The organism is Arhodomonas sp. KWT (assembly GCF_010993615.1).
The window spans coordinates 1-55,426 of record NZ_WNXE01000003.1 but is presented as its reverse complement, the minus strand read 5'-3'; the positions used below and the strand labels follow the sequence as shown (position 1 = coordinate 55,426).

The 55,426-nt window shown below is 70.4% G+C and carries 57 protein-coding genes and 1 tRNA gene (1 of these 58 cut by a window edge); 22 read left to right on the top strand and 36 right to left on the bottom strand.

What is annotated here, in order from left to right; genetic code table 11:
• From G7A99_RS01780 to G7A99_RS01765, 4 genes are all read left to right on the top strand, one after another.
• Positions 1–195, top strand: partial view of an enoyl-CoA hydratase gene (locus tag G7A99_RS01780; protein WP_163138712.1) — the end only. Its footprint begins 588 nt before the window's first position; the window shows 195 of its 783 coding nt (coding positions 589–783); the start codon falls outside the window, past its left edge; the stop codon is at positions 193–195.
• 188 nt (positions 196–383) lie between these two features.
• Complete coding sequence (locus G7A99_RS01775) at positions 384–1,511, top strand: enoyl-CoA hydratase/isomerase family protein (protein ID WP_163138711.1); 1,128 nt, start codon at positions 384–386, stop codon at positions 1,509–1,511.
• A 139-nt stretch (positions 1,512–1,650) separates the two neighbouring features.
• Entirely contained in the window at positions 1,651–2,391 is a 741-nt protein-coding gene (gene pgeF, locus G7A99_RS01770) for a peptidoglycan editing factor PgeF (RefSeq protein ID WP_163138710.1), read from the top strand.
• Between the two features lie 39 nt (positions 2,392–2,430).
• Entirely contained in the window at positions 2,431–3,378 is a 948-nt protein-coding gene (locus G7A99_RS01765) for an ornithine cyclodeaminase family protein (RefSeq protein WP_163138709.1), read from the top strand.
• Between the two features lie 6 nt (positions 3,379–3,384).
• Here G7A99_RS01765 and G7A99_RS01760 read toward each other — a convergent pair whose 3' ends face one another.
• The 3 genes from G7A99_RS01760 to G7A99_RS01750 are packed head-to-tail and all read right to left on the bottom strand — an operon-like array spanning position 3,385 to position 7,545.
• On the bottom strand, positions 3,385–4,680 hold the full coding sequence (locus G7A99_RS01760) for a glycosyltransferase (RefSeq protein ID WP_163138708.1): 1,296 nt from the start codon (positions 4,678–4,680) through the stop codon (positions 3,385–3,387).
• Positions 4,677–6,932, bottom strand: a complete 2,256-nt coding sequence (locus G7A99_RS01755; protein ID WP_163138707.1) for a hypothetical protein — start codon at positions 6,930–6,932, stop codon at positions 4,677–4,679. The genes G7A99_RS01760 and G7A99_RS01755 overlap by 4 nt, the downstream gene beginning before the upstream one ends.
• A 13-nt stretch (positions 6,933–6,945) precedes the next feature.
• A complete protein-coding gene (locus G7A99_RS01750; RefSeq protein WP_163138706.1) occupies positions 6,946–7,545 on the bottom strand; it encodes a nitroreductase in 600 nt (199 codons plus the stop codon).
• Between the two features lie 137 nt (positions 7,546–7,682).
• Between G7A99_RS01750 and G7A99_RS01745 the strand changes: the two genes are divergently transcribed.
• The 3 genes from G7A99_RS01745 (at position 7,683) to folX (ending at position 9,180) form a co-directional block, all read left to right on the top strand.
• The gene (locus G7A99_RS01745) at positions 7,683–8,162 is read left to right on the top strand and encodes a hypothetical protein (RefSeq protein WP_163138705.1); all 480 of its coding nucleotides are present in this window, start codon (positions 7,683–7,685) and stop codon (positions 8,160–8,162) included.
• 75 nt (positions 8,163–8,237) lie between these two features.
• On the top strand, positions 8,238–8,795 hold the full coding sequence (gene folE, locus G7A99_RS01740) for a GTP cyclohydrolase I FolE (RefSeq protein ID WP_163138704.1): 558 nt from the start codon (positions 8,238–8,240) through the stop codon (positions 8,793–8,795).
• Positions 8,796–8,802: 7 nt separating this feature from the next.
• Positions 8,803–9,180 (top strand): dihydroneopterin triphosphate 2'-epimerase, encoded by a 378-nt coding sequence (gene folX / locus G7A99_RS01735; protein WP_163138703.1) that lies wholly within the window; start codon positions 8,803–8,805, stop codon positions 9,178–9,180.
• On the opposite strand, the gene G7A99_RS01730 is transcribed toward folX, so the two are convergent.
• The 7 genes from G7A99_RS01730 to G7A99_RS01700 form a co-directional block, all read right to left on the bottom strand.
• On the bottom strand, positions 9,177–9,755 hold the full coding sequence (locus G7A99_RS01730; protein ID WP_163138702.1) for a peroxidase-related enzyme: 579 nt from the start codon (positions 9,753–9,755) through the stop codon (positions 9,177–9,179). The genes folX and G7A99_RS01730 overlap by 4 nt on opposite strands.
• A gap of 44 nt (positions 9,756–9,799) precedes the next feature.
• Positions 9,800–10,702, bottom strand: a complete 903-nt coding sequence (locus tag G7A99_RS01725) for a DMT family transporter (RefSeq protein ID WP_018719192.1) — start codon at positions 10,700–10,702, stop codon at positions 9,800–9,802.
• Positions 10,699–11,322 carry a LysE family translocator gene (locus G7A99_RS01720; protein ID WP_018719193.1) on the bottom strand — a complete coding sequence of 208 codons (624 nt, stop codon included), beginning with the start codon at positions 11,320–11,322 and terminating at the stop codon, positions 10,699–10,701. The genes G7A99_RS01725 and G7A99_RS01720 overlap by 4 nt, the downstream gene beginning before the upstream one ends.
• Positions 11,319–11,813 carry a DUF192 domain-containing protein gene (locus G7A99_RS01715; RefSeq protein WP_018719194.1) on the bottom strand — a complete coding sequence of 165 codons (495 nt, stop codon included), beginning with the start codon at positions 11,811–11,813 and terminating at the stop codon, positions 11,319–11,321. The genes G7A99_RS01720 and G7A99_RS01715 overlap by 4 nt, the downstream gene beginning before the upstream one ends.
• 51 nt (positions 11,814–11,864) lie before the next feature.
• The gene (locus G7A99_RS01710) at positions 11,865–13,448 is read right to left on the bottom strand and encodes a PAS domain-containing methyl-accepting chemotaxis protein (protein WP_163138701.1); all 1,584 of its coding nucleotides are present in this window, start codon (positions 13,446–13,448) and stop codon (positions 11,865–11,867) included.
• Positions 13,449–13,561: 113 nt separating this feature from the next.
• Positions 13,562–15,346, bottom strand: a complete 1,785-nt coding sequence (aspS, locus tag G7A99_RS01705) for an aspartate--tRNA ligase (protein ID WP_018719196.1) — start codon at positions 15,344–15,346, stop codon at positions 13,562–13,564.
• Positions 15,347–15,469: 123 nt separating this feature from the next.
• Positions 15,470–15,763: an FmdB family zinc ribbon protein gene (locus tag G7A99_RS01700; RefSeq protein WP_163138700.1), complete on the bottom strand. Its 294-nt coding sequence runs from the start codon at positions 15,761–15,763 to the stop codon at positions 15,470–15,472.
• Positions 15,764–15,928: 165 nt separating this feature from the next.
• On the opposite strand from G7A99_RS01700, the gene G7A99_RS01695 reads away from it, so the two are divergent.
• On the top strand, positions 15,929–16,585 hold the full coding sequence (locus G7A99_RS01695; RefSeq protein WP_018719198.1) for a DUF1614 domain-containing protein: 657 nt from the start codon (positions 15,929–15,931) through the stop codon (positions 16,583–16,585).
• A gap of 23 nt (positions 16,586–16,608) precedes the next feature.
• Here the strand turns inward: G7A99_RS01695 and rluD are convergent, their stop codons facing one another.
• Positions 16,609–17,577: a 23S rRNA pseudouridine(1911/1915/1917) synthase RluD gene (gene rluD, locus G7A99_RS01690; RefSeq protein ID WP_163138699.1), complete on the bottom strand. Its 969-nt coding sequence runs from the start codon at positions 17,575–17,577 to the stop codon at positions 16,609–16,611.
• Between the two features lie 118 nt (positions 17,578–17,695).
• Here rluD and G7A99_RS01685 point away from each other — a divergent pair, with 118 nt between their 5' ends.
• Positions 17,696–18,439 carry an outer membrane protein assembly factor BamD gene (locus G7A99_RS01685; protein WP_018719200.1) on the top strand — a complete coding sequence of 248 codons (744 nt, stop codon included), beginning with the start codon at positions 17,696–17,698 and terminating at the stop codon, positions 18,437–18,439.
• A 22-nt stretch (positions 18,440–18,461) separates the two neighbouring features.
• Here G7A99_RS01685 and glnB read toward each other — a convergent pair whose 3' ends face one another.
• A complete protein-coding gene (gene glnB / locus G7A99_RS01680) occupies positions 18,462–18,800 on the bottom strand; it encodes a nitrogen regulatory protein P-II (protein WP_018719201.1) in 339 nt (112 codons plus the stop codon).
• 171 nt (positions 18,801–18,971) lie between these two features.
• Between glnB and G7A99_RS01675 the strand changes: the two genes are divergently transcribed.
• Positions 18,972–20,615: an NAD+ synthase gene (locus G7A99_RS01675; RefSeq protein ID WP_163138698.1), complete on the top strand. Its 1,644-nt coding sequence runs from the start codon at positions 18,972–18,974 to the stop codon at positions 20,613–20,615.
• A 33-nt stretch (positions 20,616–20,648) separates the two neighbouring features.
• Here the strand turns inward: G7A99_RS01675 and ychF are convergent, their stop codons facing one another.
• The 8 genes from ychF to G7A99_RS01635 all read right to left on the bottom strand — a co-directional run bounded on the left by ychF (position 20,649) and on the right by G7A99_RS01635 (position 27,437).
• Positions 20,649–21,740, bottom strand: coding sequence for a redox-regulated ATPase YchF (gene ychF, locus G7A99_RS01670; protein WP_018719203.1), 1,092 nt, complete (start codon positions 21,738–21,740; stop codon positions 20,649–20,651).
• Positions 21,741–21,786: 46 nt separating this feature from the next.
• Entirely contained in the window at positions 21,787–22,377 is a 591-nt protein-coding gene (gene pth / locus G7A99_RS01665; protein ID WP_163138697.1) for an aminoacyl-tRNA hydrolase, read from the bottom strand.
• Positions 22,378–22,416: 39 nt separating this feature from the next.
• Entirely contained in the window at positions 22,417–23,100 is a 684-nt protein-coding gene (locus G7A99_RS01660; protein WP_018719205.1) for a 50S ribosomal protein L25/general stress protein Ctc, read from the bottom strand.
• Between the two features lie 76 nt (positions 23,101–23,176).
• Complete coding sequence (locus tag G7A99_RS01655; protein ID WP_026321216.1) at positions 23,177–24,115, bottom strand: ribose-phosphate diphosphokinase; 939 nt, start codon at positions 24,113–24,115, stop codon at positions 23,177–23,179.
• A 57-nt stretch (positions 24,116–24,172) separates the two neighbouring features.
• Positions 24,173–24,247 (bottom strand) — tRNA-Gln (locus G7A99_RS01650).
• Entirely contained in the window at positions 24,227–25,150 is a 924-nt protein-coding gene (gene ispE, locus G7A99_RS01645; protein WP_240466061.1) for a 4-(cytidine 5'-diphospho)-2-C-methyl-D-erythritol kinase, read from the bottom strand. The genes G7A99_RS01650 and ispE overlap by 21 nt, the downstream gene beginning before the upstream one ends.
• Positions 25,126–25,743: a lipoprotein insertase outer membrane protein LolB gene (lolB, locus tag G7A99_RS01640; protein ID WP_163138696.1), complete on the bottom strand. Its 618-nt coding sequence runs from the start codon at positions 25,741–25,743 to the stop codon at positions 25,126–25,128. Before lolB ends, ispE begins: the two co-directional genes overlap by 25 nt.
• Entirely contained in the window at positions 25,740–27,437 is a 1,698-nt protein-coding gene (locus tag G7A99_RS01635) for a tetratricopeptide repeat protein (RefSeq protein ID WP_018719208.1), read from the bottom strand. The genes lolB and G7A99_RS01635 overlap by 4 nt, the downstream gene beginning before the upstream one ends.
• Before the next feature lie 160 nt (positions 27,438–27,597).
• Between G7A99_RS01635 and hemA the strand changes: the two genes are divergently transcribed.
• On the top strand, positions 27,598–28,872 hold the full coding sequence (hemA, locus tag G7A99_RS01630) for a glutamyl-tRNA reductase (RefSeq protein WP_040409614.1): 1,275 nt from the start codon (positions 27,598–27,600) through the stop codon (positions 28,870–28,872).
• Positions 28,869–29,960: a peptide chain release factor 1 gene (prfA, locus tag G7A99_RS01625; protein WP_018719210.1), complete on the top strand. Its 1,092-nt coding sequence runs from the start codon at positions 28,869–28,871 to the stop codon at positions 29,958–29,960. The genes hemA and prfA overlap by 4 nt, the downstream gene beginning before the upstream one ends.
• A gap of 298 nt (positions 29,961–30,258) precedes the next feature.
• On the opposite strand, the gene dksA is transcribed toward prfA, so the two are convergent.
• The 3 genes from dksA to clpX all read right to left on the bottom strand — a co-directional run bounded on the left by dksA (position 30,259) and on the right by clpX (position 33,299).
• Positions 30,259–30,693 carry an RNA polymerase-binding protein DksA gene (gene dksA / locus G7A99_RS01620; protein WP_018719211.1) on the bottom strand — a complete coding sequence of 145 codons (435 nt, stop codon included), beginning with the start codon at positions 30,691–30,693 and terminating at the stop codon, positions 30,259–30,261.
• A gap of 174 nt (positions 30,694–30,867) precedes the next feature.
• Complete coding sequence (locus G7A99_RS01615; protein WP_018719212.1) at positions 30,868–31,938, bottom strand: 3-deoxy-7-phosphoheptulonate synthase; 1,071 nt, start codon at positions 31,936–31,938, stop codon at positions 30,868–30,870.
• 128 nt (positions 31,939–32,066) lie between these two features.
• Positions 32,067–33,299, bottom strand: coding sequence for an ATP-dependent Clp protease ATP-binding subunit ClpX (gene clpX, locus G7A99_RS01610; RefSeq protein WP_163138695.1), 1,233 nt, complete (start codon positions 33,297–33,299; stop codon positions 32,067–32,069).
• A gap of 240 nt (positions 33,300–33,539) precedes the next feature.
• Between clpX and G7A99_RS01605 the strand changes: the two genes are divergently transcribed.
• Genes G7A99_RS01605 through G7A99_RS01595 form a run of 3 tightly spaced genes read left to right on the top strand, consistent with a single transcriptional unit; the run spans position 33,540 to position 35,440 of the window.
• The gene (locus G7A99_RS01605; protein WP_018719214.1) at positions 33,540–33,809 is read left to right on the top strand and encodes a Trm112 family protein; all 270 of its coding nucleotides are present in this window, start codon (positions 33,540–33,542) and stop codon (positions 33,807–33,809) included.
• On the top strand, positions 33,802–34,665 hold the full coding sequence (prmC, locus tag G7A99_RS01600) for a peptide chain release factor N(5)-glutamine methyltransferase (protein ID WP_018719215.1): 864 nt from the start codon (positions 33,802–33,804) through the stop codon (positions 34,663–34,665). Before G7A99_RS01605 ends, prmC begins: the two co-directional genes overlap by 8 nt.
• 22 nt (positions 34,666–34,687) lie before the next feature.
• Complete coding sequence (locus G7A99_RS01595) at positions 34,688–35,440, top strand: molybdopterin-synthase adenylyltransferase MoeB (RefSeq protein ID WP_018719216.1); 753 nt, start codon at positions 34,688–34,690, stop codon at positions 35,438–35,440.
• A gap of 17 nt (positions 35,441–35,457) precedes the next feature.
• Here the strand turns inward: G7A99_RS01595 and lipB are convergent, their stop codons facing one another.
• The 11 genes from lipB to G7A99_RS01540 form a co-directional block, all read right to left on the bottom strand.
• A complete protein-coding gene (gene lipB, locus G7A99_RS01590) occupies positions 35,458–36,096 on the bottom strand; it encodes a lipoyl(octanoyl) transferase LipB (protein WP_018719217.1) in 639 nt (212 codons plus the stop codon).
• Positions 36,093–36,362, bottom strand: a complete 270-nt coding sequence (locus tag G7A99_RS01585) for a YbeD family protein (protein ID WP_018719218.1) — start codon at positions 36,360–36,362, stop codon at positions 36,093–36,095. Before G7A99_RS01585 ends, lipB begins: the two co-directional genes overlap by 4 nt.
• The gene (locus G7A99_RS01580) at positions 36,359–37,162 is read right to left on the bottom strand and encodes an aminotransferase class IV (RefSeq protein WP_084594238.1); all 804 of its coding nucleotides are present in this window, start codon (positions 37,160–37,162) and stop codon (positions 36,359–36,361) included. Before G7A99_RS01580 ends, G7A99_RS01585 begins: the two co-directional genes overlap by 4 nt.
• A 68-nt stretch (positions 37,163–37,230) precedes the next feature.
• On the bottom strand, positions 37,231–38,391 hold the full coding sequence (locus G7A99_RS01575; RefSeq protein ID WP_163138694.1) for a D-alanyl-D-alanine carboxypeptidase family protein: 1,161 nt from the start codon (positions 38,389–38,391) through the stop codon (positions 37,231–37,233).
• Positions 38,392–38,438: 47 nt separating this feature from the next.
• Entirely contained in the window at positions 38,439–39,464 is a 1,026-nt protein-coding gene (locus G7A99_RS25835; protein WP_163138693.1) for a septal ring lytic transglycosylase RlpA family protein, read from the bottom strand.
• Positions 39,461–40,486: a lytic murein transglycosylase B gene (gene mltB, locus G7A99_RS01565; RefSeq protein WP_240466060.1), complete on the bottom strand. Its 1,026-nt coding sequence runs from the start codon at positions 40,484–40,486 to the stop codon at positions 39,461–39,463. The genes G7A99_RS25835 and mltB overlap by 4 nt, the downstream gene beginning before the upstream one ends.
• Before the next feature lie 29 nt (positions 40,487–40,515).
• Positions 40,516–41,637 (bottom strand): rod shape-determining protein RodA, encoded by a 1,122-nt coding sequence (gene rodA, locus G7A99_RS01560; RefSeq protein ID WP_018719223.1) that lies wholly within the window; start codon positions 41,635–41,637, stop codon positions 40,516–40,518.
• The gene (mrdA, locus tag G7A99_RS01555; RefSeq protein WP_018719224.1) at positions 41,630–43,501 is read right to left on the bottom strand and encodes a penicillin-binding protein 2; all 1,872 of its coding nucleotides are present in this window, start codon (positions 43,499–43,501) and stop codon (positions 41,630–41,632) included. The genes rodA and mrdA overlap by 8 nt, the downstream gene beginning before the upstream one ends.
• A 57-nt stretch (positions 43,502–43,558) precedes the next feature.
• Positions 43,559–44,047 (bottom strand): rod shape-determining protein MreD, encoded by a 489-nt coding sequence (mreD, locus tag G7A99_RS01550; RefSeq protein WP_018719225.1) that lies wholly within the window; start codon positions 44,045–44,047, stop codon positions 43,559–43,561.
• 21 nt (positions 44,048–44,068) lie between these two features.
• Positions 44,069–44,938: a rod shape-determining protein MreC gene (gene mreC, locus G7A99_RS01545; protein ID WP_084594235.1), complete on the bottom strand. Its 870-nt coding sequence runs from the start codon at positions 44,936–44,938 to the stop codon at positions 44,069–44,071.
• Between the two features lie 126 nt (positions 44,939–45,064).
• Positions 45,065–46,108, bottom strand: a complete 1,044-nt coding sequence (locus G7A99_RS01540; protein WP_163138692.1) for a rod shape-determining protein — start codon at positions 46,106–46,108, stop codon at positions 45,065–45,067.
• Between the two features lie 181 nt (positions 46,109–46,289).
• On the opposite strand from G7A99_RS01540, the gene G7A99_RS01535 reads away from it, so the two are divergent.
• The 7 genes from G7A99_RS01535 to G7A99_RS01505 are packed head-to-tail and all read left to right on the top strand — an operon-like array spanning position 46,290 to position 53,730.
• On the top strand, positions 46,290–47,648 hold the full coding sequence (locus G7A99_RS01535; protein ID WP_018719228.1) for a V-type ATP synthase subunit B: 1,359 nt from the start codon (positions 46,290–46,292) through the stop codon (positions 47,646–47,648).
• Between the two features lie 15 nt (positions 47,649–47,663).
• On the top strand, positions 47,664–48,266 hold the full coding sequence (locus G7A99_RS01530; RefSeq protein ID WP_163138691.1) for a V-type ATP synthase subunit D: 603 nt from the start codon (positions 47,664–47,666) through the stop codon (positions 48,264–48,266).
• A complete protein-coding gene (locus G7A99_RS01525; protein WP_163138690.1) occupies positions 48,263–50,044 on the top strand; it encodes a V-type ATP synthase subunit I in 1,782 nt (593 codons plus the stop codon). Before G7A99_RS01530 ends, G7A99_RS01525 begins: the two co-directional genes overlap by 4 nt.
• Complete coding sequence (locus G7A99_RS01520; RefSeq protein ID WP_018719231.1) at positions 50,032–50,481, top strand: ATP synthase subunit C; 450 nt, start codon at positions 50,032–50,034, stop codon at positions 50,479–50,481. Before G7A99_RS01525 ends, G7A99_RS01520 begins: the two co-directional genes overlap by 13 nt.
• An 18-nt stretch (positions 50,482–50,499) precedes the next feature.
• On the top strand, positions 50,500–51,186 hold the full coding sequence (locus G7A99_RS01515) for a hypothetical protein (protein ID WP_018719232.1): 687 nt from the start codon (positions 50,500–50,502) through the stop codon (positions 51,184–51,186).
• 5 nt (positions 51,187–51,191) lie between these two features.
• Positions 51,192–51,896: a hypothetical protein gene (locus G7A99_RS01510; RefSeq protein ID WP_018719233.1), complete on the top strand. Its 705-nt coding sequence runs from the start codon at positions 51,192–51,194 to the stop codon at positions 51,894–51,896.
• 4 nt (positions 51,897–51,900) lie between these two features.
• Positions 51,901–53,730, top strand: a complete 1,830-nt coding sequence (locus G7A99_RS01505) for a V-type ATP synthase subunit A (protein ID WP_018719234.1) — start codon at positions 51,901–51,903, stop codon at positions 53,728–53,730.
• A 16-nt stretch (positions 53,731–53,746) separates the two neighbouring features.
• On the opposite strand, the gene G7A99_RS01500 is transcribed toward G7A99_RS01505, so the two are convergent.
• Together G7A99_RS01500 and G7A99_RS01495 are read right to left on the bottom strand one after the other, a co-directional pair.
• Positions 53,747–54,646 carry an SDR family oxidoreductase gene (locus tag G7A99_RS01500; protein ID WP_163138689.1) on the bottom strand — a complete coding sequence of 300 codons (900 nt, stop codon included), beginning with the start codon at positions 54,644–54,646 and terminating at the stop codon, positions 53,747–53,749.
• Positions 54,647–54,742: 96 nt separating this feature from the next.
• Positions 54,743–55,426 (bottom strand): acetoin reductase (locus tag G7A99_RS01495; RefSeq protein ID WP_163138688.1); only part of this gene is annotated, 684 nt, incomplete at its 5' end.

The window sequence follows — 55,426 nt, the reverse complement described above, 5'->3', positions numbered from 1 at the left end:
GGACAGGTCGGCAACCAGAGTCCCACCGCGGTCGCCCACTGCAAGGCCCTGATCGACGGCGCCCAGCGGCGGCCCATGGCGGACAACCTCCCGGACGAGCGCGAACGCTTCGTGCGCCTGTTCGATACCGCCGACCAGCGCGAGGGCGTCGCCGCGTTCCTGGAGAAACGCCCGCCGCAGTGGCGCAACCGCTGAGCCGCACGGCCACCCGCTTCGGGCGTCGCCGGCGACGGTACCGGGACGCGCCCCGCGGCGCGTCCGGCACCGCCCTCCCTCCTTCCGGCTGCCGTCGCGTGGATTGGCATCCGGCCGGCCGGCGGCCACAATGCCCGTCACCGGCGGCCGGGTACGGCCGTCCATCCGATCGCACCAAGGAGCACCGAATGTCCGACCAGCCCGTCATCTTCGAGGAGGTCAGCGCCGCCAACGGCCGCCGCGTGGGCTTCGCGCGCCTGAACGCCGAGAAGGCGCTCAACGCCCTCAATCCCGCCATGATCGCCGCCCTGCGCCCGCAGCTCGAGCGCTGGGCCGATGACCCGGGCATCGCCTGCGTGGTCCTCCACGGCGCCGGCGAAAAGGCCTTCTGCGCCGGCGGCGACGTGGTCGCCACCTACCACGCCATCCAGGAGGCGGAGGGCGGGCGCAGCACCTTCTGCGAGCAGTTCTTCGAGCAGGAGTACCGCCTCGACTACCGCATCCACACCTACCCCAAACCCCTGCTGGTCTGGGGCCACGGCATCGTCATGGGCGGCGGCCTCGGCATGATGGTGGGTGGCAGCCACCGGGTGGTCACCGAGGCCTCGCGCATCGCCATGCCGGAGATCACCATCGGGCTGTACCCGGACGTCGCCGGCACCTGGTTCCTCAACCGCATGCCCGGCCGTGTCGGCCTGTTCCTCGGCCTCACCGGCGCGCGGATGAACGCCGCGGACGCGCTCTACACCAGCCTCGCGGACTACTTCATCACCGCCGAGCACCGCGACGCCATCTTCGCCGCGCTCGCCGACGTGGCCTGGGACGACGACCCCGAGCTCAACCGCGGCCACCTCTCGCTGCTGCTGCGCCGCTTCGCCGACGGCTGCCGCGGCGAGCGCCCGGACTCGAACGTGCTCGAGCACATCGATTTCATCGACCACGTCACCGACCGGCACAGCGTCGCCGGCATCCTCGAGGCCATGCGCGAGAGCAGCCCGGAGGACAAATGGCTGGCCACCGCCACCCGCAACCTGGAGCTTGGCTCCCCGACCTCCGCACGGGTGATCTTCGAGCAGTTCCGCCGCGGTCGCCACCTCTCGCTCAAACAGGTGTTCCGGCGCGAGCTGGCCATGTCCGTGCAGTGCACCCGTCGCCACGACTTCCCCGAGGGCGTCCGCGCCCTGCTGGTGGACAAGGACCAGAACCCGCGATGGAACCCGGCGACCCTCGCCGAAGTGGAGGACAGTCTCGTGGACGCCCATTTCGAGGCCCCCGAGGGGCTCGATCCGTCACCGCTAGACGACCTCCCCGAGTAACCGCCCGGGAGGTCCCCACGGTACCGGGCCCGGCGCGTCCGCGGCCTCCGTGCCCCGCCCGGCGGTGCCCTGCCGCCGGGCGGCGGCCCCCTGTCGGGCCACCACTTTCTCCCGCCACCCACGGTGTAGACTGCCCGATATGAACGCACCCTCGTGGATCACGCCCGACTGGCCGGCGCCCCGCCGCGTGCACGCCGCCGCCACCACCCGCATCGGCGGCAGCAGCCGTGCGCCCTTCGACAGCCTGAACCTCGGCGCCCGCACCGGCGACGACGCCCTCAGCGTCACCGGCAACCGCTCCCGCCTCGCCCAGGCCCTGCACCTGCCGGAAGAGCCGCGCTGGCTGGTCCAGGTCCACGGCGTACGGGTGGTCTCCGCCGGCACGGTGGACCGCGACGCCACCCGGGCGGACGCCAGCGTCACCGACCAGCCGGGTGTCGTCTGCGCGGTGCTCACCGCCGACTGCCTGCCGGTGCTGCTCTGCGACCGCGCCGGCACCCAGGTCGCCGCCGCCCATGCCGGCTGGCGGGGACTCGCCGGTGGCATTCTGGAGAACACGGTCACCGCGATGACCGGCCCGCCCGGCGAGCTCGTCGCCTGGCTCGGGCCGGCGATCGGCCCGGACGCCTACGAGATCGGCGACGACGTCCGCGAGGCCTGCCTGCTCGCCGACCCCGGGGCCCGGGACTGCTTCCGCGCGGTACGCGAGGGCCACTGGCTCGCCGACCTTTACGCCCTGGCCCGCCGGCGGCTCTCGAGCGCCGGCGTCGGCTCGATTCACGGCGGCGGCCTGTGCACGTATGCTGACGCCGAGCGGTTCTTCTCCTATCGCCGGGACGGGCGTACCGGCCGCATGGCCAGCCTGATCTGGCGGGAGTGAGGCCAGCCACCCGACCCGGTACGAAGGAGATCGCGACCCATGCAGATCATCGGCGCTGACGCCGTCGCCGGGGCCCTTGCCTGGCCGGCGCTCATCGACGGCATCGAGACCCTGTTCCGCGAGGGCTGCGAGGCCCCGCCACGCCACCATCACGCGATCCCGCGCCCGGACGGCGAGGCCACCATGCTGCTGATGCCCGCCTGGGAGCACGACGGCTACATCGGGGTGAAGATGGCCCACGTCTTCCCCCAGAACTCGGCACGGGGCCTGCCGGCGATCTCCGGGGTCTATTTCCTCTGCAGCGGCGAGACCGGCCAGCCGCTGGCCTGCATCGAGGGCAGCGAGCTCACCCGCCGGCGGACCGCCGCCGCCTCCGCGCTCGCCGCGCGCTACCTCGCCCGGGCCGACGCCGGCCGCCTCGTGGTCGCCGGTACCGGGGCACTGTCGCCCATGCTGGTCGAGGCGCACGCGGCGGTGCGGCCGATCCGTTCCGTGGGCATCTGGGGGCGCAACCCCGACAAGGCGCGGGCGGTTGCGGCGCACTGCCGGGAACGGGGCATCGACTGCGAGGCGGTCACGGACCTCGAGTCCGCGGTGGGCGAGGCGGATATCGTCAGCTGCGCGACGCTGTCCACCGAGCCGCTGGTCCACGGCGAGTGGCTGCGCCCGGGCACCCATCTCGACCTGGTCGGCGCCTTCCGGGCGGACATGCGCGAGAGCGACGACGAGGCCGTGCGCCGCGCGGCGGTGTTCGTCGACACCGAGGCCGGCGCCCGCGGCGAGGCCGGCGACCTGCGCCAGGCGGCGGAGGCCGGTGCCTTCGACTACGACAGCGACATCCAGGCCGATCTCGCCGCCCTCGCCCGGGGCGAGCACCCCGGGCGGCGCGACGATGCCGGGATCACCCTGTTCAAGTCCGTCGGCGCCTCGCTGGAGGACCTGGCGGCGGCGATCACCGTCTGGCACGCCGCCGGCGGGGCCGCCTGAGCGGCGTCAGCCGGTATCGCGCTGGTCCCGGCGGTTACGGAACTCGTCGCCGAGCGACGTCCCGGCCGCCTGGGCCACGCCCTTGAGCAGGTCCCACTCGGCACGGATACGGCGCAGGCTCATGTGCCAGAGGTCATGGTCCTCGTCGGCCTGCCCCTCGGTGCCGTCGAGATCGCGGTACAGCGCCAGCGCCCGGTCCGCGCAGGCCTGCAGGGAGTAGGCCCGGGCGGTCTCCGCGACCGCGGCCTGCCAGTCGTCCCAGCCCGCCTCCCGGCGGGCCATGGCGTCCTCGATCGCAGCGGCGAACGCCGTCTCGTCCGGGTCCCGCAGCAGCCGTCCGTTCTCGCCGTCGCGCACCACCTCCCTCGACCCCGGCGCGTCGATGGCCACCACTGGCAGCCCCGCCGCCATGGCCTCGGCGAGGACCACGCCCTGGGTCTCGGTGAGCGAGGCGAAGGCGAACAGGTCCATGGCCGCATAGGCGTCGGCAAGCTCGGGCTGCACCAGTTTGCCGGTCATGTGCAGCCGCGCGGCCACGCCGGCACGCTCGCAGGCCGAGCGGATATCATCCTCCGCGGCCCCGGCACCGACGATCACGCAGTGCGCGTGCGGTGCATCCGCGAGCACCCGCGCCACCGCCCGGGCGAGGAAACCGAGGTTCTTCTCGTGGGCCAGCCGGCCCACGTGGCCGATCACGAAGGCATCGGCGTCGATGCCGAGACGCCGCCGGAAGGACGCGCCGTCACCCCCGCGGAAGGCGGCGAGATCCACGCCCGTGGGCACGACGTCGATGGGCGTGTGCACGCCCCGGGCGGCCAGGATACCGGCGATGCTCTCGCTGGGGGCGAATACCCGGTCGCAGAGGTTGGCGTAGCTGGTCGAGAGCTGCACCACGAAACGCCGCAGCACCGCGGAGTCGCCGGGCACGTAGTGGGTGTAGCGCTCGTACATGGTGTGGTGGGTAAACACCAGCGGCAGGTCGAACAGCGAGGCCAGCCGCAGCGCGGTGGAACCGATGAGGAACGGGTGGTGCGAATGGACGATGTCCGGCTCGAAACGCATCACCGCCCGCTCCAGGAAACGCGGCACCGGCAGCACCACGGAAAAGTCACTGCCGTTGAAGTTCTGCAGCGCCGGGATGCGCACGACGTCGGTCTCGTCCCGGGGCGCGTCATCGAACTCCGGTGCCACCACCATCACCCGGTGACCACGGGCGCGGTACATCTGCGCGAACGAGTCCACCGAGCGCGCGACGCCGCCCACGTGGGGGAGGTAGGTATTGGTCATCATGAGGATGTTCATGCCGGGGCCCTCCATTGCAGGGTCGCCGCGCCGTCCTCCGCCCGGGCGCGAACGGACGCAACCCCGGCCGGCGCGATATCCACCCCCTCGGGCCGGCGGCGCCACTCGGCCTGCCAGCACACCTCTACGGCCCCGTTATGACCCGTCGCGGGCCGGATGTCCACCGTTACCGGACCGAAGCGTGTGGGCGTCGGGCCGAAGGACATGGGCTCGCCGGCCGCGAACCACTGGGGCGGCACCCCCGAAGCGAGCACCAGGCGCTCGCCCTCCTCGCGCACGAACGCGTCGCGCAGGTAGACCAGCCACTCCGCCGCGGCCCAGACGTGCTGGCCGTCGCCCATGCAGCCGCCCAGGGTGCGGGGGTGAATGGCCTCCGGCCACTGGCCCGTGGGCGTCGCCAGTCCGGCGACCGCGCGCATGAGCTCATGGCAGCGCGGATCGCCGGCACGCATGAGCACCTGCGCCAGGTGCAGGGTCAGGTAGGCATTGATACCGGAGTGGATCATGTCCTGGAAGAAACCGCCGTGCACACGGGCGTTGTCCATGAGCCAGTCCGCGGTGCCCAGCAGCCGGGCGTCGTCCGCCGGCAACAGCCGCAGCGGATAGCCGGCGACGAGCGCGCCAACCGCTCCGGCGTCCATGCGCCGGTAGGGCGACGCCGGGATCAGGGGGCGTCCCAGACGGCCGGCATCGCGCTCGTGACAGCGCTCCAGCGTACCGCGCAGCTCGACGGCCTCGTCCCGGAACGCCCGGGCGCGGTCCCCGTCGCCATGGCCCTCGAGCACCCCGGCGGCGGCCTCCAGGCCGGCCACCGCCCAGTAGTCGTCCCAGTAGTAATAGTCATTGGGGCCGAAGTGCTCGGCGCTGAAGCCGGCGGGCAGCAGTCCGGCATGGGCCGTCCCGCCGTCCGGATCCGTGCGCTTGCGCGCGATCCAGCGCCCGCCCCGGCGCAGCGCGTGCAGCCACGACTCCGGCAGGGTCTCGCCGGTGGCCTCGTGGTAGCGCGCTAGGATCCACATGGCCTCGCCGTTGGCGTCCCACTCGCCGTCCTGGGAGTGGAAGTAGCCGGTGGTGCGGTGCTGGCGTTCGGGGAAGTGATCGAGCATGCGCCGGGCACGGCCGGTCAGGCCGGCGTGCAGCAGGGCATGCACGATGAAGGCGGCATCCCGGAACCAGAAACGCTTGTACGTGTAGGGGCCCGGGTAGCAGTCCTCCACGGTGTGGAGCATGACGGTGCGCAGGGCATTGTCGTAGAGGAAGCGCACCCCGGCGTCGGGCACATCGAACCGGGCGGTCCCCGCCAGGGCTTCGTGCCAGTCGCCTTCCGCCGCTGTCGTGTCGGCCTCTTTCAGTGGTACGCGCACGCTGAGCCGCCGCATACCACCGGGCTCGATTCGGAACAGCGCGGCGGCTGTGGCCAGCCCGGTATCGCAGTCGGCGACCGATGCGGCATCCGGATCGTCAAGGTGGATGGCGACGTCACCGTGGCGGTAGTCGGAGACGTAGTGCCGGTCGGCCGCGGCATCGAAGCGGACGTCCCAGTCCCCGTCGACACGCCAGCCGCGGGCGTCGTCACCGAGTACGGCGTGGTGGACGAAGCTGACCCCTTCGGGGTTGTACGGCCGCAGCGCGAGGGCGAGGTCACCCCCCGACTGCGCCCGCGCCTCGTAGTGGAGATTCAGCACCGCCCGGCCGGACTCCCGGCGCACCACCGCCCTCGTCAGCAGGCGCAGGCCGTTGCGCACCACCTCGGTGACAACGGCGCCGTCGTCATTGAGCTCGACGTACTGAGAGGCGTGCGTCTCACGCGAGGGGTAGAGACGCTCGCCGTCATCGCCCAGCACCCAGGCGTCCAGCGAGGGACCGTCATAGAAGGGCGTCACCAGCCCACGCGGGTCCACAATGGGCAGCCCGGCATGATCCGGCCGGCCCACGGCGGTCCAGTTGCGGTGGGTGAGATTGACGTGGGTGACGGAGAACGCCCGCGGGATGAAGGCGTCACTGGCCGGATCGAACTGGCGCTCTATCCAGTAGGGCCACACCCAGTCCAGGTTGTGCTGGATCACCCGGGTGTTGATCAGCCCGCGGGCGTGGAAGACCACGCCCGCGCGCAGAAGCTCGATGGGCTCGGAGACCTCCGAGGGCTGGGCGAAGCGCTGCAGCCGCGCGATCAGCGCCAGGGGGTCGAGGAAGCCGTGGGCCCGGGCGGCCCGCCGGATGAGAAATCGCCAGGGCAGCCAGCTCCAGCGCAACGCGACCTCCGCCTCAGGGCAGCTCGACGAGACTGCATTCGAGGGATTCCCGGTGGGTCACCGGAGCTTCGTCCGGGTAGCCGTACCAGATCAGGGCGATCACCGTCTCGATATCCGGGTCGATCCACAGCAGGTCGTAGAAGCGGGACTCCCGGATCACCGGGCCGGTGGACCACTTCATGCCGATGCCCTCGCTCCACAGCGACAGCGCGATGTTGTGGATCGCGCAGGCGCACGCCGCATAGTCCTCCCACGCCTGGAGCTCATTGCTGGAGTGATCGCAGCTGACCGCGAGCCAGCCGGGCTTGGCCTCCCAGTTACGACGCTTGCCCTCGGCGGCCTCGGCACCCTTGGTGGCCGTGAGCATGTCGGTGTTCAGATCGATGATGGCGCGCCGGGTCTCCTCGCCGATCAGATAGAAGTGCCAGGGCTCGGTGAGGTGGTGGTTGGGGGCCCAGCGCGCAAGGTCCAGCGCCCGGATCACCGCGTCGCGGGGCGGCGGGTCCTGGCGGAAGCGGTTGATGGTGCGCCGCGTGCGGAGGAGCTCCGCCGCCTGTTCGGGTGTTGCCGCATCGGCGGCACGCACCGCGCCTGCCTGCGTCTGCGCTGCCATGAACGCGTCCCCATGCCGATCAGTGATGGTTCAGGATACCATGCCGGGCGCGGCCCAGGCCGGCGGCACGACGGTCGGACCAACGTTGAAAGCCACCCCCAGGCTGGGTATTTTTCCGGTTTGAGGATATTCGCGGCATGGCGATAGACAGTTACCACCACTGGGCCGAGGCGGTCACGCCGCCGGAGGGGGCCGATGAGGCCTGGCTCGCGGCACGGCTGGCAGACGCCCGTGCCACGCTGCTCCACCGTCTGGAGTTCACCAGCGCACGACTGCGGCTGCGCGGGCTGCGCCTCCGGGTGCTCCCACCGGCCGCTCCGGCTCCCCTGGTTCCCACGCCCCCGAGCGTGGGGATGGCGCTGACCCTCGTCGGTGCGACCCCGGAGCTGCGCGTGCGCGAGGGCCTGTACCGCCCCGAGCGTGACGGCTGGACCCGCTGCTGGTCCGGCTACAGCCTCATCGGGGTCACCCGCGACGACTCACCGGAAACCCTCCCCGACGATCTCGTCCGGGAGGCCGCCGCGTGGCTGCGCGTCTTCCGCGGCCACATCGAGGACCTGGGCGCGGCGGACGCGGTGCCACGGGGCCCGCGCGCGGACCCCTCATCCCTGCGCTGAGCCGGCGGCCGGATTGTACAATCTCACGCTAATTATGCTACAAAAGTTTTACACAACCAGGACGGCATACGAACGATGACCCACCCCCTTGCGAGCCACTTCGAGCAGATCATCACCGGCATCGGCGAGGACGTCGGCCGGGAGGGCCTGGCGAAGACCCCGGAGCGCGCCGCCAAGGCGTTCGAGTTCCTGACCGAGGGGTACCAGCAGGACCTGGGCACGCTGGTCAACGACGCACTGTTCGAGTCCGATCTCGACGAGATGATCATCGTACGCGACATCGAGCTGTACTCGCTGTGCGAGCACCACCTGCTGCCGTTCTTCGGCCGCGCCCAGGTCGCCTACATCCCCGACGGCCGCGTGCTCGGGCTCTCCAAGGTGGCCCGCATCGTCGACATGTATGCCCGCCGGCTGCAGATCCAGGAACAGCTCACCCGCGAGATCGCCGAGGCCGTGCAGAACGTCACCGGGGCCCGCGGCGTCGGCGTGCAGATCGAGGCCCGGCACATGTGCATGATGATGCGCGGCGTCTCCAAGCAGAACTCGGAGATGAGCACGTCGGTGATGCTCGGCACCTTCCGGCACTCGCAGTCGACCCGCAACGAATTCCTGCAGCTCATCAAATCGGGGTGACACGGCGATGCGCCACGAGCTCTCGCGCATTCGCATCAAGGACCTGCGCCTGCGCACGTTCATCGGCTTCAACACCGAGGAGCAGGAGAAGCGCCAGGACGTGGTGGTCAACGTGACCATCGACTATGACGCCCTGCCCGCGGCACGCAGCGACGACGTGGAGCACGCCCTCGACTACAAGGGCATCACCAAGCGCATCATCGCCCACATCGAGGACAACCGTTTCCTGCTGCTCGAGAAGCTGGTCAGCGACATCCTCGACATCGCCATGGCCCCGCCGGAGGTCCGGCGCGCGGAGGTGGAGGTGGACAAGCCCCACGCCCTGCGCTTCTCCGATTCCGTATCGCTGGCCATGGCCGCCCGACGGGACGACGACGTACGCTAGCGGTCCATCGCGTGGTATTCCGGGTTGGGCATCATGTCCACCCCGGCAGCCAGACGGTTGGTCATGTTGAAGAAGGCCGCCACCGCCGCGATGTCCCAGACCTCGCGGTCGCTGAACCCGCTGTCACGGAGCACGTCCCGGTCCGCCTCGCCCACGGATTCCGGATCCTCGGTGAGCGCCACGGCGAAATCGAGCATGGCGACGGAGCGCGCCTCGAGCTCGGCGACGCGGTAGTTCATCACCAGCATCTCCCCGAGCGTCGGATCCCCGGAAAGCGCCCGCACCGCCTGGCCGTGGGCGACGAGGCAGTAATAGCAGCGGTTCACCGAGGAGACGACCACCGCGATCATCTCCCGCTCCAGGCGGCTGAGACCGGAGTCGCCGAGCATGAGCTCGTTGTAGAAGGACACGAAGTTGCGCAGCTTGTTCTGATCGAAGCTGTAGGCACGCAGCACGTTGGGCACCATGCCCAGCTTCTCCTGGCAGACGGCCAGGTAGCGGCGCATGTCCTCGTCCATGGACGCCGGGTCCATGAAGGGCAGGTCCAGGGCAGTGACGTGATCAGGCTGGGTCATGACGGCTCCTCCTCGCGGGGATTCACGCCCGGGGCGCGGGCGGCTCAACGCCGTCCGCCCACCCCGTAGCGGGTGACCAGGGCCACGCCGGCGAGCGCCAGTGCGCCGCCGGCGAATATCAGTCCCGTGGGTGTTTCGCCCAGCCACAGCCAGGCGATCAGCACCGATATCGGGGGCTGGAGATAGATGAAGCTCGTGGCGATGCTTGCAGGCAGCCGCGAGAGCCCGAAGGTATAGCATCCGTAGCCGAGCGCCATCGGAAAGACACCGAGGTACACGCCGGCGAGGGTCGGCTCCAGCGGCGCCGCCGCCACCCGCTCGGGCAGCCCCGGCAGTACCGGCAGGCTCGCCACCAGCGAGATCCACACCGCCCAGGCGAGGAACACGGTGGGCCGCTCCGCGCGCAGCACCGGCTTCTGGTAGACGAAATACACCGCGGTGACCCCGGCGGCGAGGATGATCAGCCCCACACCGCGCACGCTGCCGAGATCGAGCCCCTCGTTGAGGGTAATGACCGTCACCCCGAGCGCCCCCAGGGCCAGCCCGGCCCAGGCCGGCGGACGCAACCGTTCGCCGGCAACCAGCGCCGCCAGCAGCGCCGTGCACACCGGCACCGCCGTGATCACCAGCCCCGCGGCACTCGCGGTTATCGTCGTCTGCCCCGCGGCCAGCAGGCTCTGGTAGCCGAACACCCCGATCAGCCCGAGCACGGCGATGCGCGGCAGGAGCCGCCAGTCCGCGGGCCGGGCACGCCCGCGGGGCACGAGCACCAGCGCGAAGCACAGCCCGGCCACGGACAGACGCAGGAACACCGTCTCCATCGGCGTGTAGTAGGCCAGGGTCGCCTTGGCCGCCGGGAAGGCGGACGCCCAGAACACCGCCGTGGCACACAGCGCCAGCAGCGCCACCGCCCGCGACCGGCCCGTCTCGTCAGCCGCGGCGCTCACGAGAGCACCCGTGTCAGCGTCACCGCCGCGAGCACCAGCAGCACCACTCCGGTCAACCGGTCCACCCAGAGCGCATGCCCGCGCAGCCACGCAAGCACGCGGCCGCGGGTCAGCGCCGTCGCCACCAGCGCGTACCAGCCGCCGTCCACCACCGTGGCCGTGGCCCAGAACACCCCGACCTCGGCCACGCCCATGTCCGCATGGACGAACTGGCTGAACAGCGCGAGGAAGAACACGGCGATCTTGGGATTGAGGAAGGCCATGAGGAAGCCGTCACGGGCGGCGCCGGCCACGCCGACGGGCACCGTCGCTCCGGCGGCCCCTTCCAGCGCCGCGCCCCCGCTGCGCAACGCACCGATCCCCAGCCAGGCGAGATAGGCCGCACCGGCGAGGGCGAGACCGTGGTAGACCAGCGGGTCCGCGGTCACCACCGCCGCCAGGCCCAGGGTGGTCAGCAGCGCGTATACGCCCACCCCCAGCGCGTGGGCCAGGGCCGCCGCGAGCCCGTGGGCCCGGGAGCGGCGCACGCTGTGACGCACCACCACCGCCAGGCTCGGCCCCGGAGAGACGGCACCGAGCACGCACACCCCGGCCAGCGCGAGCCACGCGGCCAGCGTCATCGCACCAGCCCGGGCGGGGTCAGCCGGTCGCCGACCTCCAGGCCGAGGCGACGCGCCGTACCGGCGGCGAGCTCCAGGGCGTGACGCACGCCCGGGGGCGAACGGTAGCCATCCCGGCCGGGCTCCATACGGGCGATCTCGAGAATGCGCCCGTCCGCATCCATCCAGACGATGTCCAGCGGCAGGGCCACGTTGTGCATGTGCCAGTGCGTTACCCGGCTGGCGGGATAGCTGAACCAGATGGGATTACGGCGGATCTCCGGGGCGGGCACGTACTGCATGCCCTGGGCCCGTTCGTCGCCCTCGTCGGCGACGCGCACCGTCAACGCGCCGGCATCGCCGGGCAGGATCACCCGGGCCTGCTCCATGCCCCGCCAGACCGCCAGACCGCGGGACTCCGGGTCGTCCCCCCCGGCCGGACCGGGCCGGCCGAAGACGAGCACGCCAACGGTGACGAAAGCGATCAGGAGGATACGGGGTGCGGCACGCATGACCGCGAGTATGCCAGCCGCCGCCCGGCTTGGGCAGCCCGCGGAACCGTATCAATCATCCCGCCGGGTCCCGAGCAGGTCGAACTGCCGGAGCAGCCCCTCGAGCTCGGTCACCAGCGACACCAGCCGTCGGCTGGTGTCGCGGGTATCCCCCGCGGCATTCTCCGTCTCCGCGAACCCGTCGTTCACCTGGATGACGCTGCGATTGATCTCCTCGGCCGTGGCGGACTGCTGCTCGACGGCGGCCGCGATGCGGTTGTTCGTGTCGCTGATCCCGCGCACCGCCTCCTCGATCTCGTGCATCGCCCCACGGGCACCTTCGGCACCCTCGGTCACCTCGCGGGCGGCCTCCCGGCTACGGCCCATACCCGCAACCGCCGTGCCCGCTCCCCCCTCGAGGCGCTCGATCATGCCGGTGATCTCACCGATGGACGCACTGACCCGGCCGGACAGGGCACGCACCTCCTCGGCGACCACGGCGAAACCGCGCCCGGCCTCGCCCGCCCTCGCCGCCTCGATGGCGGCGTTGAGCGCCAGCAGATTGGTCTGTTCGGAGATGCCCTGGATGACGTCGAGGACATGGCGGATTCCGTCGGTATCGCCCTTGAGCCGCTCCACCGCCTCGCCGGCCTCGTCGAGGTCCGTGGCAAGCCGCTCCATCGCCCGCGCGGCCACATCCACCCGGGTCCGCCCGTCACCGGTCTGGGTCAGCGCCTGCTCGGCGGTGGACGCCGCCTCGGCGGTACTGCGCGAGACCTCCTGGACGGTGGTGGACATCTCGTTCATGGCGGTGGCGACCTGCTCGATCTCACCGCGCTGGGTATTGATGGCCCCCCGACTGCGCTCCGCGGCCCCTTCCGTGGCCTTCCCGCTGTCCGCCAGGGCCTCACTCACGTTGTGGAAACGGGTATGCATCGCGACGTGCTGGGCACGGTACATGCCGAACGCCAGGTCGATGCGCGCGGCATCGTCGTGCCCGTCGCCGTAGACCCGCTCGCCAACGGGATTCGAAAACACCCCGCGCGCGCGGACGGCGACCGCGGCGAGGCGCCCGGTCAGCATGAGTACCGTCACCACACCAAGCAGCGTCAGTATGAGTGCCGCCCCCAGGGCCGGCCACAGTGGCAGCGACGCACCAGCGGCGACGCCGAGCCATGTCGATACGCCAACAGCTCCGGCAAGCAGCGGACGCGTGCCCACACGCGCGTGCCATGGCACGACCGCACGGCCTCGCCGCATCCGGGCATAGAGCGCCTCGGCACGTGCCTTCTCGGCCTCACTCGCCATGGTCCGCACGGACTGATAGCCAACCTTCCTGCCGTCCTCGTAGACCGGGGCGACGTAGGCGCTGACCCAGTAGTGATCGCCGTTCCGGCAGCGGTTCTTGATCACACCCATCCAGGGGCGGTCGGCCTTGAGGCTGGCCCACAGGCTCTCGAACACCGCCTCCGGCATGTCCGGATGGCGGATGACATTGTGCGGCTGACCGCGAAGCTCTTCTTCACTGAAACCGGCGATACGGCAGAAATCCTCGTTGGCGCTGAGGATCCGGCTGTCTTCGTCGGTGGTGCTGATCAGCCGTTCGTCCGGACGTACAGGCTGTTCGCGCTGGGTGACCGGCTGGTTGACCCGCATGGTCGTGCATCTCCTCCACACGCCCGGCGAAGTCCGCCGGGCCCCGTCCTGTTTACGGGGCCGTTATCGGCAGGTACGGCGATGCTTAAACAGGGGCGACCGCGCCGGACCGATCAGGTGTCGGTCCGGGCAGTGCGGCGGATGCGCAGGCCGAGCTCGCGCAGCTGCGCCTCGTCGACCTCGGCGGGTGCCTCGGTGAGCAGACAGGTCGCGGTCTGCGTCTTGGGGAACGCCATGACATCGCGGATGGAGTGCGCACCGGTCATGAGCATGACCAGACGGTCGAGGCCGAAGGCGATGCCGCCGTGGGGCGGCGCCCCGTACTCCAGGGCGTTGAGCAGGAAGCCGAACTTCTCGCGGGCCTCGTCCTCGCCGATGCCCAGAAGCTCGAAGACCCGCCACTGCATATCCGGGCGGTGGATACGGATGGAACCGCCGCCGATCTCGGTGCCGTTGAGGACCATGTCGTAGGCGCGGGAAAGCAGCGTTTCCGGGTCCCGGCCGTCAAGCTCCGCAGGCTCCGTGGTCTGGGGCGAGGTGAACGGGTGATGGAGCGCGTAGAGACGGCCGTCGTCCTCGTCATACTCGAACATCGGGAAGTCGACCACCCACAGCGGGCGCCAGCCCGGCTCGACCATGTCCAGGTCGTGGCCCACGCGTACGCGCAGCGCACCGAGGGCGTCGTTGACCACCCGAGCGCGGTCCGCGCCGAAGAAGACCAGGTCCCCCGCCGCGGCACCGGTACGCTCGAGGATGCCCTCGACCGCGGCATCCGGCAGGAACTTGAGGATCGGCGACTGCAGGCCCTCGCGCCCGGCAGCCGGGTCGTTGACCTTGATGTAGGCGAGACCCTTGGCGCCGTAGCGGCCCACGAAGTCGGTGTACTCGTCGATCACCTTGCGGGTCAGCGCCGCGCCGCCGGGCACCCGCAGGGCGGCGACCCGGCCCTTGGGATCGGCGGCGGGTGCGGCGAAGACCTTGAACTCCACGTCCGTGAGCAGGTCGGCGACCTCCACGAGCTCCAGCGGGATGCGCAGGTCCGGGCGGTCGATGCCGAAGCGGTCGACGGCCTCGGCATAGGTCATGCGCGGGAACGGCTCCGGCAGCGACTCGCCGAGGACCTCGTCGAACAGCCCGCGGATCATCGCCTCCATGTGGCCCATGATCCCCTCCTCGTCCATGAACGAGGTCTCGATATCGAGCTGGGTGAACTCGGGCTGACGGTCAGCGCGCAGGTCCTCGTCGCGGAAGCAGCGCGTGATCTGGTAGTAGCGGTCCATGCCGCTCATCATCAGCAGCTGCTTGAACAGCTGCGGCGACTGCGGCAGGGCGTAGAACTCGCCGGGATGCATGCGGCTCGGGACCAGGAAGTCCCGCGCGCCTTCCGGGGTGGCGCGGGTCAGCATCGGCGTCTCGATGTCGAGGAAGCCGTTGCTGTCGAGATAGCGGCGCAGCGCCCCGGTCACCCGGGCGCGGGTGCGCAGGCGCTCCTGCATCTCCGGCCGGCGCAGATCCACGTAGCGGTGGCGCAGGCGCACGTCCTCGCCGACGTCGGTGTCGTCGAGCTGGAACGGCGGTGTCTTGGCGCGGTTGAGCACCGTGAGCCCGGTAGCGTAGAGCTCCACCTGGCCGGTGGCGAGGTTCGGGTTCTCCGTGCCCTCCGGGCGGCGGCGGACCCGCCCGCGCACCTGCAGCACGTACTCGTTACGCGCGGTGTCGGCGAGCTCGAAGGCCTCGCGCTCGTCCGGGTCGAACACCACCTGGAGCAGACCCTCACGATCGCGCAGGTCGATGAAGATGATGCCGCCATGATCCCGCCGCCGGTGTGCCCAGCCACAGACCTCGACCGTCTCGTCGAGCAGGGCCTCGGTAACCCCGCCGCAGTAATGAGTGCGCATGAATCCGAACCGCCTGTCAGTCCTCGGAAAACGAAAAAGGCCCGCGGATGCGGGCATTATTACGAGGCGGGCAATGTTAAGAGCTTGCCGGGGGGCGCGCAACCGCGCCCGGCGGCGGCCGCGTCAGCTGGCCGCCGTCTTCTTGCCCTCGCCGGAGCCGCCCCCGGACCCACCACCAGAGCCGGAGTCACCCTTGCTGCCGCCCCCACCGTCGCCCGCGAGGTTGCGGCGGTTGTCCTTCTTGAAGTCGGTCTCGTACCAGCCGCCGCCCTTGAGCCGGAACGCGGCCGCGGAGATGCGCTTGCGCAGCTGCGGACGATGGCACTCGGGACATTCGGTGAGGGGCTCGTCGTTGATGGACTGCAGCGCCTCGAGCTCGTGACCACAGGCGTCACAGAGGTATTCATAGATCGGCATGTCCTGTTCCTCATGCAGAGTGGGTACCGGCGGGATTTCCCCCTCGAAGATAGGGGCATTCTCGCAGGGAACCAAGCGCGCCGCCGGAATGGTGTCAATGATACCGTAGAAAGGGTGGCCGTGTGGCCGGAATCCACCGGAGCCGGGCCGTTTACGGGAGGGCGCGTGAATCCGCTGACACTGCTGGTGGGGGCTTTCCTGCTCGCCTTCCTGTTCGCGCTGGTACAGGTGGGCGCGCTGACCATCGCGTTCGGCAAGCTCGGGCTCTCCGGGGGCTCGGCGATGCTGCTGCTGTTCACCTCGCTGATCGGCAGCGGGGTCAACCTGCCGCTGTTCACCCTGGACGCCGAGGGCGAGCGCGACCCGCGCTGGCGCAGGCCCCCGCCGTGGATGAAGGGCATGCTCCGAGAGATCCCGGAAGGCAAGGTGCTGGTGGCGATGAACGTCGGCGGCGGACTCGTGCCCCTCGCCTTCTCGGTCTACCTGCTCTCGCGCAGCGCCCTCGCGCCGCTGCCGGTGCTGGTCGCCGTGGCCATCCAGGCCCTGGTCTGTTACCTCTTCAGCCGCCCGGTGCGCGGCGTGGGCATCGGCATGCCGGTGTTCATCGCGCCGATCACCGCCGCCATCACCGCGGTCGCCCTGCAGCCGGAGGCCAGCGCACCGCTGGCCTACATCTGCGGGACCCTGGGGGTGCTGATCGGCGCCGACATCCTGCGCCTGCGCGACGTGGGACGGCTCGGCGCACCGGTGGCCTCGATCGGCGGCGCCGGCACCTTCGACGGGGTGTTCATCACCGGCATCGTCGCGGTGCTGCTCGCCTGATACCCCACCGATCGCGGGGCGGGTCAGCCGTCCGGCCCGCGATCGCGGTGCGCCCGCAGGGCCTCGCACAGGGCCAGGAAGTCTTCCGGCGGCGCCACCGTCCACTCCATGGCGTCGCCGGTCTCCGGGTGACTGAGCATCAGCCGCTCGGCATGCAGCGCCTGGCGGCGGAATCCGCGCAGCGCCGCGGTCACCGCCTCGTCCGCCCCCGGCGGCAGACGCATGCGACCCCCGTAGACCGGATCCCCCACGATGGGATGGCGGATGTGGGCCATGTGCACACGGATCTGATGGGTCCGCCCGCTCTCGAGCCGGCAGCGCAGCAGCGTGTGCGCCGGGAAACGCTCGGCGATACGGTAGTGCGTGACCGCCGCGCGACCGCCCTCGCGCACGGCCATGCGCGTGCGTTCGCGGGGATGACGCCCGATGGGCGCATCCACGTGACCGCCGGCGGTGAACACGCCGGCCACCACGGCTAGGTATTCCCGGCCCATCCGCCGCTCCTGGAGCTGTTCGACCAACGAGCGGTGGGCGGCGAGGCTGCGGGCAACGACCATCACCCCGGAGGTGTCGCGGTCGAGCCGGTGGACGATCCCGGAACGGGGCAGCGCGGCCAGCTCCGGGAAGTGGTGGAGCAGCGCGTTCTGCAGGGTACCGTCGTGGTTGCCGGCGCCGGGGTGGACGACGAGGCCGGCGGGCTTGGCGATGACGATCAGCGAGTCGTCCTGGTAGCGCACGTCCAGCGGCAGGGCCTGTCCGGTGACCGCGTCCGCCGCCTCCAGGGCCGCGTCGACCACAACACGCTCGCCGCCGGCGACGCTGTCCCGGGGCCGTGGCACCCGGCCGTCGACGGTGATCGCCCCGGACTTGAGCCACTTCTGCAGCCGGCTGCGGGAATAGTCGGGGAAGAGCTCCGCGAGGGCGCGGTCCAGCCGCCACCCCGCCAGCCCGGCGGGTATCTCGGCCTGTTCGTGTACCGTCTGCGTGCTCATCGTGATCGATTACCTGTCACCGTTGCGTGCCACCGCGTGCGGCCCACCGCGGCGCGGTGGATCATAGCGCGGCGGCACCCTAGAATAGCGTCTTTAGTCATTGCCTTGAGAGCACGCCATGAAGCGAGCCCTGTCCCTGCTGCTCACCGCGCTGATCCTCACCGCCTGTGCGAGCGGACCGGAGAAGCAGCCCGATCAGGACCTGTCCGCCGCCACGCTCTACCAGAACGCGCGGGCCGCCTGGCAGCGCGGCGACTACGACCTCGCCGCCAACCGTCTGGAGACGCTGGAGGCGCGCTACCCGTTCGGCACCTATGCGGAGCAGGCACAGCTCGACATCATCTACGTCTACCACAAGAACGAGGAGCCGGCCTCGGCGGTGTCCGCCGCGGAGCGGTTCATCCGGCTCAACCCGCGCCACCCGCGCGTGGACTACGCCTGGTATATGAAGGGTGTGGCCCAGCAGGAGCAGGGCCAGGGCTTCCTGGACGACCTGCTCAATATCGACCGCGCCGCGCGTGACCCGGAACCGCTGCGCAAGGCGTTCGACGCCTTCCGCACGCTCATCGAGCGCTATCCGGACAGCGACTACGTCGCCAATGCCCGCGATCGCATGCGTGCGATCCGCGACCAGCTCGCCGAGCACGAGATGCAGATCGCCTCGTTCTACGCCGACCGCAAGGCCTGGGTGGCGGCGGCAAACCGCGCCACGCATATCATCCGCGAGTACGAGGGGGCCCCGGCGGTGGCACCGGCACTCAGTCTGCTGGAACGGGTCTACGGCCGGCTGGAGATGCCGTCGCTGCGGCGTGACGTACGCCGCGTGCTCGAGCGCAACGGAATGAGCGCGGCGGACGCCTGAACCGGGCCCGCCGCGGCGGCGGTCAGATCGCCTGCTCGTCCTCCTCGCCGGTGCGGATGCGGATCACCCGCTCCACCGGCGTGACGAAGATCTTGCCGTCGCCGATCTTGCCCGTCTGCGCCGCCTGGTTGATGGCCTCCAGGCAACGCTCCACCTGGCCGTCGGCGACCACGATCTCCACGCGCATCTTGGGCAGGAAGTCCACCACGTACTCCGCGCCGCGATAGAGTTCGGTGTGGCCCTTCTGACGCCCGAAGCCCTTGACTTCCGTGACCGTCATCCCCGTTATGCCGATCTCCGAGAGCGCCTCGCGCACGTCGTCGAGCTTGAACGGCTTGATGATCGCTTCAACCTTCTTCATTGGGTGGCTCCTGAGTCGTCTCCCCGGTAAGCCGCGAGTTTACCCCCTGGCGGGCGGCGACCGAAAGCGCCGCCGGCGCCGAACGGGCCGGCGGGCATGGCGGGACGCGCGTCCGCGCCGCTTTTTCGGTAGCATTGCCGCACACACAACAGGCCTGCAGACAGCACCGTTATGAGCGACCGTATCCGCCTCGTCATGGCCCAGCTGAACCTCCTGGTGGGGGACGTGCCGGGCAACACCGAGATCGTGGTCCGCGCCGCCGCCCGTGCCCGGGACGAGCTGGCCGCCGACGCGGTGATCTTCCCGGAGCTCACGCTCACGGGCTACCCGCCGGACGACCTGCTGCTGCGCAATGACTTCATCCGCGCGGTAGAACGGGGCATCGAGCGGCTGTGCGCCGAGGTGAACGGTGTCACCCTCGTGGTCGGCGCCCCCCGCCAGGACGGCGACGCGCTGTACAACAGCGCCTACGTCATTCGCGACGGGCGCGTGACCGACGTCTATGACAAGTACCACCTGCCGACCTACGGCGTATTCGATGACCGGCGCTACTTCGACGCCGGCGGCGCACCCTGCGTCGTCGATATCGACGGCTGCCGCCTCGGCGTCACCATCTGCGAGGACGCCTGGCACCCGGGACCGGTAACCCTGTCCGCGGAGACCGGCGCCGACGTCGTCGCCAACCTCAACGCCTCGCCGTTCGACCACAAGAAGTGGGCGGCGCGGGAGTCAGTGCTGCGCGAGCGCATCGGCGAGGCCGGCGTGCCCATCGTCTACTGCAACATGGCCGGCGGCCAGGACGAGGTCGTCTACGACGGCGGCTCCTGCGCCTTCGACGCCGACGGCGGACTCGCCGTGCGCGCCCCGCGCTTCGAGACCGGACTCTACCCGGTGGATCTCGCCCGCGGCGGCAGCGGCTGGCGCCCGGTGGACGGCGATATCTGCGAGGATGTCTCTGAAGAGGCCTGCGTCTACGACGCCCTGGTCTGGGGCGTGCGGGACTACGTCGAGAAGAACGGCTTTCCCGGGGTGTTAATCGGCCTCTCCGGCGGGATGGACTCCGCCCTGGTGGCGGCCATCGCCGTGGACGCCCTCGGCCCGGAACGCGTCGAGTGCGTGATGATGCCGAGCCGCTACACCTCCGACACCAGCCACACCGATGCCGCCGAGCTCGCCCGAAACCTCGGCGTGCACTACCACAGCATCGCCATCGAAGGGATCTTCGGCGCCTTCCTGGAGGCCCTGGCGCCGGTATTCGGCGACGCCCCGCCCGACGTCACCGAGGAGAACCTACAGTCCCGCAGCCGCGGCACACTGCTGATGGCGCTGTCCAACAAGTTCGGCCGACTGGTGCTTGCCACCGGCAACAAGAGCGAACTGGCGGTGGGCTACGCCACCCTCTACGGGGACATGGTCGGCGGCTTCGCACCGCTGAAGGATGTGTTCAAGACCGAGGCCTACCGGCTCGCCGCCTACCGCAACGAGCGCTCGGCGGTGATCCCGCAGAATATCTTCGCCAAGGCACCGACCGCCGAGCTGCGCGCGGACCAGCGCGACTCCGACAGCCTGCCGGAGTACCCGGAGCTCGACAGCATCCTCGCCGCCTACGTCGAGGAGGACGCCGGCATCGACGAGATCGTTGCCGCGGGCCACGACGAGACCACGGTCCGTCGGGTCGTACGCATGCTCCATGGCAACGAGTACAAGCGCCGCCAGGCGCCGCCGGGGGTGAAGATCACCACCAAGGCCTTCGGCCGGGACCGCCGTTACCCGATCACGTCGGGATTCTCGCGGATCGACGCACCCCGGCGCTGACCCGGGCGGCCGGTGTGGGCGCGCGGTGCGCGCTCACACGTTGAAGCGGAAGTGGCAGATGTCGCCTTCCTGGAGGACATACTCCTTGCCCTCCAGGCGCAGGCGCCCCGCCTCCTTCGCCCCCTGCTCGCCGTTGCAGGCGATGAAATCGTCGTAGGCGATGACCTCGGCCCGGATGAAGCCGCGCTCGAAGTCGGTATGGATCCGCCCGGCCCCCTGGGGCGCGGTCGCACCGATCGCCACCGTCCAGGCACGCACCTCCTTGGGTCCGGCGGTGAAGAAGGTCTGCAGCCCGAGCAGCCCGTAGCCGGCCCGGATCACCCGGTTCAGGCCCGGCTCCTCGAGGCCGTACTCGGCGAGGAAGTCCGCCTTGTCATCGTCGTCGAGCACCGCGAGCTCCGCCTCGATGGCCGCGCAGACGGTCACCACGCCGGCACCCTCGGCCTCGGCATAGGCACGCAGCGCGTCCAGGTGCGGGTTGTCAGCGAAGCCGTCCTCGGCAACGTTGGCCACATAGAGCACCGGCTTGGCGGTGAGCAGGTGCAGCTCGCCGAGCAGCGGGCGGACATGCTCCGCGAAGCTCAGGGCGCGCACCGGCGTGCCCTCGTCCAGGGCGGCGTGGATGCGCTTGAGCTCGTCACGGTAGGCGATGGCCGTCTTGTCGTTGGACTTGGCCTGGCGCTCGTAGCGCTGCAGCGCCTTCGCCACCGTCTCCAGGTCCGCGAGCGCGAGCTCGGTGTTGATGGTCTCCACGTCCGACACCGGGTCCACCCGGCCCTCGACGTGGTGGACGTCGCCGCTGTCGAAGCAGCGCACCACGTGGGCGATGGCATCGGTCTCGCGGATGTTGGCCAGGAACTGGTTGCCCAGCCCCTCGCCCTTGGACGCCCCGGCAACGAGCCCGGCGATGTCGACGAACTCCATGGTCGTCGGGATCACCTTCTCCGGCTGCACGATCGCCGCGATGCGCTCCAGGCGCGGATCCGGCACGGGCACGATGCCCACGTTCGGATCGATGGTGCAGAAGGGGTAGTTCTCGGCGGGGATCTCGTTGCGCGTGAGCGCGTTGAACAGGGTCGACTTGCCGACGTTGGGCAGGCCGACGATGCCGCATTTGAAACCCATCTCGACTGTGCTCCCGGAATAGGCTGAATGGGACGGGCCGTCGCCCTCAGGCGGCGGTGTGCAGACGCTGGAAGGCGCGGTCCCAGTCGCCGGCGAGCAGCCACGGCAGCACCGAGGCCGCCTCGTCGATGGCTCCGTCGATGGCCGCCTGCTCGTCGCGCCCGGCGTTGGAGAGGACGTAGGGGATCACCTGGTCGGCGCTGCCCGGGTGACCGACGCCCAGACGCAGGCGGGCGAAGTCGCGCGCCCCCAGGGCCTTGATGATGTCCCGCAGGCCGTTGTGACCGCCGTGACCGCCGTCGCGCTTGAGCCGGACAGTGCCCGGCGGCAGGTCGATCTCGTCGTGGGCGACGAGCATCGACGCGGCGTCGATGTCGTAGAACCGGGCCAGGGCCTGAACGGCACGGCCGCTGTGATTCATGTACGTGGTGGGCTTGAGCAGGTGCACGTCGACGCCGTCGACGAACACGCGCGCATGCTCGCCGTGGAACCGGCGCGCGGCACGGAGCTGCCCGCCGTGGCGGCGGGCCAGCTCGTCGACAAACCAGAAGCCGGCGTTATGGCGGGTACGCTCGTAGCGCGGGCCGGGATTGCCCAGCCCGACGATGCACCGGATCCGCGCGTCGCCACCCGCCATGAACCGACCTCCGCTGCCGCGGAAGGGCGCGAGGAATGATCAGTCCTCGCCGCCCTCCTCTTCGCCGCCCTCGGCCTCGGCGGACGGCTGCTCGCCGCCCTCCGCCTCCTCGGCGGCCTCCTCGTCCTCTTCCTTCGCCTTGCGCGGCGCATGGATGCTGACCACCGCCGGGTCGTGCTCGGCGTCCTCACCCAGTGCCGGCAGGGTCACGCCCTTGGGCACGCTGACCTCGGAGAGGTGCATGGCGCTGTCGAGCTCGAGGTCCTGGACGTCCACCTCGATGAACTCCGGCAGGTCGCGCGGGTAGCACTCCACCTCGACCTCGATCAGGTCGTGATGGATGACACCGCCGCCCTGCTTCACGCCCTTCGCCGTCTCCTCGTTGAGGAAGTGCAGCGGCACGTGGGTGCGCAGCTTCTCGTTGGCCTTCACACGCATGAAGTCCAGGTGGCTGACCAGCGGCTTGAAGGGGTGGCGCTGCAGGTCCTTGAGGATGACCTGCTCGGACTTGCCGTCCACCGCCAGATCGATGATCTGGGAGAAGAAGGCCTCCTCGCGCATCAGGCGACCGACCTGCTGCTCGCTGACCGTGATGGCCTGCGCGCCCTTGCCGGCGCCGTAGACAATAGCCGGCAGCCGCTTCTCACGGCGCAGGCGGCGGCTCGCACCTCTGCCCTGCTCCGTGCGAACGCTGGCATCCAGCTTCAGTTCGACACTGCTCATGGGTGTGTTACTCCTGGTTTATGAAATGAACCGCCCCTTCGGGCGGCCGCCTCCCCCGCGACCAGGTTCGGCGTGGTTACTCGACGAACAGCTCGCTCACCGACTCGTCGTTGTTCACCCGGCGCATCGTCTCGGCGAGCATCTCGGCGAGGGTCAGCGCACGGATCTTCCCGGAGGCCTCGCCGGCCTCGGACAGCGGGATGCTGTCGGTGACGACCAGCTCGTCGAGATGGGACTCGTTGATCCGGTCGATCGCGGGCCCGGAGAGCACCGCGTGGGTGATGTAGGCCACCACCTTGCCGGCGCCCTTGTCCTTGAGGGCCTTGGCGGCCTCGCACAGGGTGCCGGCGGTGTCGACGATGTCGTCGACGATAATGCAGGTCTTGTCGCTGACGTCGCCGATGATGTTCATCACCTTGGACTCGTTCGCCCGCGGCCGGCGCTTGTCGATGATCGCCAGCTCCGCGTCGTCGAGGCGCTTGGCGATGGCACGGGCGCGGACCACGCCGCCGACGTCCGGCGAGACCACGATCTTGTTCGGATGGACCTGGCGCCAGATGTCGCCGAGCAGCACCGGCGAGGCGTAGACGTTGTCCACCGGAACGTTGAAGAACCCCTGGATCTGATCGGCGTGGAGATCCACGGTGACCACGCGGTTGATGCCCGCCGCCGAGATCATGTCCGCGGCGAGCTTGGCGGTTATCGGCACGCGCTGGGAGCGCGGGCGCCGGTCCTGCCGCGCATAGCCGTAATAGGGGATCACCGCCGTGATCCGCGCCGCCGAGGAGCGCCGCAACGCGTCGGCGATGACCAGCAGCTCCATGAGGTTGTCATTGGTGGGGGCGCAGGTCGGCTGGACGATGAACACGTCGCGCCCGCGCACGTGCTCGTTGATCTCCACCTGCACCTCGCCATCGCTGAAGCGCGAGACCAGGGCATTGCCGAGTCGGGTCTTGAGATGGGCGGCAACGGCGTTGGCGAGTTGCGGGTTGGCGTTGCCCGCAAACACCATCATGCGTCCGTTTTCAATCACGACGGTCTACCTGTCGATTGCAGCGGCGAGGATGGAAAATGGCTGGGGCGGCAGGATTCGAACCTGCGAATGCGGGGATCAAAACCCCGTGCCTTACCGCTTGGCCACGCCCCAGTAGTCCGCAGGGTCACCGGCACGCACCGCGTCCCGCCGCGCGACGAGCGGCGAACGGTTCAAGCCCCGGGCGACATAGCCGCGCCAGTGCGGCGGCACCCGCGCGCACACGCTCCGCGCCTCGTCCTCGCGGGCGAAAGGCGCGAAAACGCACCCGCCTGTCCCGCTGAGGCGGGCGCCGGCGAACCGGCCGAGCCAGTCGAGTGCCTCGCCGACCGCCGGGTAACGTTCGCGAACGACCGCTTCGCAGTCATTGCCGAGTGACCCCGTGTCAAGGCGCGGTATTCTGATACGAGGCGTATGGCGTGTCAATTTCGGCGCACCGAATACCTCCGCGGTGGAGACACTTACGGCCGGGTCGATGATCACGAACCAGGGCTCGTCCGGCGCCATCGGGGTGAGGGTCTCGCCCACCCCCTCCGCCCAGGCCGCATGGCCGTGGACGAACACCGGCACGTCCGCCCCCAGTGTTAGCCCGATCGCGGCCAGTGCCGCCGTGTCGAGCCCGGTCCCCCAGAGCTCGTTGAGCGCGACCAGCGTCGTCGCCGCGTCCGAACTGCCACCGCCGAGCCCGCCGCCGGCGGGCAGATGCTTGTCCACGCGGATATGGCAGCCAAGGGGGCAGCCGGTCGCCTGCTGCAGCGCCCTTGCCGCCCGCACCACCAGGTCCGCCTCCGCGGCGAGCCCCGGCGGGCCGCCCTCGCGGGTGACCCCGCCGGCCGCGTTCACGGTGAATGCGAGCTCGTCGGCGAGATCGAGAAACTGAAACAGCGTCTCCAGCTCGTGGTAGCCGTCCGCGCGCCGGCCGACGATGTGCAGGAAGCGGTTGATCTTGGCCGGGGCCGGCCAGCCAGCAGATACTTCCGCCGCAGCGGCGGTCACGACGACGGTCCCGCGCGCCACTCCCGCACCGCCAGGCGCACGCTGACGTCGCCGCGCTCCACCGACAGCCGGTGGGGCAGCCAGTAGCCGTCCACGCGCCGGAACTCGTCATAGGTCACGTGCCAGCCGTCCTGCACAAGGCTCACCGGGCGGTCGTCATCGTCGAGGCGCACCCGGCCGCCGAGCTCCGGGACGGCCCGCGCCCGCACCCACCAGCGCAGGTAAGAGACCGGCAGGTCGTAGCCCGTCTCCGCGCGGAGCAGGGCCCGCGCGGAGCCCGCACGGCGCACGCGGCCGTCGCTGGTACGCAGGGTGATGCCGCCGGCATTCCCCTCCAGGCGCACCGCACCGGAGCCGATGGGGCCGTTGAGCGTGAGCCGGTAGCGATCCCCGCCGCTCTCCCAGAACACCGAGACGGTGCCACCGTCGTCACCGGCATGCAGAGCGGCCCGGCCGGTCAGCCGCCAGGCCTCCGGGGCGGGGGCAGGCTGCCAGTCCGCCACCGGCAGGGTCACTCGGCCGTCGCCCGGCGTCGGCGGGGCGACGCTGCAACCGGCGAGCACCGCCGTCAGCACCGCGGCGGCAAACGCACGCAGGAACCGCACCGCCGTCATGGCTGGAAGCGCTCCACGGTGCTGCGCAGCACCTCGTGGTCCGGATAGGCCTCGAGCGCCTCCCGCCAGACGCGCCGCGCCTCGTCCTTGCGGCCGAGCTGCCAGAGCACCTCGCCCAGGTGGGCGGCGATCTCCGGATCGCCGCCGGAGAGCGACTCGGCCCGGCGCAGGTAATCCAGGGCCTGTTCGAGGCGCCCCTGGCGGTAGGCCACCCAGCCCATGCTGTCCACCACCGCCGGATCGTCCGGGGAGAGCTGGTAGGCGCGGGAGACCAGCGAGGCGGCACGGTCGAGGTCGCGGTTGCCGTCGGCCAGGGTATAGCCCAGCGCGTTCAGCGCCGCGGCATTCTGCGGATCCGCATCGATGACCGCTTCCAGGTCCGTGATGGCCTGTTCGAGGCTGCCGGCCTGAATCCGCGCCATGGCACGGGCATAACGCAGATCGGCGTCACCGGGGTGTGCCTGCAGGGCCTCGTCGAGCACCGACAGCGCCTCGGCCTGGCGCCCCGAGCGCCGCAGCAGCTCGGCCTCGGTGGCATACGCCTGCACCGCGGCATCGGAGTTGTCGTCCCGCAGCGTGCGCAGCCGCTGGCGCGCGGCGTCGATCCGGCCGTCCGCGGCCAGAGCCGTCGCCTCGGCCAGGGCGGCATCCACGGCGTACTCGCCGCCGGCCCGGCGCAGGTACTCCACCGCCTGACCGGCATCCCCCTCGTCCAGCGCGAGCCGGCCGAGATAGTAGTTGGCCGCGTCGGTGCGGGTCTCGATCGCGAGCAGGCGCTTGAGCCAGCGCCGCGCCTGATCGTGATGGCCGGACTGAAGCGCCAGCAGCGCACCGGATAGCAGGATACGGTCGTCGTCGGGCTGGCGCTCCAGCAGCGCGTGGAACTGGCCGAGGGCGTCACCGGAACGGCCGGCGGCGGCCAGCGCCCGGGCGTACTCCAGCCGCAGCTCGTAATCACCGGGGGAATCGGCCACCATGCCATCCAGCCGCTTCAGCGCCTCGCCCGCACGGCCGCTGCGCCGCAGCGCCTCCACCTCGACAAGGGCTGCGGCCCGCCAGCCGGGCCGCAGCTGCAGCGCCGCGCGCGCAGACTGCAGGGCCAACCGGGCACGACCCGTGGACAGCGCCACGCGGGCGGCCATCAACTGCGCGGCCGCGCTCTCGGGGAAATGCCCGGCCAGCCCCCGGGCGACCGCCATGGCCGCGTTCGCGTCGCCTTCCTGGGCAAGGGCCGCCCCCAGGCGCGAGAGCGCCTGGTCCCGCGTGTCCCCGTCACCGGGGAGGTACGCGAGGAAGGACTCCGTCGCGGCCTCCGGATCCCCTTCCCGCAGGGCGACGACAGCGAGGATGCGGTGGGGCTCCCGGGCGGCTGGCGCCAGCGCGAGCCAGCGCCGCGCGGCAGTCCGGGCGAGATCGAAACGCTCGGCGTACAGCGCCACCCGGGCCGCCCGCTGGGCGACCGCCGGGTCGTCGGTAAGCGCCATCGCGTCACCGTAGGCCTGCGCCGCCTGGTCGAACGCACCCCGGTTGCCCGCGAACTCGCCCACCAGCAGCTGGTAGATGAGTTCCTGGTGGGGATCGCTCGCCGCGGCGTCCTCCGCCACCGGCGACGGCCCCGGCTCCGCGGCCTCACGGTTCGTCGCACAACCGGCGATGACGGCCGCCAGCGCGACCAGGAAGATGAATCGTGGCATGCGCTCCTCGCTGTTTCCCTGACGCCACCCGCGCCCCAGTGTACTGCCTTCCCGCCCGCAGGCACGAGCACATCCTTGCCGGGGAGCATACCGCGGCGGTGGTTTGTATCAGCGCAGGAGTGCTCTACAATTCGGCTTTCCGCACTCCGCCCGGTTGCACATGCCTGTTGTCACCCTCGGACTGAGCCACAAGACCGCGCCGATCGAGGTCCGCGAGCGCGTCGTATTCGAGCCGGAACGCCTGGGCGGAGCACTGCGCGAGCTCACCGGGCAGCCCGGCATCGAGGAAGCGGTGCTGCTGTCGACGTGCAACCGCACGGAGCTCTACACCGTCCTGGACGGCGACTGCGGGCCCGAGACGCTGCGCCGCTGGCTGGAACGCGCCCACGGCCTGGAGACGGACTGGCTCGCCGAGCACACCTACGTCCACCGCGGCGAGGCGGCGGTCACCCATCTCATGAACGTCGCCGCCGGTCTCGATTCGCTGGTCATCGGCGAGCCCCAGATCCTCGGCCAGACCAAGGTTGCCTGGCAGTCCGCGGCGGACGCCGGGGTGGTCGGACCGACCCTCGACCGGCTGTTCACGCACGCCTTCTCCGTGGCCAAGCAGGTGCGCACGGAGACCGAAATCGGGGCGCACCCGGTATCCGTGGCCTTCGCGGCGGTCAGCCTGGCGCGCCAGATCTTCGGCGACCTGGAACGTCAGACCGCGCTGCTCATCGGCGCCGGCGAGACCATCGAGCTCACCGCTCGCCACCTGCGCGAGCAGGGCATCGGCGGCCTCGTTATTGCCAATCGCAGCCCGGAACGCGCCGAGCAGCTCGCCGAGGAGCTCGGCGGCGAGGGCATCGGGCTCAGCGAGATCCCCCACCGGCTCCACAGCACCGATATCGTGGTGGCCTCCACCGCCGCAACCCTGCCCATCCTGGGCAAGGGCAGCGTGGAGAGCGCGCTCAAGCGCCGGCGCCACCGTCCGATCTTCATGGTCGACATCGCGGTGCCGCGGGACATCGAGGCCGAGGTGGGCGAGCTGCCGGACGTCTATCTCTACACCGTGGACGACCTGCGCGAGGTCATCGAGGACAACCTGCGCTCACGCCAGGCGGCGGCAGAGCAGGCGCAGACCATCGTCACCGTGCAGACCGAACGCTTCATGGAATGGCTGCGCGGACTCGACGCCGTTTCGGCGATACGGGCGCTGCGCCGGCGCGCCCACCAGGACCGGGAGGCGGTGCTCAACCGCGCCCGGCGGCGCCTGCAACGCGGCGACGATGCGGACGACGTGCTCGAATACCTCGCCCACACGCTGACCAACAAACTCCTCCACAGCCCGACCATCGGTCTGCGCCAGGCCGCCCGCCAGGGCGACGGCGCCACCCTGAGCGCGGCGCGGCGGGTGCTGGGACTGGACGACGACGAGGGCGACACGAAGTGAAGGACTCCCTGCAACGCAAGCTCGACCAGCTCGCCGAGCGTCACCAGGAGATAGAGGCCCTGCTCGCGGACCCGGAGGTCATCGGCGACCAGCGCCGCTTCACCGGCCTGTCCCGGGAGTACGCGCAGCTCGAACCCCTGGTCCGCACGCTCAACGCCTATCGCCGCACCCAGGCCGACCTCCGCGCCGCCGAAGAGATGCGCGAAGAGGACGACAGCGAGATGCGGGCCATGGCGGAGGACGAGATCGCCGGGCTCGGCGAGCGCCTGGCGTCGCTGGAGGGCGAGCTGGAGGTGCTCATGCTCCCCCGCGACCCCAATGACGACAAGGACATCTACCTGGAGATCCGCGCGGGCACGGGCGGCGACGAGGCCGCGCTGTTCGCCGGCGACCTCTTCCGGATGTACTCGCGTTACGCCGAGCACCAGGGCTGGCGGGTGGAAATCGTCTCCGACAGCCCCGGCGAGCACGGCGGCTACAAGGAGCTCATCGCCCGGGTCAGCGGGGAGAGCGTGTACTCGCGGCTGAAATTCGAGTCCGGCGCCCACCGCGTCCAGCGCGTACCCGAGACGGAGTCCCAGGGACGGATCCACACCTCGGCGTGTACGGTGGCGGTCCTGCCGGAGGCGGACGAGATCGAGGAGATCGAGATCAATCCCGCCGACCTCAAGGTGGACACCTTCCGTGCCTCCGGTGCCGGTGGTCAGCACGTGAACAAGACCGACTCCGCCGTGCGCATGACCCACCTGCCCACGGGAATCGTGGTGGAGTGCCAGGACGAGCGCTCCCAGCACAAGAACCGCGCCAAGGCGCTGAGCCTCATCCAGGCGAAGATCATGGCCCGGGAACGCGACGCACAGGTCTCCGAACAGACCCAGGCCCGGCGGCAGCTCGTGGGCAGCGGCGACCGCTCCGAGCGCATCCGCACCTACAACTTCCCCCAGGGCCGGGTGACCGACCACCGCATCAACCTCACGCTCTACAAGCTCGAGGAGATCATGGCCGGCAACCTGGACCCGGTGATAGGCCCGCTGATGCGCGAGCACCAGGCGGACCAGCTCGCGGCGATGGCCGACGAGGCGCTCTAACCCTTCCCACGTCCCGGCGCGCGACAGACCGTGGCCCCCTGAGCCACCCGGTCCGCACCCGTGGCCGCACCGTCTTCACGGCGGAGGGGCCGGGGAGCGGGAGCGCCCGGACACGTGGATCGTGCGCCGAAAAGGCGTGCGACCTGCGCGGGGAACGTTTCGACCGTGGACCGGCTGCGCCAGACCACCGGCGATCGCCGGTCCGCAACCGCCCCCTCCCGCCACTTTGCGAAGCACCAACGAAAAGGGCCGGCGCAGTGACTGCGCCGGCCCCGGTGGCGACAAGCCGCGCGGGGGATCAGGCCACGCGCTGCTTCTCGCGGATCTCCTCGAGTGTCTTGCAGTCCACGCACAGCGTCGCGGTGGGGCGTGCCTCGAGACGGCGCAGGCCGATCTCCACACCACACTGCTCGCAGAACCCGTAGTCGTCCTTGCGGATCCGCTCCAGGGTCTGGTCGATCTTGCGGATGAGCTTGCGCTCACGGTCGCGGGTGCGCAGCTCCAGCGCGAACTCCTCCTCCTGGGTGGCCCGGTCAGCGGGGTCCGCGTAGTTGTTGGCGTCGTCGCGCATATGACTCATGGTGCGCTCGACCTCCTCCTGGAGCTGGCGCTTCCATGCCGTGAGCAGCCGCTCGAAGTGCTCGAGCTGCGCATCGCTCATGTATTCCTCGCCCTCCGCCGGCTGATACGGCTCGATCCCGCGAACCGGCAGGGTGTTGGACTTGTCGGCCATGATGACTCCTCCCTATCCGGCAGCCGCCACCCGACGGCGGCGCCGGCGTTCAGCCTCCGGCGCACCTCCGGTGCACCGTTCCGTGATCCGTCGCCGCGGGGGCGAACGAAAAGCCAACGCTCATTTACCCTCCCGACCCCCGGGGCGTCAACCCCGGAGACCGGGCACAGGGCATCACGCGGCGCGCTTGCGCAGCGCTCCGCCGAGGCGGCGGTGGGCGTCGCGGAGCACCGTCTCCGTGGTCTCCCAGTCGATGCAGGGGTCGGTGATGGAGACACCGTATTCCAGCGCCGAGGGATCGCCCTTGAGCTTCTGGTTGCCCCAGCCGATGTTGCTCTCGATCATCATGCCGGTGATCGAGCGGTTGCCCTCGAGGATCTGGTTGATCAGGTTCTCCACCACCAGCGGCTGCAGCCCCGGATCCTTGTTGGAGTTGGAGTGGCTGCAGTCGACGACCAGCTGTGTGCGCAGCCCCGCCTCACGCAGGTCCTTCTCGCACAGGGCGATGCTCACGGAGTCGTAGTTCGGTTGCTTGCCGCCGCGCAGTACCACATGGCCGTAGCTGTTGCCGCGGGTACGGATAACGGCGGACTGGCCCTCCTGGTTGATGCCCAGGAAGCTGTGCGGGCTCGCCGCCGAGCGCAGGGCGTTGATGGCTACGTCCAGGCTGCCGTCGGTACCGTTCTTGAAGCCAACCGGCGTGGACAGGCCGCTCGCCATCTCGCGGTGGGTCTGGGACTCGGTGGTCCGGGCGCCGATGGCGGTCCAGGTGATGAGATCGCCGATGTACTGCGGCGTCAGCGGATCGAGGGCCTCCGTGGCCGCCGGCAGGCCGATCTCGGCGAGGTGCAGCAGCAGCTCGCGGGCCCGGAACAGCCCCTCCTCGATGTGGAAGGAGTCATCCATGTAGGGGTCGTTGATCAGCCCCTTCCAGCCGACGGTGGTCCGCGGTTTCTCGAAGTACACGCGCATCACCACGAACAGATTGTCCGCCACCTCGTCGTGGAGGCGCTTGAGCCGCGCGGCATAGTCCTTCGCGGCCTCGATGTCGTGCACCGAGCATGGCCCCACGACCACCAGCAGGCGGTGATCCGTGCCGTCGATGATGTTCTCGACGGTGCGCCGGCCGTCCACGACGGTCTTGCGCGCGGCCTCGCTCAGCGGCAGCTTGCGCTTGGCCTCGAGCGGGGTCGGCAGGATCTCCTGCGCCAGGACGTTGATGTCGTCGATTTTCACTTCGCTCATTGGGCGTTCCCCGACGGGTCATATCGCTTGCGGGGCCGGCATTCGCACGGCTCCGCGTGAAGACGACTCCCATGATACGGGGCGCCCGATGAAGTTTCCATGCATGCCGGCGGTACGCACCGGGGCGTTCAGCCCGCCCGGCGGCAAGCCCCGAGGCGGCTGTCGGCGACATGCGCGGCGTCGACATGCAGCGTCCCCGGACCGGCGACGAACATGGGCTCGAGGAGCACCCGTTCGAGCACACCGCGCAGGGCACGCGCGCCGGTACCCGAAGCCAGCGCCTCCTCGGCGATGGCCTCCAGGGCATCGTCGCCGAAGGTGAGCCGGCAGCCGTCCATGGCCATCAGGGACTGGTATTGCGCCACCAGGGCATTCCGCGGCTCGGTGAGGATGGCGCACAGCCCCGCGGCGTCCAGCGGGTCGAGCACCGCGGTGACCGGCAACCGCCCCACCAGCTCCGGGATCAGGCCGTAGGCCATGAGATCCTCCGGTGAAAGCGCCTCGGCCAACGGCGGCGTCTCCGCCATCTCCCCCGCCGGATCCGCGGCGAAGCCGACACCACCGGAGAGCTGGCGACGACGAACGAGGGCGTCGATGCCGTCGAAGGCCCCGCCGCATATGAACAGGACCTCGCGGGTGTCGAGCTCCGGGATGGGGGCACGGGGGCTCCGCCGGGCCTGGGGCAGCGGCACGCGGGTCCCCTCCAGGAAGCGCAGCAGCGACTGCTGCACCCCTTCCGCGGAGACGTCACGGCCGTGCACCGGGCTGTCCGCACCGGCGGCGAGCTTGTCGATCTCGTCGATATAGACAATGCCGCAGCCGGCCAGGCCGATATCCCCGTCGGCGGCCTGGAGCAGCCGCTCGGCGATGACATCGACGTCCTCGCCCACGTAGCCCGCCTCGGTGAGGCCGGTGGCATCGATACTCACGAAGGGTACCGCCAGCGAGCGCGCCAGGGTCTCGGCGAGCAGGGTCTTGCCGGAACCACTGGGGCCGAGCAGGAGCACGTTGCTCTTGCCGATCTCCGGCTCGCCGGGCGAACGGGTCCGGCGCAGGCGTTTGTAGTGGTTGTACACCGCCACGGCGAGGCTGCGCTTACCCCGGGTCTGGCCGATCACGTACTCGTCGAGAAAGGCATGGATCTGGGACGGCGTGGGCAGCGGGGCCGGCGCCAGGGCCCGCTCCGTCGCCCCCTCCTCGGCCAGGATGCGCGCGCACTCGGTGGCACAGCGCGCGCAGATCGAGACCGCCCCGGTCGCCACCAGGGTATTGGCGGCGCTCTCGACGCTGCCGCAGAAGGCACACGCCGTGGCCCCGCGATGCCCGTCACCGATCGTCTTTCGCTCAGCGCTGCGGACCATGCCGGCCTCCCCCTATGCTTGCCTGCCGCCGGGGGGCGGTGTTCGTCTCCCCCATAGTGCATTTATAGAACGCCTGTCCACGCATGCCAGCGCCCCGGCCCCCCGCCACCGGGCCTTCGGCTTCTGAAACGGGACACCGGTCACGCGCACGTACGGCGCAACTGTCCCAACGCCTGGCACAGGCAGTACACTACGGGTTTGAGAACCAGATCGAACGCGGCTCACCGTCGGAGGCCCCGAATGCCCCTGGACCGGAAACTCCTGGACATCCTCTGCTGCCCCGTCACCAAGGTGCCGGTACGCCCGCTGCGCCGCGACGAGCTCAAGCGCGTCAACGAGCTGATCTCCGGCGGCACGCTCCACTACATGGACGACAGCCCGGTGAACGAGCCCCTCGCGGAAGGCCTGGTCACGCGCAACGGAGAACGTGTCTACCGCGTCGATGACGGCATCCCCGTCATGCTCGAGGAGCGTGGCATGCTCGTCCGTCAGCTCGGCATCGGTGGCTGACCACCCCCCCATCGCGGAGGACGCCACCGTCACGGGGCTGCTGGCCGAGGGCCGCCGGCGGCTGGCCGGCGGCGACAGCCCGGGCCTCGATGCCGCACTGCTGCTGGCCCACGCCCTGGGCCGCAGCCGCACGTGGCTGCACACCTGGCCGGAGCATTACCCGGGGGCCAGCGAGGTCGAGCATTTCCGGGCGCTGCTCGCGGCCCGCGCCCGGGGCGCACCTATCGCCCACCTCACCGGCGAGCGGGAATTCTGGAGCCTCGCGCTCACGGTCACCCCGGACACCCTGGTGCCACGCCCGGAGACGGAGACCCTGGTCGAGGCGGCGCTGGCGGTCTGCCCCGCCCCGCCGGAACGGCTTCTGGACCTCGGTACCGGCAGCGGCGCCGTGGCCCTGGCGCTGGCGAGCGAATGGCCGGGAACGGCGGTGGACGCCACCGAGCGCAGCCACGACGCCGCAACGCTCGCCCGGGAGAACGCCGCCCGCCTGGGCCTCGACGCCCGCGTCAGCGTCTTCGAGGGCGACTGGTTCGCCCCCCTGCCGGCACGGCGTTACCCGCTGGTGGTGAGCAACCCGCCCTACATCGGCGCCGAAGAGCCCGAACCCTGGCAGGGCGACGCCGCCCACGAGCCGCGTGGCGCGCTGATCGCCGCGGACGCCGGCCTGGCCGCCCTGTGCACGATCGTCGATGACGCGCCGGATTGGCTGGCCCCCGGGGGCTGGCTGATACTGGAACACGGCTGGCGCCAGGGCGAGGCGGTCCGCGGGCTGCTCGCCGACGCCGGCTACACGGCCGTGCAGACCTGGCGGGACCTCGCCGGACACGAGCGGGTCACCGGCGGGCGCCGGCCCTGATCCACCGCGACCGGATACCCTGATGGACGACGACCAGCTCCTGCGCTACAGCCGCCAGATCATGCTTCCCGGCCTCGACTATGAGGGCCAGCAGCGGCTGCTCGACGCCTCCGTGCTCATCGTCGGCCTCGGCGGGCTGGGCTCGCCGGCGGCGCTGTACCTCGCCGCCGCCGGCGTGGGGCGCCTGGTGCTGGCCGACTTCGACCGCGTGGCACTGACCAACCTCCAGCGCCAGATCCTCTACCGCAGTGAGGACGTGGGCGCGCTCAAAGCGGAGGTGGCCCGCGAGCGGCTGAACGCCCTCAACCCGGACGTGCGCGTGGAGACGGTCACCGACCCCCTGGACGACGCCAGCCTCCCCGACCTGGTCGCCGGGGTGGACGCGGTCGCCGACGGCTGCGACAACTTCGCCACACGCTTCGCGGTCAACCGCGCCTGCGTCGCCGGCGGCCGGCCGCTGGTCTCCGCCGCGGTGATCCGGATGGAGGCCCAGATCGCGGTCTACCGCAGCGACCGCCCCGGCGCACCCTGCTACCGCTGCGTGTTCCCGGAAACCGGCGAGGCGGCGGAGACCTGCAGCGAGACCGGCGTGCTCGGCCCGCTCACCGGCGTGGTGGGCAGCCTGCAGGCGGTGGAGACGGTGAAGCTGCTCGCCGGGCTCGGCGAAGGGCTGGAGTCGCGGCTGCTCACCCTGGACGCCATGCGGATGCGCTGGCGCACCCTCTCGCTCGTGCGGGATCCGGACTGCCCGGTCTGCGGCGGCGCGTCGGGCTGACCCGCGCGGCCGGCGCCCTACTCCGCCGCTGCCAGGCCAGCCTGGATGGCCGCCAGCAGGCGGTCCTCGGCCTCGGCCATGGGCAGCGTCACGCCCAGGCTGCGCAGGTCGATGACCTCCAGCCCGGCATAGCCGCAGGGATTGATCCGGGAGAAGGGCTCCAGGTCCATGTCCACATTGAACGACAGGCCGTGGTAGCTGCAGCCCCGGCGCACCCGCAGGCCGACCTGGGCGATCTTGGCACCCGCCACGTATACCCCCGGGGCGTCCCGCCGGGCGTGCCCGGTGATGCCGTCGTCGGCGAGCACGCGGATAACCGCGTCCTCCAGCAGCGAGACCAGCCGCCGCACGCCGAGACGGCGGCGGCGGACATCCAGCAGCGGATACGCCACGAGCTGCCCCGGGCCGTGGTAGGTGACCTGGCCACCGCGGTCAACGGCGACGACCGGGATATCCCCCGGGGCGAGGAGGTGCTCCGGCCGGCCGGCCAGCCCCTGGGTGAATACCGGCGGGTGCTCCAGCAGCCAGAGCTCGTCGCCGGTCTCAGGACCGCGCTCGTCGGTGAACGCCTGCATCCGCCGCCAGGTGGGCTCGTAGGCCACGCGGCCGAGGCGGCGCACCCTGAGGGCGGGATCGTCGGCGACCACGGCGCTCACAGCGTCATCAGGACATCGTCGTGGGCGTGAAGGTCGCGGTAGATCGCGTCGAGCTGCTCTCGGCTGTGCGCACGCACGGTCACGGTCACCGACAGGAACCGGCCGTTGCGGCTCTCCGCCACGCGCACGTCCGCCTCCGCAAGCTCGCCGCGGACGTGGGCCGCGACCAGCCGGCGCACGGTGGCCTCGATATCGGCACCGGCCCGGCCCATGGCCTTGATCGGGAAGTCGCAGGGAAAGGTGAGCGGTGTGTCCTCGCTGTTCATGCCGGTACCTCCGTCGCTGCCGCGACCCGGAACGCGGCCTTGTGCCGGTCGAACGCCTCGCGCAGCCGGCGCCACACCGGGCCGGGGCTGCCGTCGCCCACGCTGGCGCCGTCGATCTGCGTCACCGGCACGATCTCCCTGGTGGAGCTGGTCAGCCAGACCTCCTCGGCGGCGGCGATCCCGTCGACCTCGATGGGCTGCTCCGCCACCGGGAGACCGATCCCGCGGGCGAGCTCCAGGATGAACGCGCGGGTCACCCCCGGCAGCAGCGACGGCCCCAGCGGCGGGGTGACGACGGTACCGCCGATCACCGCGAAGAGGTTGCTCGCCGAGGCCTCGGTAATCCGGCCCCCGCGCTGGAGCAGCGTCTCGAACGCGCCGGCCTCCTCCGCCGCCTGACGCAGGAGCACGTTGCCGAGCAGCGAGACGGCCTTGATGTCGCAGCGCGCCCAGCGGATGTCCTCGCGCAGGATCACGGCAACCCCGTCGGTACCCTCGACCACCGGCGGCGGCATCGGTGCGCGGTAGGCGAACACCCCGGGCTCGGGCTGTGCGGGAAAGCGGTGATCACGATGCGGGGCCACGCCCCGCGTGATCTGCAGGTAGACCGAACAATCCACTTCGGCCCCTTCCAGCAGTCCGGAAACCACAGCCTCCGGGGCCAGGGTGCCGGCATCCAGCCCGATCGCCGCGAGGCTGTCGCGCAGCCGTGCGATGTGGCGCTCGAGCAGGAACGCCCGGCCGCTATAGGCGGGGATCACCTCGTAGACGCCGTCCCCGAAGAGATACCCCCGGTCCATCGGCGAGACCCGTGCCTCGGAGAGCACAAGCCATTCGCCGTTGAGGTAGCAGGGGGCGTCACCGGCGGTCACTGGAACCAAAGAAGGACCCCGTCCATGATCCGCCCGAAGAAGCCGCCCGCCTCGACACCGGAGAGCGCCACCAGCGGCACCTCCGCGACAGTGCGCTCCCCGAGGGTGACCTGCACCTTGCCGTAGGACTTGCCCTTCTCCACCGGGGCGATGATGCGCCCGTCCACGCTCATGCTCGCCTCGAGACGGTCGTACTGGCGCTTGGGGATGGTGACGTAAAGGTCATGGCGCACGCCCAGCGGGGCGGTATCCGTGGCGCCCTTCCAGACCGGCGCGTCGGTCAGGGACTTGCCCGCCTGGTAGAGGCGGTGGGTCTCGAAGAAGCGGAAGCCGTAGTTCAGCAGCGCCTGGCTCTGGTCGAGCCGCGCGTTGGCGCTGGAGGTGCCCATCACCACCGAGATCAGGCGCATGCCGTCGCGCTCGGCGGAGCTCGTGAGGCAGTAGCCCGCCGCCTCCGTGTGGCCCGTCTTCAGCCCGTCCACGGTCTTGTCCCGCCACAGCAGCTTGTTGCGGTTGCTCTGCTCGATGCCGTTCCACTTGAACGTCTTCGTCGAGTAGAACTTGTAGTACTGCGGGAACTCGCTGATCAGCGCCCGCGCCAGGATGGCCGTGTCGTGGGCGGAGGAGTAATGCTCCTCCGTGGGCAGGCCGGTGGCGTTCACGTAGTGGGTGTTGTCCATGCCCAGGGCGTCGGCGTACTGATTCATCACCTGGGCGAAGGTGTCCTCGGTGCCGGCGACGTACTCGGCCAGCGCGATGCTCGCGTCGTTGCCCGACTGGATGATCATCCCGCGCAGCAGGTTGGCGACGCTGACCTGGTCGCCCGCTTCGATAAACATCCGTGAGCCGGGGGCCCGCCACGCCCGCTCGGAGACACGGACCATGTCGTCCATGGCGATGTTGCCCGCGTCCAGCTCCTTGAACACCACGTAGGCGGTCATGAGCTTGGTCAGGCTCGCCGGCTCCACCCGGGCGTCGGGATCCTTGGAAGCGATCATCCGGCCGCTGTGGTAGTCCATGAGCACGTAGTTCTGCGCACCGAGGCTCGGGGGATCCGGCACCGGTATCGGCTGAGTCTGGGCGAGCACACGGCCGGCGCCCAGCAGGGTCGCGAGAACGAGAGCGAATACGCTGAATCGAAGAGCCAGTTTAGCCATGATCCCTATTTACTGTGCCTGCGGTAAATCCGGCCATCCGCCGCCCCTCAGGGCTCGGTCACCACGTGACCCGACGGATAACCCTTGGCGGTGAGGCGTCCTCCGATCTCCCGGACCGCCGCCTCACCATCGAGGGGACCCACCCGGACGCGATAAAGTTCACGCCCCTGCTGGGTCGTCGCCTCCATGCGCACCGGCACCTCGATGGCGGAATCGCGGAGCTGCGCCATCAGGCGCTCGGCATTCTGACGCACACCGAACGCCCCGAGCTGGATATAGTAGTCCATTGCCGACGCCGAGGATGTGCGCCCTGCCCCGTCACCGGTGTCGCCCACGGCGCCCTCTGCGGGCGCTCTCGCCGCCCCTGCCCCACCGCCGGCATCCGCCGTGACGGCCCCGTCCAGGGACTGCGGATCATCACCGGCAGCCGAGGCGAGCTGCGCCGAGCCGTCGACGGCACCGTCGTCCGGGGTATCGTCATCGACCGCCACGGCGCGGGCGGTGTCCGGCTGGCGTTCCTGTCCGCCGTCAGGGGGGGCATCCTTCCCGCCAGCCTCGTAGCCCGGCCCCACCACCCGGATCGACACCGGTGCGGTGCCGGTCGACACCACACCGAGCTTGGTCGCCGCGGCATAGGAGAGATCGATGATCCGCCCCTTCGCGAAGGGACCACGGTCGTTGACCTTCACCACCGCCTTGCGCCCGTTGTCCAGGTTGGTCACCTCGACCCACGACGGCAGCGGCAGGGTCTTGTGGGCCGCGGTCATGGCATACATGTCGTACGGCTCACCGCTGGAGGTACGCCGGCCGTGGAACTTCTTGCCGTACCAGGAGGCGATTCCGCGCTGCCGGAAACCGGAGGCATCGGACATCACATGGTAGCGCCGCCCCAGCACCTCGTAGCTATCCGGGTTGCCGTAGCGGCTGCGGGGCACCTCCTTCGGCGTCGCATCCGGCAGGCTCGAGGCGCCGGAGATCGGCTCCCCCGGACCGTCGCCAGGTGACGACGCACAGCCGGCCAGCGCCAGCACGGCCACCGCCGTCAGCGCGGGCAGCAGCGGCACCGCCCTCATGCCCCGGGCCCCCGCGCCTCGCGGATCGCCTCACCGAGCTGATGCACCGCCATCGCATATAGCGGGCTGTGGTTGTAGCGGGTGATGACATAGAAGTTCGTCAGGGTCACCCAGTACTGGGGGCCATCCTCGCCCTCGAGCACGGTGAGGCGCGCCGGGGCATCCGCCGGCAGCGTTTCCTGGGGGTACACGCCGCGACGCGCGAGCTCGCCGACAGTGGTGTTCGGCTTGAGCCCGCCGGCATCGGCGAGCGGGCGCCAGTCGTCGCCGTCCACCTCCGCGGGCACCGCCACCGGTTCACCGCTGCGCCAGCCGTGACGGGCGAAGTAGTTGGCGACACTGCCGAGCACGTCCGGCAGCTCGTCCCACAGGTCCCGCCGGCCGTTGTCGTTGAAATCCACGGCGTAGGCGCGGTAGCTGCTGGCGATGAACTGCGGCATGCCCATGGCACCGGCATAGGAGCCCTTGGGTCCGAGCGGATCGATGCCCTCCTCGCGGGTGAGCAGGAAGTAGTCTGCCAGCTCGCCGCGGAAGAACCCGCTGCGCGGCGGGTAATCGAAGGCCAGGGTGCGCAGGGCGTCGATGACCCGGTGACGGCCGGTATAAGTGCCGTAGCGCGTCTCCACGCCGACGATGGCGACCAGCACGGCCGGCGACACCCCATACGCCTCGCTCACGCGCCGGATCAGCGCCTCGTGCTCGTCCCAGAAGTCGGCACCGGCCTGGATGCGCGCCTGCTTGAGGAATATGCCGCGGTAGCGGTGCCACGGCAGCGCCTCCGCCGGGCGCTCCATGGCATCGATGATGTCCTGTTGGCGCTCGCTCGCCGCGAGCACCTCGCGCACCCGGTCGGCATCGAGGCCGTGCTCCCGGGCCATCTGCTCGGCGAAACGGTCGAAGGCGGCCTCGTCGTCCGCGGGCTCGGGGGCGCCGGCAACCGCGCAGCCGGCGAGCAGGGCGGCCGTCACGGCCAGGGCCCCCATGGCGGAACGGACGCGGGCGGGTGCGGGGCGGTGTCTCATCGGCCCTCCTCCGGTCGATGCCCTGGCGGTCAGGATGACCACAGACGGCGATGGGTCTGAATGGACATGAGAATACCGAAGCCGGCCATGAGGGTCACCATTGACGTTCCCCCGAAGCTCACCAGCGGCAGTGGCAGCCCCACCACCGGCAGCAACCCGGAGACCATACCGATATTGGTGAAGAAGTAGACGAAGAACGTCAGCGAGATGCTGCCCGCCAGCAGCCGGCTGTAGCGATCCTGGGCGTGGCCGGCAATCCACAGGCCGCGTCCCACGACCGCCATGTAGAGCACCAGTAGCACGCACACCCCGAAGAAACCGAATTCCTCGGAGAGCACGGCGAAGATAAAATCCGTGTGCCGCTCCGGGAGGAACTCCAGGTGCGACTGCGTGCCGGCCATCCAGCCCTTGCCGTAGACACCGCCGGAGCCGATGGCGATCTTGGACTGGATGATGTGGTAGCCCGCCCCGAGCGGGTCGCGCTCCGGATCGAGGAAGGTCAGCACGCGCTGACGCTGGTAATCGCGCATGCCGAAGAACCACAGCAGCGGCGCGGCGGCACCGGCGAGCACCGCGCCGCCGGCGATATAGCGCCAGCTCAGCCCGCCCAGGAACAGAGCGAACACACCCGCCGCCGCCACCAGGAGCGCGGTGCCGAGGTCCGGCTGCACGGCGATCAGGCCCACGGGCACCCCGATCACCGCGACTACCACCAGGATCACCGGCACCCGGGGCGGGACGTCTTCGCGGGCGAGCACCCAGGCCACCATCATCGGCAACGCCAGCTTCATGAACTCCGAGGGCTGGACCATCATCACACCGAGGTCGATCCAGCGACGCGCCCCGCCGGCACTGGTGCCGAACAGCATCACGGCGAGCAGGCTCGCCACGCCGGCGAGGTAAAGCAGCGGCGTCCAGCGCCGCAGCAGCGACGGCGGCACCTGGGCAAGCACCAGCATCACGAAGAAGGCCACACCCAGGCGCCAGCACTGCCGCTCCCAGGCCTCGAAATCGCCGTTGAAGGCGCTGTAGAGCACCACCAGGCCGCCCGCTGCCACCAGCGCCAGGAGCACCAGCAGCGGCATGTCCAGGTGAAGATAGCGCTGCACGAAGCTCCGGTCCCGGGCCGGCCCCACCACATCATCATTCATCGCCGTACCCCTGTGCGGTCTGCCGCAGCCTGAGCAGCCAGGCATCCATCACCGTGCGTGCCATCGGCGCCGCCGTGGAGCTGCCGCCGCCACCGTTCTCGACCACCACCGCCACGGCGATCTTGGGATCCTTCAGGGGCGCGAAGGAAATGAACAGCGCGTGGTCGCGCAGCCGCTTGGCGAGCTCCTCGGCGTCGTACTCCTCGCCCTTGGCGATCCCGAACACCTGCGCGGTACCGGTCTTGCCGGCGAACTGGTATGGGGCGTCGCGCCCGACACGACGGGCCGTGCCACGGGGCCCCTGCACCACGTCGTGCATGGCATCGATGATGGTCTCCCAGCGCTGCGGCTTGTCCAGCTGGATGGGCGGGCGCTGATGGGGATCGGGTACCGGCACCGCCTTGCCGTCCGGTCCGGTCGCCGAGCGCAGCAGGTGGGGACGCAGGCGCTTGCCCCGGTTCGCCATCGTCGCCGTGGCATAGGCGAGCTGTAGCGGCGTGGCCAGCATGTAGCCCTGGCCAATGCCCGCGATTATGGTCTCGCCGTGATACCACGGCTTGCCCTTGACCCGGCGCTTCCACTCCTTCGAGGGCATCAGCCCGGAGAGCTCGCCGGAGAGGTCCACGCCGGTGGACCGGCCGATGCCGAAGGGCAGCAGGAAGTCGTGCATGGCGTTGATGCCCATCTTGTAGGCAAGATCGTAGAAGTACGTATCGCAGGACTCCTCGATGGCATCGTGCATGTTCACGGTGCCGTGCCCGCCGCGCTTCCAGCAGCGCCAGCGGTGATCAACGCCGGGGATGCTGTAGTAACCGGGATCGTAGACCGTCTCTTCCGGCGTGGTAGTACCGGTTTCCAGTCCCGCCAGCCCCATGAAGGGCTTGATCGTGGAGCCCGGCGGATACTGCCCGCGGAGCACGCGGTTGAACAGCGGCTTGTCCTTGCCCTGCTGCAGCGAGCGGTAGTCCTCCAGCGAGATGCCGTTGACGAAGAGATTGGGGTCGAAGGTCGGTGTGCTCGCCATCGCCAGCAGCTCGCCGGTCTGCGGGTCGATGGCCACGATAGCGCCGCTCTCCTCGCCCAGAGCGCCCTCGGCGACCTTCTGCAGCCGCACGTCCAGGCTCAGCTGCAGGTCCTCGCCGGGCACCGGCGGATCACGGTCGAGCACGCGCAGGGTCCGCCCCATGGCGTTGGTCTCCACCCGCTTGACGCCCACGTGCCCGTGCAGGCGCTTCTCGTAGTACCGCTCGATCCCGGTCTTGCCGATGTGGCTGGTGGCGGAATACTCGGCGGCGGACAGGCCGGAGAGCTCCTGCTGATTGATCCGCCCGACGTAACCAACGGCGTGGACCGCGGTGCTGCCCAGGGGATAGTTCCGGGTGAGTTGCGCCTTCACCTCCACGCCGGGGAAACGGTGACGGTTCACGGCCAGCCGGGCGACCTCCTTCTCGGTGAGGTCGAACTTCAGCGGGATCTCCTGGAATCCCGGACGCTGGCGCCGCAGCTCATGGAAGCGCTCCAGGTCCGTGGGACGGAGCGAGACGACCTTGCGGATACGCGTGAGCAGGTTGTCCATGTTGCTCACCTGCTCCGGCGTGACCACCAGGCGGTAGGTGGGCACATTCTCCGCAAGGAGCACGCCGTTACGGTCATATATCAGCCCGCGGGTCGGCGGCACGCCCACCACCCGCACGCGGTTCTCCTGGGAGAGGGTGGCGTAATGCTGGTAGCCGGCAACCTGCAGCCACCACATCCGCCCCGCCAGCACGCCGACCGCGGCCAGCACGGCCAGCGCGGCCACGACCAGCCGCGAGCGCACGAGCCGGCGCTCGCGCACGGGATCCTGGAGCTGCTGCACAGTCATTGGACGATCACTTGAGACAAACGGCCCCCCGGTCGACAGCGCCGGCCGGCGCGGGGTTCAGCGCACGTTGAATCGCCGCCGCGCCTCGCGCAGCGTGAAGAAGACCACCGGCCACACCACAGTGGCCGAGAACGCCGGCATCCAGTGCCACCAACCAGGGTTCGCCCGGCCGGTTATGCCGTCGACCCAGAAAAGCAGCACCCGTACCAGCAGGCTCAGCACCAGCACGGTCATCGCCTGCTGCCACATCGGGAAGATCCGCAGGCGCCGGTGCAGTTTGAGCGTGAGCCACGCCACCAGCGCGAACCCCAGCGCGTGCGCGCCGAGGGGCATGCTCTGGAGGATGTCGACGAACAGCCCCCCGCCCCATGCGACCCCGACACCGACCCGCTCGGGCAACGCCAGTACCCAGTAGATGATGACCACGAGGGTCCAGGGCGGGCGCACCAGCTCCAGCGAGGTCGGCATCGGCACCACCGAAAGGATAAGCGCGAGGAACACGCTCACCAGGATCACCCAGCCGCCGTGGCGCGTCGACGTCGCCATATGCTAGCGCCCCACGCGCATTCAGGACCCCGGCGCCTGTTCTTCCGGCACCGCCGATCCGCCCGCGAACTGGGGCACATCGCCCTCGCGGCGCACCAGCAGCACCTCCTGGAGCCGGTCCAGGGAGGCGGCGGTCTTCACCGTGACCTCCGCGAACGGCCGCCCCGGCTTCTTGTCCACGGCGGAGACCCGGCCTACCGGATAGCCGGACGGGAAACGCCCGCCGAGCCCGGAGGTCAGCAGCAGGTCGCCCTTGCGGATATCGGTGTTGTTCGGCAGGTTGGTCAACTTCAGCGCGCTCAGATCCCCAGTGCCCACGGCCACGGCGCGCACGCCGTTGCGGTTGACCTGCACCGGGATGGCGTGACTGGGATCGGAGATCAGCCGGACCGTGGCGGTGAACGGCCCGACGGTATCCACCTGGCCGACCACGCCGTTGGCGTCGAGCACGGGCTGCCCCGCGAACAGGCCGTCACGCGCGCCCTTGTCGATGCGCACCAGATGGGTGTGCGGATCGAAATCCACGCGCATCAGCTCGGCGATCAGCACGGACTCGCCCACCTCGTAGGAGGAGTCGAGGAGCTTTCGCAGCCGGATGTTCTCGACCTCGAGGGCGTCAAGCTTCTGCAGCCGCGCCTGGCTGAGGAGGAGCTTGTCCTGCAGCCGCTCGATCTCGGAGACCAGTGCGCGGCGGCTGCGGAACTCGCGGGAGAAGAAGCGCCCGATCTCCGCCGGGAGCTCGGCGGCGACGTGCACCGGATAGACCGCCGTGGTCAGTGCGTAGCGCACCGGCTGCAAGTACCCCTCCCGGTGGTCCAGGGTCATCAGCGCCACCGACGCCAGTGCCAGAAGCACCAGACGTGCCGTTATCGACGGTCCTCGTGCAAACAGCGGTTTGATGGCTTCCCCCGAACTCAGATCGCTGCCCGACAGGATAACGCCAAACCGGGGGCGATGGGTGAACCATTGATCCCCGGCGGGGTGTTCCCTCCCCGCCGGTGCCGGTCCGCCCCGTCGCTACTCGGCGACGAACAGATCGGTGCCGCGCTCGTCCATGAGCTCGAGGGCCCGGCCGCCACCGCGGGTCACGCAGGTCAACGGCTCGTCGGCGATCACCACCGGGAGACCTGTCTCCTCCATGAGCAGGCGATCGATATTGCGCAACAGCGCACCGCCGCCGGTGACGACGATGCCACGCTCGGCCACGTCCGCGCCCAGCTCGGGCGGGGTCTGCTCCAGGGCCGTCTTCACCGCACCGACGATACCGGACAGCGGCTCCTGCAGCGCCTCGAGGATCTCGTTGGAGTTGAGCGTGAAGCTCCGCGGCACGCCCTGGGCGAGGTTACGTCCGCGCACCTCCAGCTCGTGGACCTCGGTACCCGGGAAGGCAGTGCCGATGTCGTGCTTGATGCGCTCGGCCGTCGCCTCGCCGATGAGGATGCCGTAATTGCGGCGCACGTAGTTGATGATGGCCTCGTCGAAGCGGTCACCACCGATACGCACGGAGGCGGAGTAGACGATGCCGTTGAGCGAGAGTACCGCCACCTCGGAGGTACCCCCGCCGATGTCGAGCACCATCGAGCCGCGGGCCTCGTCCACGGGCATGTTCGCCCCGATCGCGGCCGCCATCGGCTCCTCGACCAGGAAGACCTCCCGGGCGCCGGCACCCGCCGCCGACTCCTTGATCGCGCGGCGCTCCACCTGGGTCGAGCCGCAGGGCACGCACACCAGCACACGCGGGCTCGGCTTGAAGAACCGCGCCTCGTGCACCTTCTTGATGAAATTCTGCAGCATCTTCTCGGTGACCGTGAAGTCCGCGATCACCCCGTCCTTGAGCGGACGCACCGCACGGATATTGCCGGGCGTGCGCCCGAGCATGAGCTTGGCCTCCTGGCCCACCGCGGCGATGTGCTTCGGTCCGCCGTCGCGATCCTGGCGGATCGCCACCACCGATGGCTCGTTGAGCACGATGCCCTGGCCCCGGGAGTAGATCAGCGTATTGGCAGTGCCGAGATCGATGGAGAGGTCGTTGGAGAAAAGTCCACGAATGCCCTTGAACATCCCGAGAATCCAGCCGAGCGAGAAAACGCGTAATCTAGCAACCCGCCCCCGTGTGGGCAAGGAAACTGGTGCCTGCATGCTGTGACGAGGCGCACATCGACGCGGCTGAGCGCGCTTGATGGCGCGCTCGACAAGCTGTAATGATGCAGTGCAAGGACAACCGGGAGGCGGGCACACACGGATGAGTCAGCCGCTGAGTCACTATCGCAACATCCTCAGCATCGTGGGTGGCATCGTGCGCGTGCGCGTGCCCGGCGGCGGAAGCGGCTCGCCGGCGCGCTTCCGCGACCTCGCAGTCCTGCGCAAGGCTGACGGCGAGGACGTGCTCGCCCAGATCATCCGTATCGACGGCGACGTCGTCTCCCTGCAGGTGTTCGGCGGCACCGGCGGGCTCACCACCGGGGCGACGGTACGCTTCCTCGGCCACCCCATGTCGGCGACCTGCTCGCCGAACATCCTCGGACGCGTCTTCGGGAGCACCGGCGAGCCGCTAGACCGCGGCCCCGCACTCACCGAGGACCGCCGTGTGCCCATCGGCGGCCCCTCGGTCAACCCGGTGCGCCGGGTCATGCCCAGTCGCATGATCCGCACCGACGTCCCCATGATCGACGTCTTCAACACCCTGGTGGAGAGCCAGAAGATCCCGATCTTCTCGGTCGCCGGCGAACCCTATAACGCCCTGCTGGCGCGCATCGCCATCCAGGCCGACGCGGACGTGGTGGTCTTCGGCGGCATGGGGCTGATCTTCGACGACTATCACTACTTCCGCCAGCGCTTCCTGGACGCGGGGGTGTTCGCGCACACGGTGATGTTCGTCAACCAGGCCTCGGACTCCGTGGTCGAGCGGCTGCTCGTGCCCGACATGTGCCTCGCCGTCGCCGAGCGCTTCGCCGTCGAGGAGGGCAAGCGGGTGCTGGTGCTGCTCACCGACATGACCGCCTTCGCCGACGCGATCCGCGAGGTGGGCATCAGCATGGAGCGGGTCCCCTCCAACCGCGGCCACATGGGCGACCTCTACTCCCAGCTCGCCCGCCGCTACGAGAAGGCGTGCGACTTCCGCGGCGCCGGCTCGGTGACGGTGCTCACCGTCACCACCATGCCGGGGGACGACGTCACCCACCCGGTGCCGGACAACACCGGCTACATCACCGAGGGGCAGCTCTACCTGCGCGACGGGCGCATCGATCCGTTCGGCTCGCTGTCCCGGCTCAAGCAGCACGTGATCGGCCACACCACCCGCGAGGACCACGGCCAGCTGATGAACACCATGATCCGGCTGTACGCCGGCGCCCGGGACGCGGAGCAGAAGCGCGCCATGGCCTTCGAGCTCTCGCCCTACGACGAGAAGCTCCTGCGCTTCGGTGAGCGCTTCGAGGAGCGCTTCATGGACGTCGAGGTCTCCCTGCCCCTGGAGCGCGCCCTCGACCGGGGCTGGGAGACGCTGGCGGAGTGCTTCGAGCCCGAGGAACTGGTCATGAAACAGTCGCTGATCGACAAGTACTACCCCCGCCGCGGCCGGACCGCCGCCGGCGGCGACTGAGCCTCGGAGCAGACCGTGGCCCGGACGTCGCTCAACAAGACCGCCCTGCACCACGAGCAGGCACGCCTGCGGCGGTTCCAGCGCATCCTGCCGTCGCTGGACCTCAAGCGCCGCCAGCTCATCGCCGAGCGCAGCCGGGAGCAGGGCGTACTCGCGGCCACCGAGCGCGACCTGGCCGCGCTCACCAATGACGTCCGCGGGACACTGCCGATGGCCGGCGACGAGCGCGTGGTCATGGACGGGCTCGTCCGCGTCACCGACGTGCGGATGCACGAGCACAACCTCCTCGGCGTGCACCTGCCGTTGCTCGACGACGTCGCGGTGGAGACCTCCGGCTACGCCCTGCTGGCCACCCCGCACTGGCTCGACATCTATGCCGACCGGCTTGCCGAGGCCCTGAGGCTGAACGTCCGCCTCATGGTCGAGCGCGAGCGGCTGCGACGGCTGGAGCGCGCCGTCACGCGGGTCACGCAGCGCGTGAATCTGTTCGACAAGGTCCTCATCCCCCGCGCCCGCGAGAACATCCGCCGCATCCGCATCCATATCGCCGACAACGAGCGCGCCGCTGTGGTGCGCGCCAAGATCGCCAAGCGCAAGCACGCGGGAATGGGCCCATGACCATCGTGGCGCTCGAGAAGGTGACCCTGTTCGGCAGCCGGCGCGAGGAGGACACCCTCCTCACCGGGCTCCAGCAGCTCGGTATCATGCACCTGGTCACGCTGCGCGAGAGCCCCGGCGAGGAGGCCGCCCCGGCCGCGCCGGCCCACACCCGGCGCGCGCTGCAGTACCTGCTGGACTGCCCGGTACGCCGCCACCAGGTCCCGGAGGACCCGGACTTCGACCTGGCCACGACCGTCGAGCGGGTGCTGGAGAACCAGCGCCGCAGCCGCGAGCTGGAGGACAGTCGCGAGTTCGTCCAGCGCCGCCTCGACGACCTCGCCCCCTGGGGCGACTTCCGGCTGCCCCCCGAGGACGCCCTCGCCGGCTACCGGCTGTGGTTCTACGAGGTCCCGAACTACCGCCGGCACCAGCTCGGGACCCTGACCCTGCCGTGGCAGGAGGTCCATCGCGACAACCGCAACAGCTACGTCGCCGTGATCGCCCGCGAGGAACCCCCGCCGGAGGCCCTGCCGGTACCGCGCACCCACACCGGCAGCATCCCCCGCTCGCAGCTGCGCGAGCGCCTCCAGCGCCTCGCGGTGCGCCTGGACGAGCTCGCCGCCGAGCGCGAGGCACTCACGCGCTGGATCCACCTGATCCACCGCCAACTCTTCCGGGCGGAGGATGATGCCGACCTCGCCCGGGCCCATCACTGCACCCTGGACGACGACGCCCTGTTCGCGGTGCAGGGCTGGGTGCCGATCCGTGACCGGGCCGCGGTACACGACTTCGCCGCCGCGCGTGACCTCGCCGTACTGGTCGAGCCCGCGGACGCGGACAGCCGGCCGCCGACACTGCTGGACAACGACGAAGCCACCGCCGGCGGCGAGGAGGTGGTGCATTTCTATCAGCTCCCCGGCTACCGCAGCTGGGACCCATCCCGGGTGATCTTCTTCTCGTTCGCGGTGTTCTTCGCGATGATCCTCGCCGACGCCGGCTACGCCGCCGTCCTCGGCGGCATCGTGCTCGCCGCCGCACCCCGGCTCGGTGCGAGCCGGCGCGGCCGGCGGCTGCGCAACCTCGGCCTGGCGCTGGCGACTACCGCCGGCGTCTACGGCGTCCTCGCCGGCAGCTATTTCGGCTGGCAGCCGCCGCCGGGCAGCCTGCCCGGGGTGCTCCGCGTGCTCGATACCGGCGACTTCGGCCAGATGATGACCCTGTCGGTGGGTGTCGGCCTCGCCCACCTGGTGCTCGCCAACGCCATCGTCGCCTGGCGCCGGCGCGGTCACACCGCTGCCCTCGCCCCCGTGGGCTGGATCGCGGCCCTGCTCGCCGGCGCCGCGCTGTACCTCGGCCTGCCCGGTGCCGGCATCGTCCTGGCCGCCGGGCTCGCCGCCGTCGCGGTGTTCAGCGACACCCGGCCGATCCACAACGCCGGCGACCTGCTGCGCCGCGCCGCCGGCGGACTGCTCGGGCTGGCCCGCGTGACCAACGCGTTCGGCGACGTCCTCAGCTACCTGCGGCTGTTCGCCCTGGGCCTGGCGAGCGCGTCGCTGGCGGTGACCTTCAACCAGCTCGCCGCCGACGCTGCAGCGGCCTACCCGGGCCTCGGCGTGCTCCTCGAGGTGCTGATACTCGCTGCCGGCCATGCCCTGAACTTCGCCCTCGCCGTGCTCAGCGGCGTGGTCCACGGGCTGCGGCTCAACGTCATCGAGTTCTATAACTGGGGCATTTCCGACGAGGGCTACCCTTTCCGGCCCTTCGCGCGAACGGAGAAGACACTGTGGAACAACTGATCCTCACCCTCGGCTGGGCCGGGCTGTACGGCCCCATGGCCCTGGGCGCCATCGGCAGCATCATCGGCTGTGCCATCGCCGGCCAGGCGGCCATCGGCGCCCTGCTGGAGACCGAGTCCGGCCACGGCCGGTTCATCGGGCTCTCGGCGATGCCCTCCTCGCAGACCATCTACGGCATCGTGGTGATGTTCTCGCTGCAACGCCCGGTCACCACCGATACCGCGGCGGGGCTGTTCGCGGTGGGGATACTCTCCGGGACCGCGCTGCTGCTGAGCGCGGTCCACCAGGGCAGCTGCTGCGCCTCGGCGATCAACACCGCCAAGAGCAAACCGGAAGTCTTCGGGCTGTCCATCGCACCCGCCGCCATCGTCGAGGGCTTCGGTGTGTTTGCCTTCATCTTCGCGCTGGTGATCGCCGGCAACATCCCCGCCGGCTGAACGGGACAGGGGCCGCGTATGAACGAGCACGACACCACCGGACCGTCCTCGGGCGTGGAGGCGCTGATCGAGCGCCTGCGCGAGGAGGGTGTGGAGGCCGGCCGCGAGGAGGCCCGGCGTATCGTCGCCGATGCCGAGAGCCGGGCGAGCTGGATGATCGAACAGGCCGAGGAGGACGCCGAGCGGTTGCGCGCCCAGGCCCGGGAGGAGGCGCAGCGTCTGGAGGCCTCGGCCCGCGAGGCTATCCGCGTGGCCGCGCGGGACAGCGTCCTGGAGATGCAGACCACCCTCACCCATCGCTTCCGCGAGCACCTGCGCTGGCTGGTACGCGACGCCCTCTCGGACGAGGCCTTCCTCCAGCGCCTGATCCTGGAGCTGGCCGCCCGCCAGCGCAGTGACACGCCGCTGGAGGCGGACGGGCACACCGAGATCCTGCTCCCGCGGGACGTGCTGGGGCTCGAGGAACTGCGCCGACACCCGGAGGCCCTGCGCGAGGGCAGCCTCGCCCATTTCGTGGTCGCCCAGGCGCGCGACGTCCTGCGTGAGGGGGTCGATTTCACCGTCGGCGAGCACGAGCACGGTCTGCGCGTGCGCCTGAACGACCACGACATGGAGCTCGACATCACCGAGGATGCGGTCGCCGCGCTGCTGCTGGAGCACCTCCAGCCCCGCTTCCGCGCGATGCTCGAAGGCATCGTGAAATAGCCGCCATGAGCAAGCGCCACGAGTACGTCATGCTGCTGGCGAGCCTGCCGGCCCTGCCGGGGCAGCCCTTCGGCCGGGAGACACTGGGGCTCTCACGGCTGCGCCTCGATCGCCGGCTGGGACTGCTCGGGGCTGCCCACCGCGAGAGCCTGGACACGCTGCTGGGCCTGCTGGACTGGTGCCGCCCCGCGCCGGAGCCCGCGGACACCGCCCTCGCCACCCGCGCAGACGCGGCGATGCCCCGGCTGGCGGCGCACGGCATTGCGGACCTGGCGGAGGCCCTGCTGGAGATCCGCACGGTCGTGGCCGCCCTGCGCGCCCGCCGCCGGGGCCATCAGCGACCCACGCCGGGCACGCGCTGGGGTGTGGGCCCGCGGATCGCCCACATGCGCACCCGCTGGGACGAGCCGCTGCTCGGGGTGGGCGCGGTCTTCCCCTGGCTCGCCGAGGCCCGCGCGCACCTGGAGGGCGATCGCCCCCTGGCGCTGGAGCGGCTGCTGATGACCGTGGAGTGGCGGCTGCTGGATGGCGCCCGCCGGGCGGGGAGGTTCGACTTCCGCGCGGTCACCGTCTACGTGCTGCGCTGGCGGATCGCCGCCGCGTGGCGCCGCTACAACGCCGAGGCCGCCGAGCAGCGGCTTCGCGCCGGGGTGCACCACGGCCTCGGCGGATTCCGGAACCTCTTCGCCCACCAGGACACCGCGGAGTGAACCCATGAGCGCCGCCCCCGACCGCCCCGCCGTCGACTGCACCGTCGTCGCCGTACAGGACGACATCGTCGTCATCGAGGCCGACGAGCGCGCCCCCGGCCTGATGAAGAACGAGGTGGTGCTCATCCGGCCCGACGGCGGCGACAGCGACGAGCAGCTCACCGGGGAGGTCCTGCGGGTGCGCGGCCACCGCGCCGACGTGCAGGTCTTCGAGGATACCGGCGGCGTGGCCGTGGGCGACCCGGTGACCCAGACCGGCGAGATGCTCTCGGTCACCCTCGGCCCGGGGCTGCTGGGGCAGGTCTACGACGGCCTGCAGAACCCGCTGGAGCAGCTCGCGCTGGAATCGGGCTTCTTCCTGCCCCGGGGCCGGCAGATGCCGGCACTGGCCGCCGGGGCCCAGTGGTCGTTCTCGCCGACGGTACGCATGGGAGCCACCGTTCAGCCCGGCGACACCCTGGGCACGGTCCAGGAGGGCCGCTTCACCCACCGAATCATGGTGCCCTTCGACCTCACCGGGGCGCTGACCGTGGACTGGATACAGGAGGGCAGCTTCACCGTGGACGTGCCCGTGGCCCGGCTGGTCTCCGCCTCGGGGGCGGAGCACGCGGTTACCCTCGCCGGGCGCTGGCCGGTGCGCACACCGCTGCCCCGCCGCCTGCTGCGCGAGCACCGCAGCGAACGGCTCTACCCGGAGCGGCCGATGACCACCACGATCCGCGTCATCGACACGTTCTTCCCCATCGCCACCGGCGGTACCGCCTGCATCCCCGGCCCCTTCGGCGCCGGCAAGACGGTGCTCCAGAACCTCATCGCCCGCTACTCGACGGTGGACATCGTGATCATCGTCGCCTGCGGCGAGCGCGCCGGCGAGGTGGTGGAGACGATCACGGAGTTCCCGCGGCTCAGCGACCCGGTCACCGGCGGCTCGCTGATGGACCGCACGGTCATCATCTGCAACACCTCGTCCATGCCGGTCGCCGCGCGGGAGGCCTCCATCTACACCGGCATCACCATCGGCGAGTACTACCGCCAGATGGGCCTGGACGTGCTGCTCATCGCCGACTCCACCTCCCGCTGGGCCCAGGCCATGCGCGAGACCTCCGGGCGCATGGAGGAGATCCCCGGCGAGGAGGCCTACCCGGCCTATCTCGACTCGGCCATCCGCAGCGTCTACGAACGTGCGGGGGTGATCCGCAACGGTGCCGGCGACACCGGCAGCCTGACCATGATCGGCACCGTCTCACCGGCCGGCGGCAACTTCGAGGAACCGGTCACCCAGGCGACCCTGAACACGGTGAAGGCGTTTCTGGGGCTGTCCGCGGATCGCGCGTACAAGCGCTTCTACCCCGCGGTGGACCCGCTGCTGTCGTGGTCGCGCTACCGCGACGAGCTCGCGGCGCACATCGCCGCGACCTTCGGGCAGGAGTGGCCGGGGCGTATCGACGAGCTGCTCCAGCTCCTCCACGACGGCGACGACGTCGCCCAGATGATGCAGGTCACCGGCGAGGAGGGCATAACCACCGGGGATTTCATCACCTACCAGAAGGCGGCGTTCCTGGACCTGGTGTATCTCCAGCAGGACGCCTTCGACGAGGTCGACGTCTCGACCCCGCCGGAGCGCCAGCGGCGCAGCCTTGCGCTGGTCTACCGCCTGGTCGCCGCGGACTACGCGCTGGAGGACAAGGAGCGCATCCGCACCTACTTCACCAACCTCGCCACAGCGATGAAGAACCTCAACTACGCGACGCTGGACTCCGGGGAATACCGCCGGCACCTGGAGGAGATCCGCCGTCTGGCCGGGGAGGCGGGCGTCGGGATCGAGGCCGCCTGACCGCCGGCCACCCCGGCTATCGGCCGTTAAGGGCGTCCCGGCGGGCCTGGCGCCGCCCCTCCTCGAGCCGCTCCTGGTCCGGATCGACGGGGTCATCGGTAAAGGCCGCCGTCAGCTCGGCGCAGGAGGCCTCCACGTCCGGCCGCACCTCCGGATGGGTGAAGATGTAGAACGCCTCCCGCTCGATGCCGGCACGGACCCGCGCAGCGGCGACCGCCGGGTCCATGCCCTGGGGCAGTACCCGGCGGAAGAGCTCGCCGCCCTGCGCCCGCACCGCCCTGGTCCGCTCGTCCACGATGCCCTGGAAACGGGCCTGGCGGTGATCCTCGCTCTCGTAGAGCCGCGTCGCCACGGTCCCCGGGCACACCAGCGAGACGGCGATCCCGTAAGGTGCCACGTCACAGCGCAGGGCATCGGAGAAACCGCGGATCGCGAACTTGCTCGCCGCGTACACACCCGCCCCGGGGCCGGCGGCGATACCGGCGATAGAGGACGTGTTGACGATGTGCGCGACCCCGCCGTGGGCCTTCATGCGCGGCAGCAGGGTGAGCACCCCGTTGACGGTGCCGCCGTAGTTCACGCCCATGACCCACTCGAAGTCCTCGGCCGTGGCGTCTTTGACGTCGCGTATGACATTCACGCCGGCGTTGTTGTAGAGCAGATGGATCGGCCCGAACGCGGCCTCGGCCTCGTCCACCGCCGCCGCCCAGCCGTCGCGGTCGGTGACGTCCAGCTCGATCAGCCGCACCCGCGGGCCCGCCGCCTCGAAATGCGCGCGGGCCTCGTCCAGGTGTGCCCGGCTGAGGTCCGCGACGGCCACGTTCATCCCCGCGTCGAGCAGCGTCCGCGCCACCGCCAGCCCGATGCCGGCGCCGCCGCCAGTGACGAACGCCGTCCTGCCCGATTCGATCTGCATCCCGCCTCCGTGTGTTCGTCCCTGCCACCGGGTTTCCCCGGCCCCTGCTCCGCCATGCCGCCCTGTCGGCTCGGCCCGGCAGGGCGGCGTGCCGGCTCAGCGGTAGACGATACCGCCGTCGATCATCAGGGCCTGCCCGGTCATGTAGTCCGAGTCCGGCCCGGCGAGGTAGGAGACGAGGGACGCAACGTCGTCCGGCGTCTCCGCACGGCCCAGGGCGATACCGCCGACGTACTTGTCGTAGGTCTCGCCCTTCTTCGCGCCGGTGAGCTCGGCGAAGCGCTCGTCGATCTCCACCCACATGTCGGTGCCGACGATGCCGGGGCAGTAGGCGTTCACGGTGATGCCGTCGCTCGCCAGCTCCTTCGCCGCCGCCTGGGTCAGCGCGCGCACGGCGAACTTCGTGGACGAGTAGACGCCGAGCATGGCGAAGCCGTCGTGGCCGGCGATGGAACTGGCGTTGATGATCTTGCCCTTCCGGCCCCGTTCCCGGAAACGTCTGGCGGCCGCCTGGATGCCCCAGAGCACGCCCTCGACATTGATCCGGTGGATCCGCTCGACCTCCTCCGGCGTGACCGAGACGATCGGATTCACCTGGGCGATGCCGGCGTTGTTGACCATGACGTCGAAGCCCCCGAGCGCCTCCTCGGCGTGGTCGACCGCGGCGTAGACGGCATCGCGGTCACCGACGTCCGCCGCGAACGTGGTGGTCTTCGCACCCAGCGCCTCGACCTCTCGGGCCGCGCCGGCGAGCTTGTCCTCCTTGAGATCCACCAGCGC

Excerpts from the sequence above, each read along its gene's own strand:
- G7A99_RS01775 (WP_163138711.1), top strand. The coding sequence starts at position 384 with ATGTCCGACCAGCCCGTCATCTTCGAGGAGGTCAGCGCCGCCAACGGC.
- pgeF (WP_163138710.1), top strand. The coding sequence starts at position 1,651 with ATGAACGCACCCTCGTGGATCACGCCCGACTGGCCGGCGCCCCGCCGC.
- G7A99_RS01765 (WP_163138709.1), top strand. The coding sequence starts at position 2,431 with ATGCAGATCATCGGCGCTGACGCCGTCGCCGGGGCCCTTGCCTGGCCG.
- G7A99_RS01760 (WP_163138708.1), bottom strand. The coding sequence starts at position 4,680 with ATGAACATCCTCATGATGACCAATACCTACCTCCCCCACGTGGGCGGC.
- G7A99_RS01750 (WP_163138706.1), bottom strand. The coding sequence starts at position 7,545 with ATGGCAGCGCAGACGCAGGCAGGCGCGGTGCGTGCCGCCGATGCGGCA.
- G7A99_RS01745 (WP_163138705.1), top strand. The coding sequence starts at position 7,683 with ATGGCGATAGACAGTTACCACCACTGGGCCGAGGCGGTCACGCCGCCG.
- folE (WP_163138704.1), top strand. The coding sequence starts at position 8,238 with ATGACCCACCCCCTTGCGAGCCACTTCGAGCAGATCATCACCGGCATC.
- folX (WP_163138703.1), top strand. The coding sequence starts at position 8,803 with ATGCGCCACGAGCTCTCGCGCATTCGCATCAAGGACCTGCGCCTGCGC.
- G7A99_RS01730 (WP_163138702.1), bottom strand. The coding sequence starts at position 9,755 with ATGACCCAGCCTGATCACGTCACTGCCCTGGACCTGCCCTTCATGGAC.
- G7A99_RS01720 (WP_018719193.1), bottom strand. The coding sequence starts at position 11,322 with ATGACGCTGGCCGCGTGGCTCGCGCTGGCCGGGGTGTGCGTGCTCGGT.
- G7A99_RS01715 (WP_018719194.1), bottom strand. The coding sequence starts at position 11,813 with ATGCGTGCCGCACCCCGTATCCTCCTGATCGCTTTCGTCACCGTTGGC.
- G7A99_RS01710 (WP_163138701.1), bottom strand. The coding sequence starts at position 13,448 with ATGCGGGTCAACCAGCCGGTCACCCAGCGCGAACAGCCTGTACGTCCG.
- aspS (WP_018719196.1), bottom strand. The coding sequence starts at position 15,346 with ATGCGCACTCATTACTGCGGCGGGGTTACCGAGGCCCTGCTCGACGAG.
- G7A99_RS01700 (WP_163138700.1), bottom strand. The coding sequence starts at position 15,763 with ATGCCGATCTATGAATACCTCTGTGACGCCTGTGGTCACGAGCTCGAG.
- rluD (WP_163138699.1), bottom strand. The coding sequence starts at position 17,577 with ATGAGCACGCAGACGGTACACGAACAGGCCGAGATACCCGCCGGGCTG.
- G7A99_RS01685 (WP_018719200.1), top strand. The coding sequence starts at position 17,696 with ATGAAGCGAGCCCTGTCCCTGCTGCTCACCGCGCTGATCCTCACCGCC.
- glnB (WP_018719201.1), bottom strand. The coding sequence starts at position 18,800 with ATGAAGAAGGTTGAAGCGATCATCAAGCCGTTCAAGCTCGACGACGTG.
- G7A99_RS01675 (WP_163138698.1), top strand. The coding sequence starts at position 18,972 with ATGAGCGACCGTATCCGCCTCGTCATGGCCCAGCTGAACCTCCTGGTG.
- ychF (WP_018719203.1), bottom strand. The coding sequence starts at position 21,740 with ATGGGTTTCAAATGCGGCATCGTCGGCCTGCCCAACGTCGGCAAGTCG.
- pth (WP_163138697.1), bottom strand. The coding sequence starts at position 22,377 with ATGGCGGGTGGCGACGCGCGGATCCGGTGCATCGTCGGGCTGGGCAAT.
- G7A99_RS01660 (WP_018719205.1), bottom strand. The coding sequence starts at position 23,100 with ATGAGCAGTGTCGAACTGAAGCTGGATGCCAGCGTTCGCACGGAGCAG.
- G7A99_RS01655 (WP_026321216.1), bottom strand. The coding sequence starts at position 24,115 with ATGATGGTGTTTGCGGGCAACGCCAACCCGCAACTCGCCAACGCCGTT.
- lolB (WP_163138696.1), bottom strand. The coding sequence starts at position 25,743 with ATGACGGCGGTGCGGTTCCTGCGTGCGTTTGCCGCCGCGGTGCTGACG.
- G7A99_RS01635 (WP_018719208.1), bottom strand. The coding sequence starts at position 27,437 with ATGCCACGATTCATCTTCCTGGTCGCGCTGGCGGCCGTCATCGCCGGT.
- hemA (WP_040409614.1), top strand. The coding sequence starts at position 27,598 with ATGCCTGTTGTCACCCTCGGACTGAGCCACAAGACCGCGCCGATCGAG.
- dksA (WP_018719211.1), bottom strand. The coding sequence starts at position 30,693 with ATGGCCGACAAGTCCAACACCCTGCCGGTTCGCGGGATCGAGCCGTAT.
- G7A99_RS01615 (WP_018719212.1), bottom strand. The coding sequence starts at position 31,938 with ATGAGCGAAGTGAAAATCGACGACATCAACGTCCTGGCGCAGGAGATC.
- clpX (WP_163138695.1), bottom strand. The coding sequence starts at position 33,299 with ATGGTCCGCAGCGCTGAGCGAAAGACGATCGGTGACGGGCATCGCGGG.
- G7A99_RS01605 (WP_018719214.1), top strand. The coding sequence starts at position 33,540 with ATGCCCCTGGACCGGAAACTCCTGGACATCCTCTGCTGCCCCGTCACC.
- G7A99_RS01595 (WP_018719216.1), top strand. The coding sequence starts at position 34,688 with ATGGACGACGACCAGCTCCTGCGCTACAGCCGCCAGATCATGCTTCCC.
- G7A99_RS01585 (WP_018719218.1), bottom strand. The coding sequence starts at position 36,362 with ATGAACAGCGAGGACACACCGCTCACCTTTCCCTGCGACTTCCCGATC.
- G7A99_RS01580 (WP_084594238.1), bottom strand. The coding sequence starts at position 37,162 with ATGGACCGGGGGTATCTCTTCGGGGACGGCGTCTACGAGGTGATCCCC.
- G7A99_RS01575 (WP_163138694.1), bottom strand. The coding sequence starts at position 38,391 with ATGGCTAAACTGGCTCTTCGATTCAGCGTATTCGCTCTCGTTCTCGCG.
- G7A99_RS25835 (WP_163138693.1), bottom strand. The coding sequence starts at position 39,464 with ATGAGGGCGGTGCCGCTGCTGCCCGCGCTGACGGCGGTGGCCGTGCTG.
- mltB (WP_240466060.1), bottom strand. The coding sequence starts at position 40,486 with ATGAGACACCGCCCCGCACCCGCCCGCGTCCGTTCCGCCATGGGGGCC.
- rodA (WP_018719223.1), bottom strand. The coding sequence starts at position 41,637 with ATGAATGATGATGTGGTGGGGCCGGCCCGGGACCGGAGCTTCGTGCAG.
- mrdA (WP_018719224.1), bottom strand. The coding sequence starts at position 43,501 with ATGACTGTGCAGCAGCTCCAGGATCCCGTGCGCGAGCGCCGGCTCGTG.
- mreD (WP_018719225.1), bottom strand. The coding sequence starts at position 44,047 with ATGGCGACGTCGACGCGCCACGGCGGCTGGGTGATCCTGGTGAGCGTG.
- G7A99_RS01540 (WP_163138692.1), bottom strand. The coding sequence starts at position 46,108 with ATGTTCAAGGGCATTCGTGGACTTTTCTCCAACGACCTCTCCATCGAT.
- G7A99_RS01535 (WP_018719228.1), top strand. The coding sequence starts at position 46,290 with ATGAGTCAGCCGCTGAGTCACTATCGCAACATCCTCAGCATCGTGGGT.
- G7A99_RS01525 (WP_163138690.1), top strand. The coding sequence starts at position 48,263 with ATGACCATCGTGGCGCTCGAGAAGGTGACCCTGTTCGGCAGCCGGCGC.
- G7A99_RS01515 (WP_018719232.1), top strand. The coding sequence starts at position 50,500 with ATGAACGAGCACGACACCACCGGACCGTCCTCGGGCGTGGAGGCGCTG.
- G7A99_RS01510 (WP_018719233.1), top strand. The coding sequence starts at position 51,192 with ATGAGCAAGCGCCACGAGTACGTCATGCTGCTGGCGAGCCTGCCGGCC.
- G7A99_RS01505 (WP_018719234.1), top strand. The coding sequence starts at position 51,901 with ATGAGCGCCGCCCCCGACCGCCCCGCCGTCGACTGCACCGTCGTCGCC.
- G7A99_RS01500 (WP_163138689.1), bottom strand. The coding sequence starts at position 54,646 with ATGCAGATCGAATCGGGCAGGACGGCGTTCGTCACTGGCGGCGGCGCC.